Annotated in this window: 65 protein-coding genes and 1 pseudogene (2 of these 66 cut by a window edge); 53 read left to right on the plus strand and 13 right to left on the minus strand. The window is 57.0% G+C overall.

Annotated features, from left to right (window positions below; genetic code table 11):
- The 3 genes from HUO14_RS12245 to HUO14_RS12255 form a co-directional block, all read left to right on the plus strand.
- A protein-coding gene (locus tag HUO14_RS12245) for a PilZ domain-containing protein (RefSeq protein ID WP_176280079.1) crosses the window boundary here: on the plus strand, window positions 1–175 show its end. The gene continues 203 nt to the left of window position 1, outside the view; the window shows 175 of its 378 coding nt (coding positions 204–378); its start codon lies beyond the left edge, outside the window; the stop codon is at window positions 173–175.
- Between the two features lie 169 nt (window positions 176–344).
- Window positions 345–983: a lysophospholipid acyltransferase family protein gene (locus tag HUO14_RS12250; RefSeq protein ID WP_335647923.1), complete on the plus strand. Its 639-nt coding sequence runs from the start codon at window positions 345–347 to the stop codon at window positions 981–983.
- Window positions 980–1,780 carry a DUF1295 domain-containing protein gene (locus tag HUO14_RS12255; RefSeq protein ID WP_343046100.1) on the plus strand — a complete coding sequence of 267 codons (801 nt, stop codon included), beginning with the start codon at window positions 980–982 and terminating at the stop codon, window positions 1,778–1,780. Before HUO14_RS12250 ends, HUO14_RS12255 begins: the two co-directional genes overlap by 4 nt.
- Before the next feature lie 3 nt (window positions 1,781–1,783).
- Here HUO14_RS12255 and HUO14_RS12260 read toward each other — a convergent pair whose 3' ends face one another.
- The 3 genes from HUO14_RS12260 to HUO14_RS12270 form a co-directional block, all read right to left on the minus strand.
- Window positions 1,784–2,443, minus strand: coding sequence for a DsbA family oxidoreductase (locus HUO14_RS12260; protein ID WP_176280080.1), 660 nt, complete (start codon window positions 2,441–2,443; stop codon window positions 1,784–1,786).
- A 19-nt stretch (window positions 2,444–2,462) separates the two neighbouring features.
- Complete coding sequence (clpS, locus tag HUO14_RS12265) at window positions 2,463–2,801, minus strand: ATP-dependent Clp protease adapter ClpS (RefSeq protein ID WP_217908020.1); 339 nt, start codon at window positions 2,799–2,801, stop codon at window positions 2,463–2,465.
- Between the two features lie 219 nt (window positions 2,802–3,020).
- The gene (locus tag HUO14_RS12270; RefSeq protein ID WP_176280082.1) at window positions 3,021–3,536 is read right to left on the minus strand and encodes a phasin family protein; all 516 of its coding nucleotides are present in this window, start codon (window positions 3,534–3,536) and stop codon (window positions 3,021–3,023) included.
- Between HUO14_RS12270 and HUO14_RS12275 the strand changes: the two genes are divergently transcribed.
- The gene (locus HUO14_RS12275) at window positions 3,526–3,858 is read left to right on the plus strand and encodes a hypothetical protein (protein ID WP_176280083.1); all 333 of its coding nucleotides are present in this window, start codon (window positions 3,526–3,528) and stop codon (window positions 3,856–3,858) included. The two genes, HUO14_RS12270 and HUO14_RS12275, sit on opposite strands and share 11 nt — an antisense overlap.
- Window positions 3,859–3,862: 4 nt before the next feature.
- Here HUO14_RS12275 and HUO14_RS12280 read toward each other — a convergent pair whose 3' ends face one another.
- A complete protein-coding gene (locus tag HUO14_RS12280; protein WP_176280084.1) occupies window positions 3,863–4,072 on the minus strand; it encodes a hypothetical protein in 210 nt (69 codons plus the stop codon).
- Window positions 4,073–4,196: 124 nt separating this feature from the next.
- Between HUO14_RS12280 and HUO14_RS12285 the strand changes: the two genes are divergently transcribed.
- From HUO14_RS12285 to HUO14_RS12295, 3 genes are all read left to right on the plus strand, one after another.
- A complete protein-coding gene (locus HUO14_RS12285; protein ID WP_176280085.1) occupies window positions 4,197–5,246 on the plus strand; it encodes a type III polyketide synthase in 1,050 nt (349 codons plus the stop codon).
- Window positions 5,243–5,773 carry an isoprenylcysteine carboxyl methyltransferase family protein gene (locus tag HUO14_RS12290; RefSeq protein WP_176280086.1) on the plus strand — a complete coding sequence of 177 codons (531 nt, stop codon included), beginning with the start codon at window positions 5,243–5,245 and terminating at the stop codon, window positions 5,771–5,773. Before HUO14_RS12285 ends, HUO14_RS12290 begins: the two co-directional genes overlap by 4 nt.
- 237 nt (window positions 5,774–6,010) lie before the next feature.
- Window positions 6,011–6,394: a DUF1304 domain-containing protein gene (locus HUO14_RS12295; RefSeq protein ID WP_176280087.1), complete on the plus strand. Its 384-nt coding sequence runs from the start codon at window positions 6,011–6,013 to the stop codon at window positions 6,392–6,394.
- A 106-nt stretch (window positions 6,395–6,500) separates the two neighbouring features.
- Here HUO14_RS12295 and HUO14_RS12300 read toward each other — a convergent pair whose 3' ends face one another.
- A complete protein-coding gene (locus HUO14_RS12300; protein WP_176280088.1) occupies window positions 6,501–7,679 on the minus strand; it encodes a GGDEF domain-containing protein in 1,179 nt (392 codons plus the stop codon).
- A 227-nt stretch (window positions 7,680–7,906) separates the two neighbouring features.
- On the opposite strand from HUO14_RS12300, the gene HUO14_RS12305 reads away from it, so the two are divergent.
- Window positions 7,907–8,299 carry a host attachment family protein gene (locus HUO14_RS12305; protein ID WP_176280089.1) on the plus strand — a complete coding sequence of 131 codons (393 nt, stop codon included), beginning with the start codon at window positions 7,907–7,909 and terminating at the stop codon, window positions 8,297–8,299.
- 80 nt (window positions 8,300–8,379) lie between these two features.
- On the opposite strand, the gene HUO14_RS12310 is transcribed toward HUO14_RS12305, so the two are convergent.
- Window positions 8,380–10,695, minus strand: a complete 2,316-nt coding sequence (locus HUO14_RS12310; protein WP_176280090.1) for a TonB-dependent receptor — start codon at window positions 10,693–10,695, stop codon at window positions 8,380–8,382.
- Between the two features lie 302 nt (window positions 10,696–10,997).
- Between HUO14_RS12310 and rpsL the strand changes: the two genes are divergently transcribed.
- The 31 genes and pseudogenes from rpsL (at window position 10,998) to rimK (ending at window position 31,577) form a co-directional block, all read left to right on the plus strand.
- Entirely contained in the window at window positions 10,998–11,369 is a 372-nt protein-coding gene (gene rpsL / locus HUO14_RS12315; RefSeq protein ID WP_176280091.1) for a 30S ribosomal protein S12, read from the plus strand.
- Window positions 11,370–11,391: 22 nt separating this feature from the next.
- Window positions 11,392–11,862 (plus strand): 30S ribosomal protein S7, encoded by a 471-nt coding sequence (gene rpsG, locus HUO14_RS12320; RefSeq protein WP_176280092.1) that lies wholly within the window; start codon window positions 11,392–11,394, stop codon window positions 11,860–11,862.
- Between the two features lie 201 nt (window positions 11,863–12,063).
- Window positions 12,064–14,157 (plus strand): elongation factor G, encoded by a 2,094-nt coding sequence (gene fusA, locus HUO14_RS12325; RefSeq protein ID WP_176280093.1) that lies wholly within the window; start codon window positions 12,064–12,066, stop codon window positions 14,155–14,157.
- Between the two features lie 152 nt (window positions 14,158–14,309).
- A complete protein-coding gene (gene tuf / locus HUO14_RS12330; RefSeq protein WP_176280094.1) occupies window positions 14,310–15,500 on the plus strand; it encodes an elongation factor Tu in 1,191 nt (396 codons plus the stop codon).
- 122 nt (window positions 15,501–15,622) lie between these two features.
- A complete protein-coding gene (gene rpsJ / locus HUO14_RS12335; RefSeq protein WP_066744965.1) occupies window positions 15,623–15,934 on the plus strand; it encodes a 30S ribosomal protein S10 in 312 nt (103 codons plus the stop codon).
- 197 nt (window positions 15,935–16,131) lie between these two features.
- Complete coding sequence (gene rplC, locus HUO14_RS12340; protein WP_176280095.1) at window positions 16,132–16,968, plus strand: 50S ribosomal protein L3; 837 nt, start codon at window positions 16,132–16,134, stop codon at window positions 16,966–16,968.
- Between the two features lie 3 nt (window positions 16,969–16,971).
- Window positions 16,972–17,598 (plus strand): 50S ribosomal protein L4, encoded by a 627-nt coding sequence (gene rplD, locus HUO14_RS12345; protein WP_176280096.1) that lies wholly within the window; start codon window positions 16,972–16,974, stop codon window positions 17,596–17,598.
- Complete coding sequence (locus tag HUO14_RS12350) at window positions 17,591–17,899, plus strand: 50S ribosomal protein L23 (protein WP_067198324.1); 309 nt, start codon at window positions 17,591–17,593, stop codon at window positions 17,897–17,899. The genes rplD and HUO14_RS12350 overlap by 8 nt, the downstream gene beginning before the upstream one ends.
- Window positions 17,900–17,905: 6 nt before the next feature.
- Window positions 17,906–18,742: a 50S ribosomal protein L2 gene (gene rplB, locus HUO14_RS12355; protein WP_176280097.1), complete on the plus strand. Its 837-nt coding sequence runs from the start codon at window positions 17,906–17,908 to the stop codon at window positions 18,740–18,742.
- 2 nt (window positions 18,743–18,744) lie between these two features.
- Window positions 18,745–19,020, plus strand: a complete 276-nt coding sequence (gene rpsS / locus HUO14_RS12360; protein WP_176280098.1) for a 30S ribosomal protein S19 — start codon at window positions 18,745–18,747, stop codon at window positions 19,018–19,020.
- Window positions 19,020–19,403 (plus strand): 50S ribosomal protein L22, encoded by a 384-nt coding sequence (rplV, locus tag HUO14_RS12365; RefSeq protein WP_176280099.1) that lies wholly within the window; start codon window positions 19,020–19,022, stop codon window positions 19,401–19,403. The genes rpsS and rplV overlap by 1 nt, the downstream gene beginning before the upstream one ends.
- A gap of 2 nt (window positions 19,404–19,405) precedes the next feature.
- Window positions 19,406–20,107 (plus strand): 30S ribosomal protein S3, encoded by a 702-nt coding sequence (gene rpsC / locus HUO14_RS12370; RefSeq protein ID WP_176280100.1) that lies wholly within the window; start codon window positions 19,406–19,408, stop codon window positions 20,105–20,107.
- Window positions 20,108–20,131: 24 nt separating this feature from the next.
- Complete coding sequence (gene rplP / locus HUO14_RS12375; RefSeq protein WP_176280101.1) at window positions 20,132–20,563, plus strand: 50S ribosomal protein L16; 432 nt, start codon at window positions 20,132–20,134, stop codon at window positions 20,561–20,563.
- A gap of 5 nt (window positions 20,564–20,568) precedes the next feature.
- Window positions 20,569–20,787 (plus strand): 50S ribosomal protein L29, encoded by a 219-nt coding sequence (rpmC, locus tag HUO14_RS12380; RefSeq protein ID WP_217908003.1) that lies wholly within the window; start codon window positions 20,569–20,571, stop codon window positions 20,785–20,787.
- Between the two features lie 9 nt (window positions 20,788–20,796).
- Window positions 20,797–21,048, plus strand: a pseudogene (rpsQ, locus tag HUO14_RS16180) (30S ribosomal protein S17); the annotation flags it as partial.
- Window positions 21,049–21,239: 191 nt separating this feature from the next.
- Window positions 21,240–21,608 (plus strand): 50S ribosomal protein L14, encoded by a 369-nt coding sequence (gene rplN / locus HUO14_RS12390; RefSeq protein ID WP_067198338.1) that lies wholly within the window; start codon window positions 21,240–21,242, stop codon window positions 21,606–21,608.
- 2 nt (window positions 21,609–21,610) lie between these two features.
- Complete coding sequence (gene rplX / locus HUO14_RS12395; RefSeq protein ID WP_176280103.1) at window positions 21,611–21,934, plus strand: 50S ribosomal protein L24; 324 nt, start codon at window positions 21,611–21,613, stop codon at window positions 21,932–21,934.
- Window positions 21,927–22,514, plus strand: coding sequence for a 50S ribosomal protein L5 (gene rplE, locus HUO14_RS12400; protein WP_067198341.1), 588 nt, complete (start codon window positions 21,927–21,929; stop codon window positions 22,512–22,514). Before rplX ends, rplE begins: the two co-directional genes overlap by 8 nt.
- Before the next feature lie 37 nt (window positions 22,515–22,551).
- Window positions 22,552–22,857, plus strand: a complete 306-nt coding sequence (gene rpsN / locus HUO14_RS12405) for a 30S ribosomal protein S14 (RefSeq protein ID WP_176280104.1) — start codon at window positions 22,552–22,554, stop codon at window positions 22,855–22,857.
- A gap of 12 nt (window positions 22,858–22,869) precedes the next feature.
- On the plus strand, window positions 22,870–23,265 hold the full coding sequence (gene rpsH, locus HUO14_RS12410; RefSeq protein WP_176280105.1) for a 30S ribosomal protein S8: 396 nt from the start codon (window positions 22,870–22,872) through the stop codon (window positions 23,263–23,265).
- A 2-nt stretch (window positions 23,266–23,267) separates the two neighbouring features.
- The gene (gene rplF / locus HUO14_RS12415; RefSeq protein WP_176280106.1) at window positions 23,268–23,801 is read left to right on the plus strand and encodes a 50S ribosomal protein L6; all 534 of its coding nucleotides are present in this window, start codon (window positions 23,268–23,270) and stop codon (window positions 23,799–23,801) included.
- Window positions 23,802–23,804: 3 nt separating this feature from the next.
- Window positions 23,805–24,158, plus strand: coding sequence for a 50S ribosomal protein L18 (gene rplR / locus HUO14_RS12420; RefSeq protein ID WP_176280107.1), 354 nt, complete (start codon window positions 23,805–23,807; stop codon window positions 24,156–24,158).
- Window position 24,159: 1 nt separating this feature from the next.
- Complete coding sequence (gene rpsE, locus HUO14_RS12425) at window positions 24,160–24,933, plus strand: 30S ribosomal protein S5 (RefSeq protein WP_246255556.1); 774 nt, start codon at window positions 24,160–24,162, stop codon at window positions 24,931–24,933.
- A gap of 5 nt (window positions 24,934–24,938) precedes the next feature.
- Window positions 24,939–25,118, plus strand: coding sequence for a 50S ribosomal protein L30 (gene rpmD, locus HUO14_RS12430; protein WP_176280108.1), 180 nt, complete (start codon window positions 24,939–24,941; stop codon window positions 25,116–25,118).
- A 45-nt stretch (window positions 25,119–25,163) separates the two neighbouring features.
- Entirely contained in the window at window positions 25,164–25,718 is a 555-nt protein-coding gene (gene rplO / locus HUO14_RS12435) for a 50S ribosomal protein L15 (RefSeq protein ID WP_176280109.1), read from the plus strand.
- A 199-nt stretch (window positions 25,719–25,917) separates the two neighbouring features.
- Entirely contained in the window at window positions 25,918–27,291 is a 1,374-nt protein-coding gene (gene secY / locus HUO14_RS12440) for a preprotein translocase subunit SecY (RefSeq protein ID WP_176280110.1), read from the plus strand.
- A 55-nt stretch (window positions 27,292–27,346) separates the two neighbouring features.
- Window positions 27,347–27,994, plus strand: coding sequence for an adenylate kinase (locus tag HUO14_RS12445; RefSeq protein WP_176280111.1), 648 nt, complete (start codon window positions 27,347–27,349; stop codon window positions 27,992–27,994).
- Window positions 27,995–28,018: 24 nt separating this feature from the next.
- Window positions 28,019–28,651 (plus strand): hypothetical protein, encoded by a 633-nt coding sequence (locus tag HUO14_RS12450; RefSeq protein WP_176280112.1) that lies wholly within the window; start codon window positions 28,019–28,021, stop codon window positions 28,649–28,651.
- A 132-nt stretch (window positions 28,652–28,783) separates the two neighbouring features.
- Window positions 28,784–30,139 carry an NADP-specific glutamate dehydrogenase gene (gdhA, locus tag HUO14_RS12455; RefSeq protein ID WP_176280113.1) on the plus strand — a complete coding sequence of 452 codons (1,356 nt, stop codon included), beginning with the start codon at window positions 28,784–28,786 and terminating at the stop codon, window positions 30,137–30,139.
- Window positions 30,140–30,188: 49 nt separating this feature from the next.
- Window positions 30,189–30,668, plus strand: coding sequence for an ATP-dependent zinc protease family protein (locus HUO14_RS12460; protein WP_176280114.1), 480 nt, complete (start codon window positions 30,189–30,191; stop codon window positions 30,666–30,668).
- A 3-nt stretch (window positions 30,669–30,671) separates the two neighbouring features.
- On the plus strand, window positions 30,672–31,577 hold the full coding sequence (gene rimK / locus HUO14_RS12465) for a 30S ribosomal protein S6--L-glutamate ligase (RefSeq protein ID WP_176280115.1): 906 nt from the start codon (window positions 30,672–30,674) through the stop codon (window positions 31,575–31,577).
- 149 nt (window positions 31,578–31,726) lie between these two features.
- Here the strand turns inward: rimK and HUO14_RS12470 are convergent, their stop codons facing one another.
- Window positions 31,727–32,779 carry a succinylglutamate desuccinylase/aspartoacylase family protein gene (locus HUO14_RS12470; RefSeq protein WP_246255558.1) on the minus strand — a complete coding sequence of 351 codons (1,053 nt, stop codon included), beginning with the start codon at window positions 32,777–32,779 and terminating at the stop codon, window positions 31,727–31,729.
- Window positions 32,780–33,305: 526 nt separating this feature from the next.
- Between HUO14_RS12470 and rpsM the strand changes: the two genes are divergently transcribed.
- The 7 genes from rpsM (at window position 33,306) to HUO14_RS12505 (ending at window position 39,445) form a co-directional block, all read left to right on the plus strand.
- The gene (rpsM, locus tag HUO14_RS12475; protein ID WP_089132899.1) at window positions 33,306–33,674 is read left to right on the plus strand and encodes a 30S ribosomal protein S13; all 369 of its coding nucleotides are present in this window, start codon (window positions 33,306–33,308) and stop codon (window positions 33,672–33,674) included.
- 50 nt (window positions 33,675–33,724) lie between these two features.
- A complete protein-coding gene (gene rpsK, locus HUO14_RS12480; protein WP_067198370.1) occupies window positions 33,725–34,114 on the plus strand; it encodes a 30S ribosomal protein S11 in 390 nt (129 codons plus the stop codon).
- Window positions 34,115–34,219: 105 nt separating this feature from the next.
- Window positions 34,220–35,278 (plus strand): DNA-directed RNA polymerase subunit alpha, encoded by a 1,059-nt coding sequence (locus HUO14_RS12485; protein WP_176280116.1) that lies wholly within the window; start codon window positions 34,220–34,222, stop codon window positions 35,276–35,278.
- Window positions 35,279–35,377: 99 nt separating this feature from the next.
- Window positions 35,378–35,800 (plus strand): 50S ribosomal protein L17, encoded by a 423-nt coding sequence (gene rplQ, locus HUO14_RS12490; protein WP_176280117.1) that lies wholly within the window; start codon window positions 35,378–35,380, stop codon window positions 35,798–35,800.
- 86 nt (window positions 35,801–35,886) lie between these two features.
- Window positions 35,887–38,031, plus strand: coding sequence for a prolyl oligopeptidase family serine peptidase (locus tag HUO14_RS12495; protein ID WP_176280118.1), 2,145 nt, complete (start codon window positions 35,887–35,889; stop codon window positions 38,029–38,031).
- A 131-nt stretch (window positions 38,032–38,162) separates the two neighbouring features.
- Window positions 38,163–38,693, plus strand: a complete 531-nt coding sequence (locus HUO14_RS12500; RefSeq protein WP_176280119.1) for a hypothetical protein — start codon at window positions 38,163–38,165, stop codon at window positions 38,691–38,693.
- A gap of 122 nt (window positions 38,694–38,815) precedes the next feature.
- A complete protein-coding gene (locus HUO14_RS12505) occupies window positions 38,816–39,445 on the plus strand; it encodes a hypothetical protein (RefSeq protein ID WP_176279565.1) in 630 nt (209 codons plus the stop codon).
- Between the two features lie 13 nt (window positions 39,446–39,458).
- Here the strand turns inward: HUO14_RS12505 and HUO14_RS12510 are convergent, their stop codons facing one another.
- From HUO14_RS12510 to HUO14_RS12535, 6 genes are all read right to left on the minus strand, one after another.
- Window positions 39,459–40,256, minus strand: coding sequence for an SDR family NAD(P)-dependent oxidoreductase (locus HUO14_RS12510; protein WP_176280120.1), 798 nt, complete (start codon window positions 40,254–40,256; stop codon window positions 39,459–39,461).
- A complete protein-coding gene (locus HUO14_RS12515; RefSeq protein WP_176280121.1) occupies window positions 40,253–41,314 on the minus strand; it encodes a phosphotransferase family protein in 1,062 nt (353 codons plus the stop codon). The genes HUO14_RS12510 and HUO14_RS12515 overlap by 4 nt, the downstream gene beginning before the upstream one ends.
- 14 nt (window positions 41,315–41,328) lie before the next feature.
- Entirely contained in the window at window positions 41,329–42,414 is a 1,086-nt protein-coding gene (locus HUO14_RS12520; RefSeq protein WP_176280122.1) for a Zn-dependent alcohol dehydrogenase, read from the minus strand.
- A 9-nt stretch (window positions 42,415–42,423) separates the two neighbouring features.
- Window positions 42,424–43,725 (minus strand): acyl-CoA dehydrogenase family protein, encoded by a 1,302-nt coding sequence (locus HUO14_RS12525; RefSeq protein WP_176280123.1) that lies wholly within the window; start codon window positions 43,723–43,725, stop codon window positions 42,424–42,426.
- Between the two features lie 112 nt (window positions 43,726–43,837).
- The gene (locus HUO14_RS12530) at window positions 43,838–45,268 is read right to left on the minus strand and encodes an MFS transporter (protein WP_176280124.1); all 1,431 of its coding nucleotides are present in this window, start codon (window positions 45,266–45,268) and stop codon (window positions 43,838–43,840) included.
- Window positions 45,265–46,101: an SDR family NAD(P)-dependent oxidoreductase gene (locus HUO14_RS12535; RefSeq protein WP_176280125.1), complete on the minus strand. Its 837-nt coding sequence runs from the start codon at window positions 46,099–46,101 to the stop codon at window positions 45,265–45,267. Before HUO14_RS12535 ends, HUO14_RS12530 begins: the two co-directional genes overlap by 4 nt.
- 231 nt (window positions 46,102–46,332) lie before the next feature.
- Here HUO14_RS12535 and HUO14_RS12540 point away from each other — a divergent pair, with 231 nt between their 5' ends.
- The 7 genes from HUO14_RS12540 to katG all read left to right on the plus strand — a co-directional run.
- Entirely contained in the window at window positions 46,333–47,526 is a 1,194-nt protein-coding gene (locus HUO14_RS12540; RefSeq protein WP_176280126.1) for an acyl-CoA dehydrogenase family protein, read from the plus strand.
- Between the two features lie 82 nt (window positions 47,527–47,608).
- A complete protein-coding gene (locus HUO14_RS12545) occupies window positions 47,609–48,745 on the plus strand; it encodes an acyl-CoA dehydrogenase family protein (RefSeq protein WP_176280127.1) in 1,137 nt (378 codons plus the stop codon).
- 12 nt (window positions 48,746–48,757) lie between these two features.
- Window positions 48,758–49,549 carry an SDR family oxidoreductase gene (locus HUO14_RS12550; RefSeq protein ID WP_176280128.1) on the plus strand — a complete coding sequence of 264 codons (792 nt, stop codon included), beginning with the start codon at window positions 48,758–48,760 and terminating at the stop codon, window positions 49,547–49,549.
- Window positions 49,550–49,620: 71 nt separating this feature from the next.
- On the plus strand, window positions 49,621–50,139 hold the full coding sequence (locus HUO14_RS12555; protein WP_176280129.1) for a hypothetical protein: 519 nt from the start codon (window positions 49,621–49,623) through the stop codon (window positions 50,137–50,139).
- A 112-nt stretch (window positions 50,140–50,251) separates the two neighbouring features.
- Window positions 50,252–50,938, plus strand: coding sequence for a DUF4197 domain-containing protein (locus tag HUO14_RS12560; RefSeq protein WP_176280130.1), 687 nt, complete (start codon window positions 50,252–50,254; stop codon window positions 50,936–50,938).
- Between the two features lie 1,037 nt (window positions 50,939–51,975).
- Complete coding sequence (locus tag HUO14_RS12565; protein ID WP_176280131.1) at window positions 51,976–52,872, plus strand: SDR family oxidoreductase; 897 nt, start codon at window positions 51,976–51,978, stop codon at window positions 52,870–52,872.
- 397 nt (window positions 52,873–53,269) lie between these two features.
- Window positions 53,270–55,316 carry the 5' portion of a catalase/peroxidase HPI gene (gene katG, locus HUO14_RS12570; protein WP_176280132.1) on the plus strand. 191 nt of this gene lie beyond the right edge of the window, so 2,047 of the gene's 2,238 nt are visible here — the first part of the coding sequence; it begins with the start codon at window positions 53,270–53,272; its stop codon lies beyond the right edge, outside the window.

Raw genomic sequence — 55,316 nt, forward strand, 5'->3', positions numbered from 1 at the left:
GCGATTGACCGGTGAAAAGCCGGTTTTCCTTAAACTGCCGTCATTCTCTGCTCTGGAGAGCAAAATCTGTTGGCATGCAGGCGATTGTTTTGGTTGTGAATTCCTGCAATCGCTCCATCCGGCGGTCTACAACCATATTATTGCCAAATATCCGTCCTTGGAGATGACCGGCTAGCAAAGGGCCGACTTTCCATCCGTCAGCTTTCATGGCGGCAATTGCAAATAAAAACTCCCGCTCGCCTTTTCGCAGGACTGCACCAATGAACATCTTTCGTTGCGCGGTGCGAAAATAGACTTATGGTCTTCTGCAAATCGCGGCATCCGTTCCCGCGAGAGGAGGATGCGTGCACGACGAGATAAAGCCGAACTGGTTGTCGGAAATTGTCCGCCGGTTTTCCGTATTCATGTTTACGATAAACGGCTGGACCGCGGTCCAGGAAAACCCGCCTCCGCGAAAAGCGGTTATCATCGCGGCGCCCCACACCAGCAATTGGGATTTCCTTTATTATTTCGGGCTGCTCAACAAGCTCAAGATTTCCTCCTACTGGATTGGCAAGAACACGCTGTTCAAATGGCCCTGGGGCGACATGATGCGGCGTCTGGGCGGCGTTCCCGTGGACCGGTTCAAATCCCACAATATGGTCGATGCGATGGTTCGGGAATTCGAGCGGCGAGATGATTTCCTGTTGACCATTCCGCCCGAAGGCACGCGCGGTGCCGGCAAGCAATGGCGGACCGGTTTCTATTATATTGCCCTGCAGGCGAAAGTCCCGCTGATCATTGGTCTGATGGATTATCAGAAAAAGACCGGTGGTCTGGGGCCATCGTTCATGCCTTCGGGAGATTATAAAGCCGACATGAAGATACTCAGCGATTTCTATCACAGCGTGACCCCGAAATATCCGGAAAAAGCGATGCGGGATATTATCTCTACAGATCCCGGAAACGCTGGCGGCAAGCCAGATACGGGAGAGCCAAAGTGAATATATTGACAGCGCTGGGACTGAACTTCGCATTGCTGGTAGGCATCATGCTAATCTTGTGGCTGATATCCGTTCGCATCCGCGACGTGTCATTCATTGATGCCTTCTGGGCTTATGGCATGGCGATCATGGCGAGCGCTTCCTTCATGCAGTCGGAAAATCCGGGATCTCTGGCCTATATAATCTGGGCGCTCACCGCATTGTGGGGGATCAGGCTTGGAACCCACCTGTTCCTGCGCTGGCGTAAGGAAGGGGTTGACCCGCGTTATAAAAAGATAATGGGCCGGGCGATGGACAAGCAGGGGATGAGTTTTGCAAAAGCTGCGCTGTTGAAAGCATGGGTAACCCAAATACCGCTGCTTTTCATCGTCTGTCTTCCCGCACAGCTCGGTATCTTGCTGGCTGGCGCTGACAGTCCTGGCCCGGTTGCGATCATCGGGACAGTGATAGCGGTGGTTGGTATCACCTTTGAAACGATCGGCGATTTGCAACTCAAAGCCTTCCGGTCTAATCCTGGCAGCAAAGGCAAGGTGCTTGATACCGGCTTGTGGAAATATACCCGGCACCCCAATTATTTCGGCGACTTTTGTGCATGGTGGGGCATTTGGCTGGCGGCTTCGCAAACCGGCTGGCCGGTCTGGATCGCCATTGTCGGTCCGCTGTTCCTGAGCTTCACCTTGATGAAGTGGAGCGGAGCGCCGTTGCTCGAGAAAAGCCTTAAGAAAAACCGGCCGGACTATGTCGACTATATCGAGAGAACGTCCGGTTTTTTCCCGATGCCGCCAAGGAAAAAGTGAGGCTCAGGCTGCTTTTTTGAGCAGCTTGTTCTCGATAATATTGGCGAAAACATCGGTTTCCTGGGCGCCGGGCACCATGAATTTCTTGTTGAAGATGAATGCGGGCACGCCGGTAATGAACCGTTCCTGCCATTCGGCTTCCGTCGCCCGGACTTCTTCAGCATATAAATCGGTGCCGAGCAGATCACGGGCACGTTTTTCATCGAGACCAACCGACGAGGCGATCTCCACGAGAACTTCGTGATCGCTGACATTCCTGCCGTCGCTGAAATGCGCCTTGAACAAAGCCAGTTTCAAAGCGGTCTGCTTGCCGGTCTCTCCGGCCCAGTGAAGCAGGCGATGCGCATCAAATGTGTTTACCATCCGCATCTGGTCGTGAGAGTTGAATTCAAAGTCGAGATCCTGGCCTGCCTGACGCATGCGTTCGCGATTGGCTTTGCTCTGTTCGGCTGTGGCACCATATTTCTGTGCCATATGTTCGGTGATATCCTGGCCTTCTGGCGGCATCGAGGGGTTTAGTTCAAAGGCATGCCAGGTCAGTTCAAAAGCTGCCTTGCCTTCAAACTGCAGCATCGCCTTTTCCAGCTTCTTATATCCGATGATGCACCAGGGACAGACAACGTCGGATACGATATCGACGGTGATAACAGGCACATCAGACATGGAAATTTCCTCGGTTATATCAGGCTTTCTCAAGCGTACACTGCAATGGATGCTCGTTCTTGCGGGCAAAATCCATAACTTGCGTGACTTTGGTTTCTGCAACTTCGTAACTGAACGTGCCGCACACACCGACGCCTTTCTGGTGCACGTGCAGCATGACGCGCGTCGCTTCATCTATATCCATGTTGAAAAAACGCTTCAGTACCAGAACCACAAATTCCATAGGTGTATAATCGTCGTTGAGGATCAGGACCTTATACGGGCTGGGCTTTTTGGTTTTGGCCCGGGTCTTGGTTGCGATCCCGAGGTTGGTGTCGTCGCCGTCTTCACCCGACCCCTTGTCATCATCATCGCCCATAGTCGGCCGATCGCTGACGCGACATAATCGGTGAGGCGTTTGTATCTCGAAAAGAATCTGCTGGTTCATCATTAGCCTCAGGATATGGTATTTTTGGGCCCGAGGGCAAGTGGCGGATTGATAGTTTCGACAGCTTTTGCGTTTGTCCGTGTTAATTAAGCGCAAAGAAAAAGGACCGCTCCAACGGAACGGTCCTTTTTTGGTCTCTCAAAAAGCGGCTTAAGCGGCTTTTTTCATTTCCTTGCGGATTTCGCTGACGCGATCAGCAATCGGCTGATAGGCTTTGCCAGCGAGCTTGACGACGGCGTCGGCATTGTTCGAAGTCTGGTCCATTACCCGGTCCAGGCCGCTGCGGACATAGTCAGCTTGCTTAGCAAACATGTCCTTGGGCGTCGCTACGCTGAACAGGCCTTGCAGGGCGCGGCTGGCTTCAACAAAATTCTCGCGGGTATATTTGACGTTGGTCTTGCCGATTTCCTGGGCGCCCTTTGCAGCAATCTTGCCGCTTTCAAGCAGGGTTTCGACGTTTTCACGGTTGAATTCAACCGCATTTTTCGAAAGTGCAACAGCACGGTCAGCAGCAGCCTTGGCGCGGGTCTGCGCGTCGGCGGTCAGCTGCTCGAAGCGCGATCCGAGCTTGTCAGCGGTTTTCTTCGCGGTGTTGGCAGCCTTGGTGTTGGCCGCTTTGGTGTTCTTGACAACGCGCTTGGTTGCGGTGGTTTTGGTGGTAGCCATTTTCTTGGTTCCTTTGGTCGTTTTTGTGGATGTGGTTTTGGCAACTGGCTTCGCAGCGACTTTACGCTTTGCTGCGGGCTTCTTGGCTGCCGGCTTGGATGCTGCGGTTTTCTTGACAGCAGGCTGTGCCGCTGTTGCCGGTTTAGCAGCAGAAGCCACCGGCTGTGTTTCGGTTTTCGCGACGGCCGGAGCATCAGCTGCCGGCTTGTCTGAATTGTTGGACGCAGAAGCTGGTGCAGAGGTAACCGCATCAGCAGGGCGCGGGCTGTTTTCTTTGGCTGCCGGAGCAGTAGATGTTTCGTTCTTGATATCGGCCATCTGAAATCTCACTTCTTTGTTGCAGTGCACAAATAGGGCAGCGGCGCGTCGATGTCAAGAAAAATGCTGCACTGCACAATAAACCGGATCGCGGGATTTAAAAGGCGCCTTTTCATGGAGATGGTTCTGCCCGTGACGGCTGCAGCGATCGGGCTGGCGAAATCTTTCCAGGAAAAATGCTGCAACAGACAATGAGCGTAGTGCAACAAATTTGCCATGCGCTATCATCATGGCGGCAGGTTTCGGGGAGGCAGATACGCTATTTGGGGCAATGGAGCAGATTTCACTGTCTCGCCGCAGCATCTGCTGTAACAAGAGAGGCATGATGATTGAAGATTGCACATGGCACTGTTGAGATCCATCGCCACCGCCGTGCCCGATCACCGGATCACGCAAGCGGAAGTGCTGGACGTGCTGGCGAAGGCGAGGGGGGCGGCGCTGCCCGCCCGGCTGGCGCAAATTCTCGGCAACAGCGGGATCGACCAGCGCTATCTTGCCTGCGAGCCGGATTATTATCTCGAACCGCGCAGCTGGACCGGCAGGGCGGAGATATATGACGAAGTCGGAACGCGGCTTGCGCATCGGGCGGCTGGTGATGCGCTGGACAAGGCAGGGCTTGCTCCGGCTGTGATTGACGCGATCGTGCTGATTTCGACCACCGGCACGATGACCCCTTCCATCCCCAGCCGGATGATCGAGGCGATGGGCTTTGATCCTTCGACCCAGACCATTCCGGTATTCGGCTATGGTTGCGCCGGCAGCGTGCTGGGCCTCCGGCTGGCCAACGACCTGGCGGCGGCGAACGGCGGGCAGAATATTCTGCTGGTCTCGCTGGAATTGTGCAGCCTGTCTTATGACTATAGCCAGTTCGACAAGAAGAACATGATCGCGACCGCGCTGTTTGCAGACGGATGCGCGGCTGCGGTGATCAGCGGCAGGGAGGGACCGGCTGACGCGCCCAGCTTTCGCGCCTTTGACCAGAAGACCTGGCCCGGCACTTGCGACATGATGGGCTGGGAGATCGGGCACACCGGTTTCGATCTGGTGCTGGCCCGCGACATCCCGAGTTTCGTGACCAGGGATTTCGCGCCTTTCTGCGATGCGTTTCTCGCCGCCCAGGGGCTCGCCAAATCGGACCTGTCGGAGCCGGCCTGCCACCCCGGCGGCGGCCGGGTGGTGGAAGCATTGGAAGCATATTTTGCGCCGGAGCTGCCCGGCATCCCGGCGACCCGCGACGTGCTGCGCGATCATGGCAACATGTCCTCGCCGACGGTGCTGTTTGTGCTCGACAGGCTGCTGGCGGACGGGCCCGACAAGCCGATCCTGCTCACCGCACTCGGCCCCGGCTTCACCGCAGCGCTCGGGATAGTCGACCCGCGGGGTGCAGCATGAGCGGACAGCTCGGCGCTCTTTTTACCACCAGCCCGACGCTGGTGACCTGGCTACTGGTCTATATCGTGGTCCAGCGGCTGGGCGAACTGGTCCACGCCAGCCGCAACACTCGACGGCTGCTGAGCGAGGGCGGGGTGGAGCATGGCGCGGACCATTATCATTATTTCATTTTCCTCCACAGCGCGTGGATCGCCGTCATCGCCCTGCTGGTCGACCCGCAGCATGATATTCATCCGGTGATGCTGACGCTGTTCGCGGGCACGCAGTTGCTGCGGCTATGGACGCTGGCCAGCATCGGCCGGTGGTGGACGACAAGGATCATCTCCGCTCCGCATTTCGACCGGATCAGGCGTGGGCCGTATAAATATGTCAACCATCCCAATTATCTGGTCGTGGTGCTCGAGATCGCGATTGTACCGCTGATGCTCGGCCTGCCGTGGGTGGCGCTGCTCTTCTCTGTCCTAAACGCGATCCTGCTGCGCCACCGGATCGGCGTCGAGAACGCGGTGCTCGGCGAGCGCGGCTGATCCGAAGTTTGTCAAAGTTCGGGCCAAGGAGGGGTTTTTGCCGCGCCTTCGGGCGAGACGCGCTCCGGCTGGCAGACGCGCGAATGTTACAACGCCCCGCCCGAAATCTATCAAGATGCAGCCCTGTAGGAAAGGCGTTTTATGCCCGCCCCGAAAGGCGCCCGCCGGTCAGCGAAATATTGAGCTTGGCGATGGACGGTCTATAATGAGTGGCCAAGTCATCGGGGGAGTCGCATCATGCCGAAACTAGCGAAGATCATCGTTGCGATTGTCGCGATCCTGCATCTCTATATCGCCTGGTTCGGGATATTCGCCTGGCAAGGGCAGGGACCGTCCACCTTCCCCGATCTTCCGGCCAGCCTGTTCGAACCGACCAGCGCGATGGCCGCCAATCAGGGTGTCTACAATCTTTGCCTTGCGGCCGGTCTGATCTGGTCCCTGTTCATCCGCGACAGCGAATGGCAGCGCAAGGTTGCGACCGGATTCCTATTGTTCGTTGCCACTGCCGGCATTTTTGGTGCCGCGCGGGTGTCGTCCGACATCGCGCTGGTCCAGGCCGGTCCGGCGGTGATCGCCCTGTTGCTGCTTTGGCTGCCGAGGGGGAAGATGCGGCGGGGATGACTGCCGCTCCGACCGATTCTTGCCGCCGGCGGGCGTCACGCGATTTGTGCGGCTATGGTATCGGGAAAGGCAAGGGCGTGGCAGCGGTCGCGATATTGTCCCGCAATCAACCGATGTTGCGCGACGGCCGGTTTGCGGACCGACGGTCGCTCCTGCTCGTGCGCTTCATTCTGTAGAGCGCGCCGTCGGCGGCCTTGAGCAATTGCTCGGTGCCGTGGCCGTCGAGCGCATGAACCGCCGTACCGATGCTGGCCGACGCGGTGAGAACATGCCCGCTAATATGGGCTGGTCGGGCAAAGCCGGAAAGATAGGCCGTCGCTTTTGCGGACGCCTGTTCACGGCTGGATATGTCCGGGATCAGGATCAGAAACTCATCCCCGCCAAGACGCCCGACGATCTCGCCCGCGGCGCTGCTGTGCTTCAGTCGCCCGGCGACTTCGACCAGCAGCTGGTCACCGATATCATGGCCGAGATTGTCGTTCACCTGCTTGAAGCGGTCGAGGTCGATCAGGGCGACGGCAAAGCCGGTGCTGTGATTGGCAAAGGCCTGCTCGGCGACGCGGAGATGGTTCATCATCGCCCGGCGATTGGCAAGACCGGTCAGCGGATCGCTATGGGCCTGTTTCCAGATCATGTTGCGCATGATCAGCGAGGAGATGATCTGGTTGTAGCTGTCGATGATGAACCGGACCATGAGCAGCGCGATCGTGATCATGCTCCAGCCCATGATCATCTCGTCGAATCCGCCGACCAGGATCATCGCCATGGCGGTTGGGATGACGCCGACAACCAGCACGGTGATCGCCGCCTTCTTGATGCAGGCGAGGCAATGCGCGATACAGGTGGACCCGAATACCAGCGATGTCGGAATGAACATCTGGTTTTCGAATATATCGGTCGAGATTGCGTAAACCGACCAGACGCTCAGAAAGGTAATGCCGCCGACCGATATGACGGTAAGATTGTGCAGGGTTTTTTGCGCGCTGGTTCCGTAAGACCGGTGTCGGGGAGCGCGCATCCACGATATCATCCGGACCGCGGAGCCAATCGCCAGCACCCCCATCCAGGCATAATATTGCGGTTCGACGCCTTCGTGCGCCGACAGGACCATCGCCGCCACCAGATTGAAAATGCCGACCAGATAGATCATCGGCACATGGGTCAGCGCCCGTTGCAGCTGCATATCCTCTACCGAGGAGCGGATGTCATCCGGGATTTCGGGGGATCGCCAGGGAGTGCGCCAGGACGCCCGCCAGGTCTCCTTGGGTAGCGGCGCTGAATCCATGGTTGTGCATATTCCTGTAATAGCTGGCGATATATTGCCGGCCAAGCCTAGGCTGCGCTTGTAAAAATAGGGTTAACAATATGCTGTCACGATAGCGTGAATGTCTGGTTACCGGCGTGGACTTAACTATCTGATTTAAATGAATATTTATCTCTCCGCGCGGTGACGGAGGCAACCTTTGGGGCGCTGGCGCGTTGAATGTCCGAACCAGAAAAAAGGACATTATCATGGGCACACTCAACTTTCCGGAAGAAACATTTGTCGTTATCGCCACCGGCGAGCAAGCAAAGACCTTCTATGTCAGGAGCGGCTCGCTCGAGCATGATGGCGACTGGGCGCCCGGCAACCTGGCCGATGAAGGCCCGTCCGGCAAATCGCCGCCGGAGCGCTCGGCGAAGGACAGCATGGAGGCGACCTTCTCCAAGCAGATCGCCGAGCGCCTATACGCCCATTCCCACCAGGGCGCCTATGAACGGCTGATCCTGGTCGCCGACCCGACGACCATGGGCGAGATCCGGCCGCTGCTGCACCAGGAAGTGAGCGACAAGATCGTGCTCGAGCAGGCGAAGACGCTGATCAATTCGCCGGTAGAAGACATCGAGAAGTCGATCTCGCAATAGCGCTGGAACCGCGCCAGCCCGTCTCTTCTGCCCTTGGGGCTATTGAAGCGATGGGCTGGCGCTGATTTTTAACAAACAGCCTAGAATTTCGCGCTGGCCTGGATGCCGTAAAAGCGCGGTTCGGCCGGGATGAAGGTCGGAATGCCAAAACCACCACCAGTGTTGCCTGCATCGAGCAGATAATCCTTGTTGGTGAGGTTGCGCGCAAATCCAGCGATCTCGAACTGTTCGTCGGCGAAAGAGATGCCCGCGCGCAGATTTACGAGCGTCACAGCAGGCTGGCTGATCAGGTTCGAATTCGGCGCTTCGAAAAAGACCCGGCTGCGATAGGTGACGCTGGGCGTGGCAAACAGGCGGGTTTCGTTGCCGATAGGGTAGTCGAGCGTCAGGCCTGCCGCCGCCTGGACTTCCGGCTGGAGACGGAAACGTGCGCCAGCTAGGTTGCCATTGCCGGGATCATTGTCGATGCCTCCGTCGATATAGCCGATATTGGCGAACAGGCTTAGCCAGTCAGCCGCGCGCACGTTGACCTCGGCCTCAACCCCGAAATTGGTTGCACTGCCAGCGCTGCGGGTGATTGTGGTACCGGGCCTGGTCGGGTCGTTCACACTAACCTGGAAATTCTCATAGGTTTGGTAATAGACGCCAAGAGAACCGGATACCGGTCCGACCGCGCCTTTCAGACCGACTTCATAGTTCCACACGATTTCCGGTGCGATGTCGGTGAAATTGCCGACCGGCCCGGTAGCGGTAGCGATCGCGCCAGCGTTTACCGTCGCCGAGCGCCGGCCTTTGGAGACCGTGGCGAAACCGTTGATATCATCGGAGAAGCGGTAGAGGATGTTGAAGCGCGGCAAGATCGCGGAGAAACTGTCTTCGGTGCGGAAGGTCTGGCCAGCGGTGTCGGTGAGCGGGAAGGGCGGCGAGCCGGTGAAGAACGAACCCGGAGCGGTCGCGCGATAGCCGGAGCGGCGCTTTTCGATCAGCACGCGGACGCCGGCGGTCATCTCGAGGCTGGGGGTCGGTATCCAGGTGCCATCGGCGAATACCGAATAGCTGTCATTCTTGCCGAGATTTTCGAACACAGCCTGATAAGGCACTGCTCCGACCGCGCCGTTGGTCAGCGCAGTGATCGCATCTCCGGCGGGCACGCCATTGGCATCGACACAGGGCACGCCCGGGACGACGATACCGGCGAGACATTGAAAATAGGTCACTTCATCGGTCGAGAAAGGCACTCGCTGATTGCTGTCTTCGCGGAACAGATTCCAGCCGAAGCTGCCACGGAATGTGTCGCTTGTGTAGGCAAAGCGGGTTTCGTGACTGCCCTGTTCGCCGTTTGCGTCCTCGGCAAATTCGAGAAAATAGGCGGCCGAGCCGTCGGCGTCGAACACTTCGTTGGAATTGAACTTGCGAAAGCCGTTGACCATCGTGATGTTCCAGTCGTCGGCAAAGTCCCAGCTCATCGTCAGATTGGCGTCATAGACGTCGCGGGTCAGGCCAAGCTCGGTATCGCCGAGCACTGCGGCGGAGACAGGCGATCCGCGCAAGTCGGCTGCGCCGAAGGGATCTGCCGGTCCAGCGCTGGTTGGCAGCGTGCCGGAAATGAACGGCGTCCCCGAATTGCGCTGCCGGTCATAGGTCAGGATCAGGTCGGCGGTGAAGTCGCTACTCGGCGTGAAGCGGAAGGATGCGCGGGCGCCAAACTGGTCCTGCGCGTATAGATCCTCCTGGTTGGGCGCGAGATTGGTGACATAGCCGTCGCGTTTCTTATAGGCCCCGGCGACCCGCACCGCGAATGTGTCATTGCCGGCGTTGAGATGGCCGCCCAGAGTATAGGCATCAAAATTGCCATAGCTTCCAGAAATTTCCCCGGAAAGACCGGGTTCCGGCCGGGCGGAGATGATGCTGATCGCGCCGACGGCAGAGGCGGTCCCGAGCAGGGTTGCCTGCGGACCCTTGATCACCTCGACCCGGTCGATATCGTAGAGGTCCTGATAGGAACCCCGCGAACGCGAGATATCGACGCCATTATAATAGAGCGTCACGCGCGCCGCCTGCTGCGCCGAGCCACTGTCCGAGGTGATACCGCGAATCACGATACCGGGATTGTTCGCGCTCTGCTCCTGGATATTGAGGCCGGGCACATAGTTGGACAGCTCGTCGAGATCGGACACGCCGAGCTGCTTGAGCCGCTCGCCGGTGTTCGCGGAGATGGTGATCGGCACATCGGTGGACTTCTGCTCGATCTTCTGGGCGGTCACGATGATCACATCGCTATCGGCATTTTCGGCGATATCGTCGGTGGCGCTCTGGGCATATAGCGGATTGAAGGTTGCCGAGCAGCAGAGCAGGGTGGCGATCACGGATCGGGGCGTCGGGGAAATATATTTCATCGGAGAATCAACCTTACTGATGTGGTGGAAATCAAATTCAATGGTGCAGTGCAGCAAAGGTGTGACCGGATGAGGCATTTTATGTGACGGTTCGGTAAAATCGGGATGACGCAAATGTGACCTAGCTTTTCGTCTCCATGTTGACGAACCGGCGAATCCCGTCTAAGGGGCGCGCTTCCGCTCCATCGGGTTCGCTCGATGCCGCAGAAAACTTACATAGGCAAAACACTTGCCGTCACAATGGACGGTGAGAGTAACCCCTGCTTCATGCAGGACCATTTCTACTATAAGGTGAAGACTTTATGCCAACGATTAACCAGCTCGTCCGTAAGGGACGGGTGGCCCAGAAGACGAAGTCCAAAGTGCCGGCCATGGAAGCCAACCCACAGAAACGTGGCGTTTGTACCCGTGTCTACACAACGACTCCAAAGAAACCAAACTCCGCTCTGCGTAAGGTTGCCAAGGTTCGCCTGACCAACCAGCGCGAGGTCATCAGCTATATTCCCGGTGAAGGTCATAACCTTCAGGAACATAGTGTTGTCCTGATCCGCGGCGGCCGTGTTCGCGATCTTCCCGGTGTGCGTTACCACGTACTGCGCGGCGTTCTCGATACCCAGGGTGTCAAGGACCGCAAGCAGAGCCGCTCGAAATATGGCGCCAAGCGTCCTAAATAATTCAGTTTCGGAGTTATAAGATATGTCACGTCGTCGTCGTCCCGAAAAACGGGTCATTTTACCCGATCCTAAATTCAAGGATCTCATCCTTTCGAAATTCATGAACAACCTGATGATGGATGGTAAGAAATCCACCGCAGAGCGCATCGTATATGGTGCCTTTGACAGCGTTGAAGCCAAGGCGAAGAAAGATCCCTTGCAACTGTTTCATGATGCTCTGAACAATATCAAGCCGGGCATCGAAGTTCGCAGCCGCCGTGTTGGTGGTGCGACCTATCAGGTTCCCGTCGAAGTGCGTCCCGAACGTGCGCAGGCTCTGGCAATCCGCTGGATGATCTCTGCCGCTCGCGGTCGCAGCGAAACCACAATGGCTGCGCGCCTGTCGGGTGAAATCCTCGATGCGTCGAACAACCGTGGCAACGCAGTGAAGAAGCGGGAAGAAGCGCACAAGATGGCGGAAGCCAACCGCGCGTTCGCTCACTACCGCTGGTAGTATAAGTTTAGACCGTTCGTCCTGGGCCTGTCGTAGGGCGCTTCTCGCCAGGGAAGCATATTCTCGATCGAGGCGCTTCAACAGGCTCAGTGCGAACGGACTTTTTGCCGTTAAAATACACCATCACAGGGCTGGCATTGTTCAGCCCATTTCACTATAGGGCAGCCAGAATTTGGTTCCCCACATACTGGAGTACAGACTATGGCACGCAGCCATCCGCTCGAACGATATCGCAATATCGGCATCATGGCCCATATTGACGCTGGTAAAACAACCACCACCGAACGTATTCTTTTCTATACGGGCAAGTCCTACAAGATCGGCGAAGTGCATGATGGCGCGGCGACGATGGACTGGATGGAGCAAGAGCAGGAGCGTGGTATTACCATTACCTCTGCTGCGACCACCTGTTTCTGGAATGCCGAAGACCGCAAGGGTCCCGAGCACCGGATCAACATCATCGATACGCCGGGCCATGTTGACTTCACGATTGAAGTCGAGCGTTCGCTGCGTGTGCTCGATGGCGCGGTAGCCTGTTTCGACGGCGTTGCCGGCGTTGAGCCGCAGTCCGAAACCGTGTGGCGCCAGGCTGACAAATATAAAGTGCCGCGGATGTGCTTCATCAACAAGCTCGACCGCACCGGCGCCAACTTCAAATTCTGCGTCGAGTCGATCATCGAGCGTCTCGGCGCGACGCCTGCTGTCCTGTATCTTCCGATCGGCATCGAAGCCGATCTGGTCGGTCTCGTCGATCTGGTGAACGAACGTTCGATCACCTGGAAGAACGAAGATCTCGGCGCTGAATATACTTATGGCGAAATTCCTGCGGACATGGCCGACGAAGCGGCCGAATATCGCGAGAAGCTGATCGAGCTTGCCGTCGAGCAGGACGATGACATCATGGAGCAGTATCTGGAAGGCAATCTGCCGGATGCGGCGACCCTGAAGTCGCTGATCCGCAAGGGTACGCTGAACCAGAGCTTCGTTCCCGTGCTGTGCGGCTCGGCGTTCAAGAACAAGGGTGTCCAGCCTTTGCTCGACGCGATTGTCGACTATATGCCAAGCCCGCTCGACGTTCCTGCCATTAAGGGCGTGAAGCTGGACGGCGAAACCGAAGACAGCCGTGAATCATCCGATGACGCGCCATTTTCGGCGCTTGCCTTCAAGGTCATGAACGATCCGTTCGTGGGAACCCTGACCTTCTGCCGCATCTATTCCGGCAAGCTGGAAAAGGGCACCGTGCTGAACTCGGTCAAGGACAAGAAGGAAAAAGTCGGCCGTATTCTCGAAATGCACTCCAATGACCGCAAGGACATTGAAGAGGCATTCGCAGGCGACATCGTTGCTCTGGCGGGTATGAAAACCACCACGACCGGCGATACGCTCTGCAATTCCGAGAAGCCGATCATTCTCGAGCGCATGGAATTCCCTGAGCCGGTTATCGAGCTCAGCGTTGAACCAAAGACCAAGGCCGACCAGGAGAAGATGGGTGTTGCCCTGAACCGTCTGGCTGCCGAAGATCCATCCTTCCGGGTGACGACTGACCACGAATCGGGTCAGACGATCATCAAGGGCATGGGCGAGCTTCACCTCGACATTCTCGTTGACCGCATGCGTCGCGAATTCAAGGTCGAAGCCAATGTCGGTGCGCCTCAGGTGGCCTATCGTGAATCGCTCGGCAAGGCGGTCGACCTCGACTACACGCATAAGAAACAGTCCGGCGGTTCCGGTCAGTTCGCGCGTATCAAGTTCGAAGTCACTCCGGGCGAGCGCGGCGCTGGCATCACCTTCAGCGACGAAGTCAAGGGCGGTAACATTCCGAAGGAATATATCCCGTCGGTTGAAAAAGGTATGCGCGAGACGGCTGAAACCGGTTCGCTGATCGGCTTCCCGATTATCGATTTCGACATTCGCGTATATGACGGCGCCTATCATGACGTTGATAGTTCGGCGCTGGCATTTGAAATCGCCGGTCGCGCAGCAATGCGCGAAGCGGCCCAGAAGTCCGGCATCAAGTTGCTTGAACCGATCATGAAAGTTGAAGTGATCACTCCGGAAGACTATCTTGGTGATGTGATCGGCGATCTCAACTCTCGCCGTGGTCAAATCCAGGGTACAGACACACGCGGTATCGCCCAGGCTGTGGACGCCATGGTGCCGCTGGCCAACATGTTCGGTTATGTGAATGAGTTGCGTTCCTTCAGTCAGGGACGTGCACAATATTCGATGCAATTTTCTCACTATGAGGAAGTGCCGAGCAACGTGGCCGAAGAGATCAAGGAGAAAATGGCTTAACCGCCACTCCTTTTCGAGGTAACGCGCTTTCCTTTTGCGTTGGCCTGACGGGAAAACCGCCAGACCGGCAAAAGGGTGTTGACAGAATTAGAGAGTCTCGCCAAAGCGCGGCGCAGACTATCAAGACGATAGAAAATCAGAGGTAATATAAAATGGCTAAAGAGAAGTTTGAGCGGAACAAGCCGCACTGCAACATCGGAACCATCGGTCATGTTGACCATGGCAAAACGACGTTGACCGCGGCGATCACCAAAGTGCTTGCTGAATCCAGTGGCGGTACCGCCGTTGACTTCGCAAATATCGACAAAGCGCCTGAAGAGCGTGAGCGCGGCATCACCATTTCGACGGCCCACGTTGAATATGAAACCGAAGCCCGTCACTATGCGCACGTCGATTGCCCAGGACATGCCGACTATGTGAAGAACATGATTACCGGTGCTGCTCAGATGGATGGCGCCATTCTCGTGGTTAACGCTGCTGACGGCCCAATGCCACAGACCCGTGAGCACATCCTGCTCGCTCGTCAGGTTGGTGTTCCTGCACTCGTTGTCTTCATGAACAAGGTCGACCAGGTCGATGATGAAGAACTGCTTGAGCTGGTTGAAATGGAAATCCGCGAACTGCTTTCCTATTATGACTTCGACGGCGACGCCATTCCTGTTGTATCCGGTTCTGCGCTGGCTGCTCTCGAAGGCCGCGACGACGAAATCGGCAAGAACAAGATTCTTGAACTGATGAAAGCTGTCGACGAAGCCATTCCACAGCCAGAGCGTCCAGTCGACCAGGCATTCCTGATGCCAATCGAAGACGTGTTCTCGATCTCCGGTCGTGGTACGGTTGTTACCGGCCGTGTTGAAACCGGCATCGTCAATGTTGGTGACGAATGTGAAATCGTCGGTATCAAAGATACCACGAAGACCACCGTTACCGGCGTTGAAATGTTCCGCAAGCTGCTCGACTCCGGTCAGGCTGGCGACAACATCGGTGCCTTGATCCGTGGCGTTGACCGTGAATCGGTTGAACGTGGTCAGGTTCTCTGCAAGCCGGGTTCGATTACCCCGCACACAGAATTCTCGGCTGAAGTTTATGTGTTGTCGAAAGACGAAGGCGGCCGTCACACGCCATTCTTCGCCAACTATCGTCCACAGTTCTACTTCCGCACGACCGACGTAACCGGCGAAGTGATCCTTCCTGAGGGCACCGAGATGGTTATGCCAGGTGATAACGTCACCATCGGCGTGAAACTGATTGCTCCAATCGCTATGGATCCAGGTCTTCGCTTCGCTATTCGCGAAGGTGGCCGTACTGTTGGATCAGGGGTTGTCAGCAACGTAACAAAGTAATATAGAAACGCCTCGCTGCCCGGATCGGTGATTCGGGCAGCCAGATTTTTCGCCGCTCCGGCTTTTTTCGTTAGAAAATCGGGGCGGTTTATTTTTGGCTCTTTGACATTGGTAACAGGTACATGGAAACGCAGAATATTCGCATCCGCTTGAAGGCATTCGACCATCGGGTTCTGGATCAGGCAACCGGCGATATCGCTGATACTGCACGCCGCACTGGCGCGCTCATTCGTGGACCGATACCTTTGCCAACGCACATTGAAAAATTCACCGTAAACCGCGGACCGCACGTGGACAAAAAGTCCCGCGAGCAGTTCGAGGTGCGGACCTACAAAAGGTTGCTCGATATCGTGCAGCCGACCCCGCAGACGGTCGATGCTTTGATGAAGCTCGACCTTGCTGCTGGTGTGAATGTCGAGATCAAGCTGGCCTAAGCCACTTGATCAGCGATGCCCGCCATTGGCGGGGATCCAGACGAACGACAGGATACCGCCGGATTTAACCGGGCAGCGTCCTCCGTCTCGTTCCGAAAGTTTCGGAACAATTACAGCCCGGACGGGGTGACGCATGACAATTTGGGCTGGCAAGCCGGACGAAATGGTTCGTTCGGCCTCTGTGAAGGAGATTGATCGTGCGTACAGGCGTGATCGCGAAAAAAATGGGGATGACCCGCTTGTTTCAGGAAGATGGTCGGCACGTGCCGGTAACCGTTCTTTCCCTGGAAGAATGTCAGGTTGTCGGAGCCCGCAATCAAGAACGTGATGGCTATTTTGCCGTTCAGCTTGGTGCTGGTGCCCGTAAAGCGAAAAATGTAAATAAGCCGCAGCGTGAAGCTTTTGCCAAGGCAGAAGTTGAGCCAAAAGCGCGAGTTGCCGAATTCCGGGTCGATAGCGAAGATGCTTTGCTCCCCATCGGTGCTACCGTGACTGCAGACCACTTCATTGCCGGCCAGATGGTTGATATCCAGGGTGTTACCCAGGGTAAAGGCTTCGCCGGTGCGATGAAGCGCTGGGGTTTCGGCGGTATGCGCGCAACTCATGGTGTTTCCATCTCTCACCGTGCCCACGGTTCTACTGGTCAAAACCAGGATCCGGGCAAGGTGTTCAAGGGCAAGAAAATGGCCGGTCACATGGGCGCGAGAAATCGTACCCAGCAGAATCTGGAAATCGTCCGTACAGACGCCGCTCGCGGTTTGATCTTTGTGCGCGGCAGCGTTCCCGGTTCCAAGGGTGGCTGGCTTCTGGTTAAAGATGCAGTGAAAGTTGCTCTTCCCGAAGGCGTTCCATTCCCGGGTGCCATGCGCCGCAACGCGGATGAAACGAAAACGGAAGACGCGCCTGCAGGCATGATCGAAGCGGATGCAGCGATCGAAGCGCCAGCTAGCCCGACCGATGCAGAAGTAGCGGCAGCAGCTGCGGCTCCAGCAGAGAAATCTGATGCTGCAGATGATGCAGGGAAGGAGGGCTAAGCCATGAAATTGAAAGTGATAACCCTCGACGCCAAAGCCAAGGGCGACATCGAATTGAACGATGACGTTTTCGGTATCGAAGCGCGTGCAGATATTCTTCACCGTGTCGTTAACTGGCAGCGCGAAAAAGCACGCGGGACGGCTCGTCCGACCCGTGAGCGTTCGGACGTTGCCCGGACCGGCAAGAAGTACGGCAATCAGAAGGGCGGCGGTACAGCTCGTCATGGCGACCGTCGTGCTCCGATCTTCATCGGTGGTGGTAAAGCCCACGGTGCCCGCAAGCGTGATTTCAATCCTTCGCTGAACAAGAAAGTTCGCGCATTGGGTCTGAAGATGGCGCTGAGCGACAAGGTCAAAAACGAAAATCTGATCGTGCTTGAAAATATTGATTTGAAGGAAGCCAAAACACAGGCGCTTCTGGCCAATATCGCAAAGCTTGGTTTCGGCAAATCTGCACTGATCATGGATGGTGATGTTGTGAATGACGCTTTCTCGAAAGCATCGAACAACATTCCACGCATCAACGTGATGTCAGCTGCCGGTGCCAATGTTTATGACATTTTGAACCATGAAACCCTGGTGCTGACGCGCGCAGCGGTAGAAAAGCTGGAGGCGCGCTTCAATGGCTAAAAAAGAAGCTGTCGATATCCGTCATTATGACGTGATTGTTGGCCCGCACATCACCGAAAAATCAACCTTGCTCAGCGAACATAACGCTGTGGTGTTCAAAGTTGCGAACACGGCAACCAAGCCGCAGATCAAGGCAGCCATCGAGGCGTTGTTTGATGTCAAAGTCAAGAACGTCAACACGCTGGTGCAAAAGGGCAAGACCAAGAAGTGGAAGGGTCGTCCCTACACTCGTAACGACATCAAGAAGGCTGTTGTCACTTTGGCCGAAGGCCAGACCATTGACATCACCACGGGAGTTTAAGGGCACATGGCATTAAAATCCTATAAACCGACGAGCCCCGCCCGGCGTGGTCTTATCCTGGTCGACAAGAGCGGCCTGTGGAAAGGCAAGCCTGTCAAGAAGCTTGTCGAAGGCAAGAACAAGACGGGTGGCCGGAACAACAAGGGTCATGTTACATCGCGCGGCATCGCCGGCGGTCACAAGCAACGCTATCGTCTGATCGATTTCAAGCGGCGCAAGTGGGACATGGCGGCTACGGTCGAGCGGATCGAATATGATCCCAACCGCACTGCCTTTATCGCGCTGTTGAAATATGAAGACGGCGAACTGGCCTATATCATTGCACCGCAGCGTCTCGACGTTGGCGACAGCGTGATTGCCGGTCACAAGACCGACGTGAAGCCGGGTAACGCGATGCTATTGTCGCAGATGCCCGTCGGTACGATCGTCCACAATGTCGAAATGAAGCCAGGTAAGGGCGGCCAGATCGCTCGTTCCGCCGGTGCTTATGTCCAGATTGTCGGTCGTGATCGCGGTATGATCATTGTTCGCCTCAAGAGCGGCGAGCAACGTTACCTGCGCTCCGATTGCATGGCGACCGTTGGCGCGGTTTCCAACCCCGACAATTCGAACCAGAATTTCGGCAAGGCAGGCCGCACCCGCTGGAAGGGACGTCGTCCTCTTACCCGCGGTGTTGCAAAGAACCCAGTCGATCACCCGCATGGTGGTGGTGAAGGTCGGACATCCGGTGGTCGTCATCCAGTGACGCCATGGGGTAAACCAACCAAGGGTGCTCGTACCCGTAGCAACAAATCGACTGACAAGATGATCATCCGGTCGCGTCACGCGAAGAAGAAGAGGTAAGCATGGCTCGTTCCATCAAAAAAGGTCCATTTGTTGACCTCCACCTGCTGAAAAAAGCGCAGACTGCGCAGGAAAACAATGCTCGTACCCCGATCAAGACCTGGTCGCGTCGTTCTACTGTTCTTCCTGACTTTGTCGGCCTGACCTTCAGCGTTTACAACGGCATGAAGTTCATCCCGGTTTCGGTGAATGAAGACATGGTCGGTCACAAGCTTGGCGAGTTCGCTCCAACGCGTAACTACTACGGCCATGGCGCTGACAAAAAAGGCAAGAAATAATGGGTAAGGCATCATCACCCCGCCGCGTTGGCGACAATGAAGCTTTGGCTGTCGGCAATTCCATTCGTGGTTCTGCCCAGAAGCTGAACTTGGTTGCTCAATTGATCCGTGGCCACAAGGCTGGCGACGCGCTGAACATCCTTTCCTTCTCGAAGAAGGCGATGGCAAAAGACGTCAGCAAGGTTCTGGCTTCGGCTATCGCCAATGCCGAGAATAATCACAATCTGGATGTCGATGCTTTGATCGTTCACGAAGCGAGCGTCGGCAAGTCAATCACGATGAAGCGCTGGAAAGCGCGTGCTCGTGGTCGTTCAGCCAAGATTATCAAGCCATTTAGCCGCGTCCGCATTGTCGTGCGCGAGCATGAAGAGGAAGAGGCGTAACCATGGGTCAAAAGAGTAATCCTATCGGGCTTCGCCTGCAGATCAACCGGACCTGGGATAGTCGCTGGTATGCGGAAGGTTCCAATTACGGCGAGCTCTTGATGGAAGACATCAAGATGCGCAAATTCATCTTTAAAGAACTGCCTCAGGCAGCGATTTCAAAGGTTGTCATCGAGCGCCCGGCCAAGAATTGCCGCGTTTCTATCTATGCTGCCCGTCCTGGTGTGATCATCGGGAAAAAAGGCGCGGATATCGAAAAGCTGCGTCGCAAGCTGAGCGAAATGACGTCGAGCGACGTTTCGCTGAACATCGTCGAAATCCGCAAGCCGGAAGTTGACGCGAAGCTGGTGGCTCAGGGCATTGGTGATCAGCTGATCCGCCGTGTTGCATTCCGGCGCGCCATGAAGCGCGCAGTGCAGTCTGCATTGCGCCTTGGTGCCGAAGGTATTAAAATTGTTTGTGGTGGCCGTTTGGGCGGCGCGGAAATCGCGCGGGTTGAATGGTATCGCGAAGGCCGCGTGCCGCTCCATACGCTGCGCGCCAATATCGACTATGCTGAATATGAAGCGCTGACCGCTTACGGCATCATCGGTATCAAGGTCTGGATTTTCAAAGGCGAAATATTGGGTCACGATCCAATGGCTCAGGATCGGTTGAACGTGGAAGCACAGACTTCCGGCGTCCGTCCGCAGCACCAACGTTGATATTTGAGGAATAGGTAGAGCATCATGCTGCAACCCAAGAAACATAAATTCCGCAAGGCTTTCAAAGGCCGGATTAAAGGTAAGGCGCCAGGCGGTGCTACTCTGAACTTCGGCAGCTATGGCCTGAAAGCCATGGAACCGGACCGGATTACCGCCCGTCAGATCGAAGCGGCTCGCCGCGCGATCACGCGTCACATCAAACGTCAGGGCCGGTTGTGGATCCGGATTTTTCCCGACGTGCCAGTATCCAAGAAGCCTGCCGAAGTTCGTCAGGGTAAAGGTAAGGGCTCGGTTGAATATTGGGCTGCTCGGGTCAAGCCAGGTCGGATTTTGTTCGAACTGGACGGCGTTCCCGGACCGATAGCAGCAGTCGCTTTCGAGCGGGCAGCGATGAAGCTCCCGATCAAGACAAAGGTTGTGGCCCGCCTCGGCGATACGTCACATCTGGAAGGTTAAGGTAGATGAGCATTAAGACAGAAGATTTGCGGACCAAAACCGACGATGAACTCGGGGCGGAACTGGGCGAACTGAAGCGCGAGGCATTCAACCTGCGTTTTCAGGCTGCGACCAACCAGCTCGAAAAGCCAAGCCGGACCCGCGAAGTGCGTCGCACGATCGCCCGGATCAAAACATTGCAGGCCGAGCGTGCAAACGCGGCGACCGCAGAAGCTAAGGCGTAAGGAACCGATATGCCAAAACGTATTCTCACCGGCACGGTTGTGTCAGACAAGGGCGACAAGACAGTTGTCGTCAATGTCGAACGCAAGGTGAAGCACCCGCTTTACGGAAAAATTATCCGGCGCTCGAAAAAATATCATGCGCATGATGAAAATAACGAGATCAGCATGGGTGAAACCGTGCGTATCGAGGAAACGCGTCCGATTTCCAAGTTGAAGACCTGGAAAGTTCTGGAGCGGGTCGGCGCAGCAGCCGGTGTAGCAACACCGACCGTCAGCGAGATTACGGCTAGCGATCCGAAAGACGAAAAGGTCAAGGCGCCAGTGAAGCCACAGGCTGAACCCGCTGCCGAAGAAAAGGCCGCAGGCGAATAATTAGAATATCCCGGTAGGTACCGGGGTGACGACGTAGGAAACGCCCGGTTCGCCGGGTTTATGAAGAAGGAATTGGATCCATGATCCAGATGCAATCGAACCTGGAGGTCGCTGACAATAGCGGAGCCAAACGCGTGCAGTGCATCAAGGTGCTGGGCGGCTCTAAGCGTCGCTTTGCCGGCGTTGGCGACATCATTGTTGTGTCGATCAAGGAAGCTGCTCCACGCGGCAAGGTCAAGAAGGGCGACGTTCACCGGGCGGTGATCGTGCGCACGAAGAAAGACATCCGTCGCAAGGACGGCTCGGTCATTCGCTTTGACAGCAATGCAGCGGTTCTGGTCAACAACAACCAGGAGCCAATCGGCACCCGCATTTTTGGCCCCGTGGTTCGTGAACTGCGTGCGAAAAAGCATATGAAAATCATCAGCCTTGCGCCGGAGGTAATCTAATCATGGCCAACGCAAAGATCAAAAAAGGCGACACCGTTGTTGTTCTGTCCGGCAAGGACAAGGGCAAGTCGGGTGAAGTCAGCAAAGTGATGCCGAAGGATGGCAAGTGCATCGTTTCGGGCATCAACATTGCTGTTCGTCACCGCAAGCCGACCCAGGCAAACCCTCAGGGTGGCCTCGAGCGGCGCGAAGCAGCGATGCACATCAGCAAAGTGGCTCTGGCGGATCCGAAAGACGGCAAGCCGACGCGGGTCCGATTTGAAAAGACAGAAGACGGAAAGATGCAGCGTATCGCTGTAAAGTCCGGGGAGAAAGTCGATGGCTGATAAAAAATATATCCCACGCATGCGCACCAAATATGACGAGGAAATCGTCAAAGCGATGCAGGAAAAATTCAACTATTCCAATCACATGGAAGTTCCTCGGATCTCGATGATCACGATCAACATGGGTGTGGGCGAAGGCAGTCAGGACAAGAAAAAAGTCGCGACCGCAGCCGCAGAAATGGAATTGATTGCTGGTCAGAAGCCAGTGATTACCAAGGCGAAAAACTCGATCGCGACGTTCAAGTTGCGTGAAGGCATGCCAATTGGTTGCAAAGTCAATCTGCGTCGGGAACGGATGTACGAATTCATCGATCGTCTGGTGACCGTGGCTATGCCGCGTATCCGAGATTTTCGTGGTCTGAATCCGAAAAGCTTTGACGGCCGTGGCAATTTCGCCATGGGTCTGAAAGAGCAGATCATTTTCCCGGAAATCGCCTATGACAACATCGATGTTGTCCGCGGCATGGACGTGATCGTAACGACGACCGCAAAAACAGACGACGAAGCGCGTGCGCTTTTGGCACTATTTGGTTTCCCGTTCCCTAAAGAGGAACAATCGGAAGAAAAAGAAGCCGCGTGAGCGCGCTTCATAATACGGAAGGACGAGAACTTAAGTCATGGCGAAACTGAGTTCCATTAACAGAAACGAAAAACGCAAGCGGATGGTGAAGAAATACGCCGGCCGTTATGCGAAATTGAAGGCTATGGCAGCAGACCAGTCTCTTGATGAGACCGAGCGTCTGATGGCACGCCTCAAGATGGCGGAAATACCGCGCAATGCGAATCCAACCCGCGTGCGCAACCGCTGTGAAACCACAGGACGGCCGCGCGGCTATTACCGCAAATTCCGCCTGTGCCGTATCGAGCTGAGAGACATGGCCAACAAAGGTCTGATTCCCGGCGTAACGAAATCAAGCTGGTAAGGGAGAGATAATATGGCTTTTACCGATCCCTTGGGTGACATGCTCACCCGTATCCGTAACGGACAACAGGCGCGCAAAGACAGCGTGGTAACTCCTGCGTCCAAATTGCGTGGTGCCGTCCTCGAAGTGTTGCAGCGCGAAGGTTATATTCGTGGCTACAGCGAAGAAGAGGTCAACAAGCACCCCGGTCTGCGGATTGAATTGAAATATTTTGAAGGCGAGCCGGCTATCCGCCACGTGGCCCGCGTTTCAAAGCCTGGTCGTCGCGTCTATAGCGGTTCGGAAGATCTGCCACGGGTTCGCAATGGCCTGGGCATAACAATCGTATCGACGCCCAAAGGTGTTTTGTCTGACGCAGAAGCGCGTCATGCAAAGGTCGGCGGCGAAGTACTGGCTGAGGTATTCTAATCATGTCCCGTATTGGCAAAAAATCAGTAGCTATTCCGGACGGCGTCACCGCTGTGATGGAAGATGGTCTGGTCAAGATCAAAGGACCCAAGGGCGAACTTACGACCCCGATGTCTGACGATCTGACCTATGAACTGAGCGACGGCGGTTTGCAGGTTATGCCGGCAAACAAGTCGAAAACCGCACGTGCCTTCTGGGGCATGCAGCGTACGCTGGTCCAGAATCTGGTCGAAGGCGTAACCGCCGGGTTCACCAAGGTTCTGGAAATCAACGGCGTTGGTTATCGTGCAGCCGCTCAGGGCAAGAACCTCAACCTGCAGCTCGGTTACAGTCACGACGTCAATTTTGCGATCCCGGACGGTATCGAAATCAAGACGCCTGACCAGACGACCATCGAAATTTCCGGCATGGACAAGCAAAAAGTTGGCCAGGTCGCTGCTGAAATCCGGCGCTGGCGCAAGCCCGAGCCGTATAAAGGCAAGGGTATCAAATATCGCGGCGAATATATTTTCCGCAAAGAAGGGAAGAAGAAATAAGCCATGGCGAATATTTCTCAGTTCAAACGGCGCCAGCAACGCGTACGCAGCAAATTGCGCAAGCGCGGGCTCTCAAAGCCTCGTTTGTCCGTGCATCGCACGAGCCGGCATATCTATGCTCAGGTTATCGACGATGCCGAGGGCAAAACGCTGGCTTCCGCTTCGACCATCGACAAGGCGTCCAAAGTCAAGACCGGTGCGGATAGCAATGCTGCCGCCGATGTTGGCAAGCGCGTTGCCGAAGCAGCCAAGAAGGCTGGCGTTAAAGAAGTAATTTTTGACCGTGGCGGGTTCCTGTTTCACGGACGTGTGAAGGCTCTGGCCGACGCAGCACGTGAAGGCGGATTGGAGTTTTAATATGGCCGAAGAGAACACAACACCAGACGGCGCGGCAAAGCCAGGCACGACAGGCGAGGGCAATCAGCCTGCGGCTGCTGTAGCGGCTGAAGCCAAAACCGGTGGCGCTCCCGATCGTCCAGCACGCGGTGGAAACCGTGGCGGCGGCGGTGGCAACCGCGACAACCGCGGCGGCGGTCGCGACAATCGTGGCGGCGGACGCAACAACAACCGTGGTGGCCGTGGCAACAATGACGGCGGCGAAGAGCTGATCGAGAAATTGGTCCACATCAACCGTGTTTCGAAGACTGTTAAGGGCGGTAAGCGCTTCGGTTTCGCAGCATTGGTCGTGGTTGGCGACGGCAAGGGCCGCGCCGGTTTCGGCAAGGGCAAGGCGCGTGAAGTGCCGGAAGCCATTACCAAGGCTACTGCTGCAGCGAAAAAGGCCATGGTTCGTGTGCCGCTTCGTGAAGGTCGTACCCTGCACCATGACGGCACTGGCCAGTTTGGCGCCGGTAACGTGACTGTTCGTTCGGCACCTGCCGGTACCGGTATTATTGCTGGTGGCCCAATGCGTGCTGTTTTCGAAAGCCTCGGCGTTTCCGACGTTGTGACCAAGTCGAACGGTACAGCCAATCCTTACAACATGATCCGCGCGACTTTTGCCGCGCTAGCAGATCAGTCGAGCCCGAAAGCTGTTTCGCAGCGTCGCGGCAAGAAAGTTACTGACCTGCTCGCACGTGCTGGCGGTTCGGCTGCTGAAGTGGCAGCAGATGCTGCGGCAGTTACGGAGTAATTTTGATGGCTAAAATTAAAATCAAGCAGATCGGATCTCCGATCCGTCGTCCGGAATCGCAGCGCAAGACGCTGATCGGTCTCGGTCTCAACAAGATGCACCGTGTTTCCGAACTGGAAGATACCCCTGAAGTCCGGGGTATGATCGGCAAAGTACATCATCTGGTGGAAGTTGTTGAAGGGTAACACCCGACACTTCCGTGCGAATAAAAGCGAAAGCGAGTACAAGACATGAAATTAAACGAACTTAAAGACAATGATGGCGCGCGCAAATCGCGCATGCGTATTGGCCGCGGCATTGGCTCGGGCAAAGGCAAAACCGGCGGACGTGGCCAAAAAGGTCAGAAATCGCGCTCCGGTGTAGCTATCAAGGGCTTTGAAGGTGGCCAGATGCCACTCCACATGCGTCTTCCAAAGCGCGGTTTCAACAACCCGTTCGGCACAGACTATGCGGAAGTGAACCTGGGCATGATCCAGAAATTCATCGACAGCAAGAGCCTCGACGGCAAAGGCACGATCGATCACGCGACTTTGAAAGCCGCTGGTCTGGCTCGTGGCGGCAAGGACGGCGTCCGTCTGCTGGCCAAGGGCGAATTGAAAGCCAAGATCACGATCGCCGTTGCAGGCGCTTCCAAAGCGGCTGTTGCAGCGGTTGAAAAAGCCGGCGGCAAGGTCGAAATTCTTCCAGCGGGTGGCGAACGCCGTCCCAAGGGCGAGAAAAAGGCTGTTGCTTCCAAGCCAGCCCGCGAGAAAAAAGCCGCTAACCGCGCGAAAAACAAAGATTGATCTTCGAGAGGCGCTAGTTTTAGCGCCTCTTTTTCTGGCCCCTTGTTTTTGTCGGACTAACATCCGATATGGGGCGGGTTGCATAGCTTTATATCCAGCTATTCATCTCCGGAGATTGCACCATACGCAATAGTTGGAGATGGGCTTCTGCCCAGGCAGAGGCGCGTGGCAAACTAATTTTGGGGCAGGGAAGTCAAGCATGGCATCAAGAGCCGATCAGGTCGCAGCCAATCTAAGCCTGGCGAAATTCGGGCAAGCTACCGAATTGCGCAAACGTATCTGGTTTACACTCGGTGCGCTCGTCATTTTCCGCCTGCTCAGCTTCGTACCGCTGCCGGGTGTGGATCCGGTCGTACTGGCTGATCTTTATGACCAGACCCGTGGCGGCGTTCTCGACATCTTCAACACTTTCTCTGGCGGTTCGCTGGAGCGGATGAGTCTGATCGCTCTGGGTGTGATGCCCTATATTACCGCGTCGATCGTGGTTCAGCTGGCCGCGGCCTTGTCGCCCACGCTGGCCGCCATCAAGAAAGACGGCGAAGCAGGCCGCAAGAAACTCAATCAATATACCCGCTATGGTACGGTCGGCCTGACCGCCGTCCAGGGCTATTTCATCGCCGTCGGCCTGGAAAGCTTTGCGTCCCAGTCGGGGCTGCAGGCGGTCGTCGAACCCGGATATATGTTCCGCATCGGCGCGGTTATCAGTCTGGTCGGCGGAACGCTGTTCCTGATGTGGCTGGGTGAGCAGATCACCAGCCGCGGTATCGGCAACGGTATTTCCCTGATCATCATGGCCGGCATTGTCGCCCAGATGCCTACGTTTGTCGGCAACCTGCTCGAAGGCAGCCGCAGCGGATCGTTTAGCCCGTTGCTGATCGTCGGTTTGATCGCGATGGTTGTCGGGCTGGTATTGTTCATCTGTTTCATGGAGCGCGCGCAGCGTCGGGTTCTCATTCAATATCCCAAGCGCGCAACCCAGCACGGGGTTATGCAGGCCGATCGCAGCCATCTGCCGCTGAAGGTCAACACCGCCGGTGTTATCCCGCCGATTTTCGCATCTTCCTTGTTGTTGATGCCGCTGACGGTGAGCCAGTTTGCCGGCAACGCGACGGCAGGCGAATCCGCCTTTGGTGATTTTGTGATCACCCTCAACCAGTATCTCGCGCACGGCCAGCCGCTTTACATGGCGCTCTATGCGGCAGGGATCATCTTCTTCTGCTTCTTCTACACCGCGGTTGTCTTCAACCCGGAAGAGACCGCCGAGAATCTCAAGAAAAACGGCGGCTTCATTCCCGGCATTCGTCCGGGCAAGAATACGGCCGATTATCTGGATTATGTCCTCACCCGGATTACCGTGGTCGGTGCCGCCTATCTGGCGCTGGTCTGTGTTCTGCCGGAATATGTCATGGCGCAAACCAATCTGCCGATTTTCTTCCTTGGCGGAACAAGCCTGCTGATCATCGTCAACGTGACGGTCGATACGGTGACCCAGATCCAGAGCCACTTGCTGGCGCTGCAATATGGGGATTTGCTCAAGAAAGCGAAACTCAAGGGCGGTCGCCGTAGACGCTAGGGTCTGAACGCGCTAGTTCCAGATCAGAATCATTTCACGACACAGGGGTTATTTCATGGACATCATCTTGTTGGGACCTCCTGGTGCCGGGAAGGGTACCCAGGCTAGCCGTCTTGAAAATGAGCATGGCATGGTACAATTATCCACCGGCGACATGCTGCGGGCAGCGGTAAAGGCGGGTACAGAAGTGGGCCTGAAGGCCAAGGCACTGATGGATGCTGGCGAACTGGTTCCTGACGAAGTGGTCTCGGGCATCATTGGTGACAAGCTCGACGAGCTCGGTCCCGACAAAGGCGTGATCTTTGACGGTTATCCCCGGACGGCGGCGCAAGCGGCGTCGCTCGACGAAATCCTGGCGGCAAGAAACCGTTCGCTATCCTATGTGATCGAACTGGCGGTCGACGAAGATGCTCTGGTCGAACGCATCGTTGGCCGGTTCACCTGCGGCAATTGCGGGGAAGGCTATCACGACACGTTCAAGCAGCCCGCCAAGGAAGGCGTCTGCGATGTCTGCGGCTCGACCGAATTCAAACGGCGCCCGGACGACAATGAAGATACCGTCCGCACCCGGATGCAGGAATATCGCGCCAAGACAGCGCCGATCCTGCCGATCTACGAAGCGCGCGGCATCGTGCGCAAGGTTAACGGCATGGGCAGCATGACGGAAGTCAATGACGCGATCGAGGCGGTTCTTTCGCTCTAGGCGGTTTTCACAGGAGGCATGGCGATGATCAAGCAGGCAAACCGGATCTTTCTGGCGATAGCCGCGCTGACGGCCATGACCAGCGCCCGGGCCGAAGTAACCAATAGCGCCGACAACGGCTTCACGGTCCAGCATCAGACGGTCATTGCCGGCGACAGCGAAGCGGTCTGGAAGGCGATGGTCATGCCTTCGCGCTACTGGAACGGTGACCACAGCTGGTCCGGCAATGCCGAGAATTTCTATCTGATCCCTCAGGCGGGCGGCTGTTTCTGCGAGCTGATCCGCACGACCGCGGATGACAATATCAAATCCTCCGAGGGCAGCGTTCAGCATATGCGCGTGATTTACGCCCATGAAAACAAGATGCTCCGTCTTTCCGGCGCGCTCGGGCCTTTGCAGGGTGAAGCGGTAACCGGGACATTGACGATGCAGCTGCAGCCGCAAGGCGAGACCACGGTAGCGCGGTTCACCTACAAGGTTGGCGGCTATATGGAATTTCCTGTCGACGAGATTGCTCCCGCCGTGGATTCGGTGATCGGAGAACAGCTTTCGCGCCTGTCTGCCCTGTTCGCAGACGCTGCCAATGCTGAGCCCGGCGCGCCGGAGGATGGCGGCGATGCAGCAGGCGATGGTCCGGCAGACGACGACCAGAACTGATTCCTTCCTGATGTCTGGGGGTTTACAACCCGGCCTAATAGTTGAATGGTAGTTTCATGGTTGCTGCCGGTGTGAGGAGATCGCCAGTGATGTTCGGGTCGTGCTGATATTCACTTTCCAGGGGGTTAGACTATGGCTGTATCCGATCATGTAGATTTTCCGACATTCATGGAGGGCGTCAAGAAGCGCAATCCGGGCCAGCCTGAATTTGTTCAGGCGGTGCAGGAAGTCGCGATGGACATTTTCGATTTCATCGAAGACAAAGAAGCATATCATACAGCTCAGATTTTGCGGCGCATCGCCGAACCCGACCGGGTCGTATCGTTCCGGGTCTGCTGGGAAGACGACAATCACAATGTCCGTGTCCAGCGCGGTTTCCGGATCCAGAATAACAACGCGATCGGCCCCTATAAAGGCGGCATCCGTTTCCACCCGAGCGTGACCGAAAGCGTGCTGAAATTTCTGGCGTTTGAACAGACTTTCAAAAACTCGCTGACCGGACTGCCCATGGGCGGCGGCAAGGGCGGCGCGAACTTCAACCCCAAGGGAAAATCCGACGGAGAAGTCATGCGCTTCTGCCAGTCCTTCATGACCGAACTATATCGTCATATCGGTCCGGACACGGATGTTCCTGCCGGCGATATCGGCGTCGGCGGCCGCGAGATCGGCTATATGTTCGGCCAGTACAAGCGCATCACCAACCGCTGGGAAGGCGTGCTGACCGGCAAAGGCATCGAATATGGCGGGTCGCAGATGCGTCCCGAAGCAACCGGCTATGGCGCGGTTTATTTCATGGAAAACATGCTCAAGCATCGCAACGACGCGATCGCTGGCAAGACCGCGGTTATTTCCGGTTCGGGCAACGTTGCTACCCACGCAGCGGAGCAGATTACCAAGCAGGGCGGCAAGGTCCTCACGCTCTCCGACAGCGGCGGCTTCATCCACGATCCTGACGGTATCGACCAGGAGAAGATCGACTGGGTCAAGCATCACAAGACGCATACCAGAGGCCGGATCAGCGAATATGCCGATCATTTCACCGGCGCATCCTATCACGAAGGCGCACGCCCCTGGAGCGTACCATGCGATCTGGCATTGCCATGCGCCACCCAGAATGAACTGAACGAAACGGAAGCCAAGGAACTGGTCGCCAATGGCGTGATGGCAGTGTCCGAAGGCGCGAACATGCCGACCACGCTGGAAGGTGTTCATGTCTTCCACGATGCCAAGATCATGTACGGTCCGGGCAAAGCGGCCAATGCCGGCGGTGTGGCTGTGTCAGGGCTCGAAATGAGCCAGAATGCGGAGCGGATCAGCTGGAACCACGCGCGGCTTGGCGAGATGCTCACCGATCTGATGGAAGGCATCCACGGCAAATGCGTCGAATATGGTGATCAGGGCGATGGCTATGTCGACTATGTGAAGGGCGCCAATATCGCGGGCTTCAAGAAAGTCGCCGATGCCATGCTTGCTTATGGTGTCGTCTAGACCATAATTATCTTGCGCAAAAAAGCGCCATCGGCCAAATCATCGGCCGATGGCGCAAGCACAAAACCCTAAAGCGAAACGGCTTCCTAAGAAACTCAAGGAGCCGTGCGAAATCGGTTGGTGCGAGCTGATTGACATCCCCGGTCTGGGGGTCGTGAATCTTCACGCCAAGGTCGATACCGGAGCAGCGACCTCTTCGCTCCACGCCACCCGGATCAAGCCATTTGAAAAAGATGGCCAGCAATTTGTGAAATTTACCATCCCCATGGGGTCGGGGATTGCCGATCACCAATGCGAGGCGCGGGTCTATGGCCAGCGCAGAATTAAGAGTAGCAATGGTGTCATGCAAACCCGTTATGTGATAGAGACAGTCATGAAGCTCGGACCACTGGAGTGGCTCGGGCATATGACACTTGCAAATCGGCAGTCGATGATATTTCCGGTCCTGATCGGACGCAGGGCACTGAAGCGGGGATTTCTCGTCAACAGTGCCAAGCGCTGGATGCTGGGCCGGCACGAAGAAAGATAATTTATGAAGATCGCCATGCTCGCGCGAAACCCGAATCTCTACTCGCACAAACGACTGGTGCAGGCAGCAGAAGAACGGGGGCATACGCTCGATATATTGAATACCACCCGCTGCACGGTGAATATCGCCAGTCACCGGCCGACCATCACCTATGATGGTCACAGGCTTGAAGGCTATGAAGCGGTTATTCCGCGGATCGGCGCGTCGATCACCAACTATGGCACCGCGGTGCTGCGCCAGTTTGAAATGGCCGGTGTCTGGCCGCTCAACGAAAGCGTCGCCATTGGCCGCAGCCGCGACAAGCTGCGCTCGATGCAGATATTGTCCAAATATGGACTCGGTCTGCCGCTGACGGCCTATGCCAACGATCCGAAACAGGCCGAAGAGATTATCAAGGCGGTCAACGGCCCGCCGGTGGTGATCAAGCTGCTGGAAGGCACGCAAGGCATTGGCGTGGTTCTCGCCGAGACGATGTCGAGCGCCAAGTCGGTGATCGAGGCCTTTCGCGGTGCCAATGTGAACATATTGGTGCAGGAATTCATCAAGGAAGCCGGCGGCACCGATATCCGGGCGCTGGTCGTCGGCGGCAAGGTGGTCGCCGCCATGAAGCGCACCGGTGCGCCGGACGATTTCCGCTCCAACCTGCATCGCGGCGGCAGCGCCCAGATCGTCAAGATCACGCCCGAGGAGCGGTCAACCGCCTTGCGCGCGGCCAAGCATATGGGGCTGAATGTCTGCGGCGTCGACATGTTGCGGTCCAATCACGGTCCTGTGATCATGGAAGTGAACAGCTCGCCCGGTCTCGAAGGCATCGAGAATGCCACCGGCAAGGATGTCGCGGGCCAGATTATCGAATTTATCGAGAAAAATGCCAAGCCCGGGAAGACCAAGACGCGCGGGCAGGGGTGATGGCTATGCCGGGCGATGCTGCATAATGCAGGTCCGTCCGGCACAGGCAGGCGCTTGATTGGCGGAGGCGGTCCCGGGCGGGATATCATTCGCTGTCGGCACGAGCCTCAAGCGTTTGCATTCTGTTGGCGCAAAGCCCGTTAGCTGATCTAGATCACTTCATCCTCGTCCAGCAGCTGGTTGCTGGTGATCGCGTCCTCGATTTTCTCGAGCCGCTCTCCGACCGTATCGAAAATCCGCACCTCGGCGATGTGGAGCAGGGCGTCGCCCTGGTTGACGACCGGCAGATTGCTGTGGCCGATGACGATCCCGTCGACCGGGGAGAGTATGGCTTCTTCGCCGTCGCCGAAAATATCGCTGATGCAGGCGACCATGTCGCCCTTGTGGACCTTGCTGCCGGACGGCGAGATCATGCGACAGATGCCGCCCCGCGTCGAGCGCAGCCACACCGTGCGGGTGGCCTGGGCGGGTGGTACCCCGCGCTTGCCGAGCCGCTTGGTGTCGATCATCCCGAGTTTTTTCAGCACCCGCAAGATACCGTTGACTCCGGTCAGGACGGAAAACTCGTCGAACCGCAGCGCTTCTCCGGCTTCCATGAGCAGCATGTCGACACCGGCTTCCCTCGCCAGCGCGCGCAGCGAGCCGGGGCGCAGCTCCGCTTCGATAACCACCGGCGGCCCGAATTCGAGAGCCAGTTCCCTGAGTTCCGGATTGCCCGAGGCGATCCGGATCTGTGGCAGGTTATAACGGTGCTGCGCGGCACTGTGGATGTCGATGCCCAGAGAGCAATGATCGATAATCTCGGTCGAGAAAATATTGGCCAGTTGCGATGCGAGCGAGCCTTTCTCGGTGCCCGGGAAGGACCGGTTGAGATCGCGGCGGTCGGGCAGGTAGCGGCTGTGGGTGATAAAGCCGAACATATTGACGACCGGCACGAATATCACCGTGCCGGACATGCGGCCCGGATGGAGTTTCTTCATCACCCGCCGGATGATCTCGGTGCCGATGATTTCATCGCCGTGGATCGCCGCGCTGACAAAGATCGTAGGGCCGGTGCGCTTGCCGTGAAACACGCGCACTTCCATATTGGCCTGCATGCCGGCGGAAAGGTCGCTGATCGGAATCGCGATGTCGCCGGTCTTGCCCGGAGCTATTCTGGTGCCGCTAATCTCGAAAAGATCATATTTGTTACGGATGGTCAAACTTGCCCCCAATCTGTCCCATTCTATTCCGAGCGTCCCGCTGGTTTTGCAAGGTAAAAGAGGCTGCAGGGCAGGCGGCACGCATTTCGATATGATGGTGAACCGGGTCAAATCGACCTATGCATCGTTGGCGCTGCACCTCGGCCGAATGCAATTTCGGTCGGGATGGCTTTGTAGGCCATTTCTTTTGCGACGCTATTGCGCTTTCCGGGACGAAATATAACGGGGTGGGTGACCTCGCACCCTTCGGCACCGCCCGCCTGGCAATGTTTATTGCAATAATTGCCGAGCAACTTGTTATAGAAGGATAAAAGCAAACATCATTTTCTTAAGATTTGATGATCGCGTCATTCCTGCGCTTGACAGCGCGCGCGACTCCTCCTACTTCACAGCTATTCGAAATCCAACACAACCGGCAGCGCCCTTCGTGCGTCCGCTGGTTTTGTGCGTTTTGGGTGTGTTTTTAACGACTTGGCTATGAGATAGGTGCCGGCGAATCGGTCCCTGTGGAGCATGGAGAAAAATATTGGCACGTATTGCTGGGGTAAATATCCCAACTAACAAGCGCGTAATCATTGCGCTGACCTACATTCACGGTATCGGACGCACTGCTGCGGCTGAAATTGTTGAGAAATTGAAGATTGATCCGACCCGTCGGGTTCAGGACCTTACCGATCAGGAAATCTTGCACATTCGTGAAACGATTGATGCCGAACATACGGTTGAAGGCGATTTGCGGCGTGAAGTTGCAATGAACATTAAGCGTTTGATGGATCTGGCCTGCTATCGCGGCCTGCGTCATCGTAAAGGCCTGCCGGTTCGCGGACAGCGTACGCATACCAATGCGCGCACCCGCAAAGGCAAGCCCAAGGCGATTGCTGGCAAAAAGAAATAAGACTTGTCTCCGGATGAGTATCTTCAAGATATTAGGTAGGAATTTATCACATGGCACGCGAACCGCAGCGCATAAAAAAGAGCGCGCGCAAAAATATTTCGGCAGGCGTAGCGCACGTCAATGCCACTTTTAACAACACGATGGTCACCATCACCGATGCACAGGGCAATGCGATCAGCTGGTCCTCGGCAGGCATGATGGGCTTCAAAGGCTCTCGTAAGTCGACACCATATGCAGCTCAGGTTGCAGCGGAAGACGCCGGTAAAAAAGCAGCCGACCACGGTGTGCGTACGCTTGAAGTAGAAGTGAAAGGCCCCGGCTCCGGTCGTGAATCCGCCCTTCGTGCGCTTCAGGCAGTTGGTTTCACGATCACCTCGATCCGTGACGTGACACCGATCCCGCATAACGGTGTTCGTCCATCCAAAAGACGTCGGGTCTAATTACCGCCTGAGCTTTCGAGGCAGGCAGGCTGGCCGGTCTCACATTTTTACATTCAGAGCGGCAACGTCGTCCAAACCCGCTCTTTGAACCATTAGGGGAAGTCCATGACTGTCAATATGAAGAACTGGCAAGAACTGAAGAAGCCCAACGTCCTCGACATCAAGCCCGGCGGAGATCCGAAGCGCAAAGCAACTTTCGTTGCCGAACCTCTGGAACGCGGTTTCGGTCTGACCATGGGCAACGCGCTTCGCCGCGTGCTTCTGTCGTCGCTTCAGGGCGCAGCGGTTACATCGATCAAGATCGAAAACGCCTTGCACGAATTTTCGTCGCTTCCCGGAGTTCGTGAAGATGTCACCGACATCGTTCTGAACGTCAAGCAGATCGCTTTGAAAATGGAAAGCGAAGAAGCCAAGCGCTTGCAGCTTTCCGCGACAGGCCCTGGTGAAGTGAAGGCTGGCGACATCGCTGTCTCCGGCGACATTGAAATCATGAACCCTGACCTGATTATCTGTCATCTTGACGAAGGCGCTTCGCTCAACATGGAACTGACCGTCAATGTCGGCAAGGGCTATGTTCCTGCGGTTGCCAACCGTCCGGCAGACGCACCAATCGGCCTGATCCCGATCGACTCGCTTTACTCGCCGGTCCGTCAGGTATCCTACAAGGTCGACAATGCCCGCGTTGGTCAGGAGCTCGATTTTGACAAGCTGAACCTCACCATCGAAACCGACGGCACGGTTACCCCTGAAGATGCGATTGCTTATGCAGCCCGCATCCTGCAGGACCAGTTGCAGCTTTTCGTACACTTCGAAGAAGCTCTCGAGCAGGTTTCCTCGCCTATCGGCATGGCCGCCCAGCAGAGCCAGGCAGAAAGCGACGCCAACCAGCTCAACCGCTATCTTCTCAAGAAGGTCGACGAACTGGAACTCAGCGTTCGCTCCGCCAACTGCCTCAAGAACGACAATATCATCTATATTGGCGATCTCGTGCAGAAGACCGAAGCGGAAATGCTGCGCACGCCAAACTTTGGCCGCAAGTCGTTGAACGAAATCAAGGAAGTTCTTTCCAGCATGGGTCTGCGTCTCGGCATGGACATTCCTGGATGGCCACCTGAAAATATCGAAGAAATGGCCAAGAAGCTCGAACAAGAGCTGCTCGGTTAATTTTACCGTCTACGACAAGGGGCCTGTTGGTGATGCCTCATTAAAATCACCTGCTGCGGGGTACCTCATACGGCCCCATAACGAACGAAGGAAATAACCATGCGTCATAGAATGAAGGGCCGCCGGATGCAGCGGACCGGTGCTCACCGTCAGGCTCTGCTCAAGAACCTCGCGGCCGCACTGATCAAGCACGAGCAGATCATGACAACCCTGCCAAAGGCGAAAGAATTGCGCCCAGTGGTTGAAAAGCTGATCACGCTCGGCAAAAGAGGTGGCCTGTCCAACCGTCGTCTCGCGCATGCGCGTTTGATGGATGAAACCCAGGAAAAGAAACTTTTCGAAGTTCTGGCCGATCGTTATGCTGAACGCAGCGGCGGCTACACCCGTATCATTCGCGCCGGTTTCCGGGCTTCCGATGCCGCTCCTATGGCGATTATCGAGCTGGTTGACCGCGATGTAGACGCAAAGGGTCAAGACTCCGGCCCGGACCAGAGCGTTCAGGATGAATACGAAGACGCCTAAGTCCTTCATCCAGGATACAGTTTCAATTGATATGAGAGGCCGTGAGCGATAAGCTTGCGGCCTCTTTTCTTTTGTCCGGGGTGAATATGCGTAGTTTGACCATTTTGACATTGGCTATCGGATTGGCCGCCATTGCTCCCGCGCAGGCGGCGGAGCATGAAAACAAGGAAACTCCCCTGACATATCCGGAAACCAAGACGGTTGACGTCGTCGACGAGCAATTTGGCGAATATATCTCCGATCCTTATCGCTGGCTGGAAAATGACGTCCGCGAGGACGCCGAGGTGGCCGACTGGGTGAAGGCACAGAATGCCGTCACCGACGCCTATCTCGAAACGCTTCCCGGCCGTGACGCGCTCGCCCAATCGATGGAAGAATTGTTCGATTACGACGATCTCGGCAATCCGGTCGAGGCCGGCGGCAAATATTTCTACGAGCGCAAGAGCGGCGGACAGAACCAGGCGGTTCTCTATGTCCGCGATGGTGCGGAGGGCGAAGAACGCGCTCTGATCGATCCGGCTGGCTGGTCGGACGACGGGGCAACCGCTCTGGCCGGCTGGAAACCGTCCGGAGACGGCAGCCTGCTCGCTTATGCGGTGCAGGATGGCGGCTCCGACTGGCGGACGCTGAAAGTGCTCGATGTGAAAACGGGCGAGGTCAGGGCGGACACGGTCGAATGGGCCAAGTTCACCGATCTGGTGTGGATGCCCCAGAATTTCGGTTTTCTCTATTCGCGCTTTCCGGAACCGGAAGAAGGCGAGGCATTCCAGTCGCTGAACGAGAATCACGCCGTTTATCTGCATCTTATCGGCACCGATCAGGAAAAAGATACGAAGGTTTACGCGACGCCCGATCAGCCGGAGCTCAATCATGTGGCGGACCTGACTTCGGACAAGGAATGGGTGGTGATCACCTCATCTTCCGGCACGGATGACCGCTATGAAATCACCCTCGTCAAGGTCGATGCGCCGAAGCTGGAAACGCGCAAGCTGGTCAGCGGATTCGAAAATGACTGGCGACTGATCGACGGCGCCGGTGATACGCTCTATTTCGTGACCAACAAGGACGCGCCGCGACTGCGGGTGGTGAAAACCGATCTGAGCGCCGACCAGCCTGAATTTACCGAGCTGGTTGCGGAAAGCGATGCGGTCGTCGACGGTGCAATGATCGTCGGTAACCGGCTGGTCGTCAGCTATCTCGTCGATGCGAAGAGCCAGCTGTCCGTTTTCGATCTTGACGGCGAGGCGCTTGGCACGCTCGACCTACCCGGACCGGGGCAGGTGGGCAGCCTCAGCGGATCGATGAAGAGCGACGAAGGCTTTTTCACCTTCCAGAGCTTCAACCGGCCGACGACGGTATTCCGTTACGAGCCATCGTCGGAACCGACCGTCTGGGCCGCACCTTCGCTGCCATTTGATCCGGATACGGTCGAAGTGAGCCAGCGCTTCTACGAAAGCAAGGACGGGACGAAAATCCCGATGTTCCTGGTCCACATGAAGGGGCAGGATCTCTCGGAAGGCGCGCCGACCATGCTTTATGGCTATGGCGGCTTCAACATTTCGGTATTGCCGCAATATAAGCCGGCCTGGATGGCGTGGATCAAGGCGGGCGGCGTGTTTGCCTCGGCCAACCTTCGCGGCGGCGGCGAATATGGCAAGGAATGGCATGACGGTGGTCGCTTGCAGAACAAGCAGAATGTGTTTGACGATTTTATTGCCGCTGGCGAATATCTGCTCACCATGGGTATCACCTCGCAAAACGGACTGGCCATAGAAGGGCGGTCCAACGGCGGATTGCTGGTCGGCGCAGTGATGAACCAGCGCCCCGATCTGTTCACTGCCGGACATGCCGCGGTCGGGGTGATGGACATGCTCCGCTTCGACCGGTTCACCGCCGGACGCTATTGGGTCGATGATTATGGCTATCCGAACAAGGAGCAGGATTTCAGAACCCAGCTTGCCTATTCGCCTTATCACAATATCGAGGACGGGATCGATTACCCGGCCCTGATCGTTTCGACCGCCGATACCGACGACCGGGTCGTGCCCGGTCACAGCTTCAAATATACCGCGCGGTTGCAGGCACTGGATACCGGCGACAAGCCTCATATCATCCGCATCGAGACCCGGGCCGGTCATGGCAGCGGCAAGCCGACCGACAAGGTGATTGAGGAATATTCCGATATATACGCTTTTCTGGCGCACGCGACCGGGTTGGAGCTCGATCAATAGCTGTTCATAAAAATAGCACTTAACATGAACGGCTCCTGTCGGGGCAGTTCAGCCTTCACTCAAGCCGAATCACCTAGAAGGGCTTTGCAAGCTCGGGAAAAGGTTTCGGGCAGTGTGAAAGGAAAGTGGATATGAACAAGTTGAACAAAGCTCTTGTCGGAACCGCTGCTGCTGCTGCAATGGCCGTTTCCGCAACCCCTGCAATGGCGAAGGACAGCCGCAATGGCGGACCGAGCGCCGGCGAGGTAATCGCCGGAGTTGCGATTATCGGCGCGATTGCCGCAATCGCCAGCTCGGGCAGCAAGAACCGTGGCTATAGCGATGCGAATTATCGCGGAGACCGTTATGACAACGGGCGTTACACCGAAACCCGCTATGGCAATAATTACCGTCAGATCGGCCAGCGCCAGGCGGTTAACCGCTGCGTGCGTGCCGCCGAGAGCGAGGCAACACGGCGTGGCCGGGCATCGGTAACCGACATCCGCGACGTCGACCGGACGCGCTACGGCTATCGGGTCAAGGGCAAGATTCTGGTCGAACAGGGTCGGGGCGGTCGTCATTATCGATCGAACTATGCCGATCAGGGCAAATTCACCTGCTATATCGAAGGCAACCGGGTTAGCGACGTCCAGTTCAGCGGGCTCAACTACAGCCGCCGCTAAGTAGGACGATCAGTCCTGACCAAGAGAAAATGGTTCAGCCTGGTGACAGGCTGGACCAACTATATTCGGTTCAACTGCAGGATTCTTTACGGGAAGTCTGCGCCAAAACGGGGATAACAGACATGACCATCGTAACGAGAATTTCTGCCGTTGCAGCTTCGACTGCACTGATTTTTACCGGCGTATCGCCGGCATTTGCGGCGCCCATGAATGGCGGCAGCGCGATTGCTACGCCGATTGACGCGTCCGCGCTCGGCTGGAATGCCGACAGCGACATCGCCGAGGGCTGGCGGTCCAACCGCGGCTATCGAGGCTATCGCGGACATCGTCGCCACCACCGCGGGATCAGCGGTGGAGACGTTCTGGCCGGCATTTTGGTGATCGGCGGAATTGCCGCAATTGCCAGCGCGGCATCAAAGAGCAATGATGACCGGCGTTCCGATGATCGCGACTATCGCACCGATCGCCAACGCCAAGACGACTGGCGTGCCGAAACCCGCAACGACAACCGCGACAGTCGTGGAACCAATGCGATGGAATCGGCGATCAATGCCTGTTCCTCTGCCGCCGAGCGGCAAGCCGGTCGCGACGCGCAGGTTGTCGCCATTGAATCGGTGGTCCGTGATGGCGAGGGCTGGCGGGTTGAAGGCGAATTGTCAAACAGCGACCGGAGCACATTTCTGTGCGGAGCCACCGAAGGCCGCGTGGACTTTGTCCAGATCGGCAATGGTGGCCTCGCGTTCGCGAATTGACTTTCTGGTCTGACTAGACCGCAGTCCGGCCGAATTCCTGACGGGTGACCGGGTGCGATGCGCTCAGTCCGCCGTCGACGGCGATCGCCTGGCCATTGACATAAGACGAGCGGTCGGACGCCAGAAACAGTGCGACCTCCGCCATCTCGCTGGGCGATGCACCGCGGCGTAGCGGGTTGAGATAGCCGAGCCGGTCTTCCTTGCCCTTTTCCCGGGCCTTGTCGTAGATGAACTGGGTCATGCCGGTTTCGGTAATGCCGGGACAAATCGCATTGCACCGGACGTTGGATGTCGCGAATTGCTGTGACGCCACCTTGACCAGATTGATGACGCCGGCCTTCGAGGCTGAGTAGGCTGGTCCACCCGCGCCGGACCGGATACCGGCTACGCTGGCGGTGCAGATGATCGATCCGCCATGTTTGCTTTCGGCGATCACCTTGCCGGCATATTTGCAGGCCAGAAACGGGCCGATCAGATTGACCCGCAACACTTCCTGCCATTCGGCGACGCTGCTGTCGAATATGCCCTCAAACCCGCCGCCGATTCCGGCATTGGCGAAAAAGACATTGAGGTCGCCGAAGCGTTGCTGGGCCGCTTCCACCAGCATTTCGACATCGCCTTCCGAACCGGCATCGGCCTTGATCGCGATGATATTTCCTTCGGAACCTTTTGCAGTGTCTTCGACCGCGTCGGTCACGTCGCTGGCTATGACCTTGGCGCCATGCTGGGCGAAGAGCAAAGCCGCAGCGCGGCCAATCCCGCTACCGGCTCCGGTAATGATCGCGACTTTGTCCTTGAGGTCCATGCTCATGCTCCTGCTCGCTTTGCGGCTTCCCAGCCGGCTATTGCCAATGGGGTGACCCGATCCGACATTTCGGCGGCTGCCGCGCTATTGGCGGTGCCGTCGGCAACGCGCTTCCGGATGCCTTGCAAAATCGCGGCAATGCGGAAGAGATTATAGGCGAGATACCAGTCCATCGGCGGCAGTTCTTTCATACCCGACTTCTCGCAATAGCGGGCAATCGCTTCTTCGCGCGACGGAATACCGAGCGCTTCCAGATCGACGCCCTTGAGGCCGCTGCGGCCTTCCGGCTCCATTTCATAGGACATCAGCCAGTAAGCGAAATCGGCAATCGGATCACCCAGCGTCGAGAGTTCCCAGTCGAGAACGGCGATCACCTTGGGTTCGTCATGGGCAAAGATCATATTGTCGAGACGATAGTCGCCATGGACGATGCCAAAGCCTTTCTGCTCGGGGATGGTCTTGGTGAGCCATTCGATCAGCCGGTCCATTTCCGGAATCTCGTCGATTTCGGACAATTTATATTGCTGCGTCCAGCGGGAAATCTGGCGTTCGCAATAATTGCCAGGCTTGCCATGCTTCTCCAGCCCCAGTTCAGCCGGGTCGAAGCTGTGCAGCAGGGCCAGATTGTCGATCATTTCATAATAGATCGCGCGGCGCTCTTCGGGATTGCTGTCGGGCAGCGTGCCTTCCCACAAGGTCCGGCCATCCGCCATGTCCATGACGTAGAACATTGTCCCGATCACGCTGTCGTCATCACACAGGCCATAAGGCTTGGGGACCGGGAACGGCGTGGGGTCGAGCCCTGCAATCACGCGAAACTCGCGATCAACGGCGTGGGCCGACGGCAGAAGCTTTCCGAAAGGTTTCTTGCGCAAGACATAGGATTTGTTCGGCGTGTCGATCTTGTAGGTCGGATTGGATTGCCCGCCCTTGAATTTGGTCAGGGTCAGGGGGCCGGCATAGCCTTCGACATTGGCCTCCATCCAGCGGGCCAGATTCGCTTCGTCCAGTTTGTCTTTTTCCGGCACGTCCATCGTGCCGACCATATCAACCTGTGGGTTCATGGATTCCTCTTTCTTTATCCGAAGACGATCACGGAACGGGCCGCATCACCTTTTTTCATTTTATCAAAGCCGTCGTTGATCTGCTCGAGCGGGATTGTTTCGGCGACGATGCTGTCCAGATCAAGCATCCCGCGCAGATAAAAATCCACCAGCCGGGGAATATCAACCGGGAAGCGATTGGCCCCCATTAGCACACCCTGCAATTTTTTGCCCGAAAGCAAGTCCATCGCGCTCAGCCCGACCTTGTGATCGAGCGGCATCATGCCGAGTATGGTCGCCGTGCCTCCGCGCTTGAGCGAACCGACTGCCAGGTCACCGGAAGCCGGACGCCCGACCGCCTCGATCGCATGATCGACGCCACCCTTGGTGAGCTCGACTATCTGCTCAGCCGCATCGTCGGCAGCCGCATCGATCACGTCGGTCGCACCCAGCTTGATCGCCAGATCGCGTTTTTCCTTGATCGGGTCCGCAGCGATAATCCGGCCAGCACCCGCAATTTTAGCGGCATTGATGGTCGCCAGACCGACCCCGCCGCAACCAACGACCGCCACTGTTTCACCAGGTGTCACCGCGCAGGCGTTGAAGATGGTGCCCGCGCCGGTGGTCACCGCGCAGCCGATGACGGCAGCGCGATCCAGCGGCATGTCCGGATCGATCCGCACACAGGCATGTTCGTGAATCAGCATCTGTTCGGCAAAGGCCGAAAGATTGAGCATCTGCCCGACGGTCGATCCGTCCGGACGGGTGATCCGCGGCGCGTCATCGGGGCTCCGCCGGGTGTCGGCGCCGAGGCACAGGGACATCCGGCCGGATACGCAAAATTCGCAATGGCCGCAAAAAGCCGACAGACAGCTGACCACCGCATCACCAACGGCGACGGTGCGGACTTCGCTTCCGATAGCCTCGACGATCCCCGCCGCCTCGTGGCCCGGAATCGCGGGCAGGGGATGCGGATAGGCGCCATCGATGAAATGGAGATCCGAATGGCACAGCCCGCAGGCTGCTGTCCGGATCAACACTTCATGGGGTCCCGGTTTGGAGATTACGACATCCTCAATGACGAGCGGTTTTCCCGCTTCTATCAGTACTGCTGCTTTCATTATCTGCTCCTAGCGGGTGACGGCGAGATCGCCGGACGAAAAGTCTTCCTTCATCTTGCTGCCGTCGGCGGTCTCGGCATATTTGCCATATTCCATCTTGGCGATCGTGCGATTGTGTACTTCGTCAGGACCGTCGGCAAGCCGCAGGGTCCGCTGATGCGCATAGGCCTGGGCGAGACCGAAGTCGTCGGAAACGCCGCCGCCGCCATGGGCCTGGATCGCATCGTCGATAATCTTCAGCGCCATGGTCGGTGCCTGAACCTTGATCATGGCGATCTCGGCCTTGGCATATTTGTTGCCGACCTTGTCCATCATGTCCGCCGCTTTCAGGCAGAGCAGGCGGCTCATGTCGATGTCGATCCGGGCGCGGGCAACCCGTTCGTCCCAGACGCTATGTTCGGAAATGCGCTTGCCGAATGCGATGCGCGATTGCAGACGCTTGACCATTTTCTCGAGCGCTTCTTCGGCGACACCGATGGTCCGCATGCAGTGATGGATACGACCGGGCCCGAGGCGACCCTGGGCGATTTCAAAACCGCGCCCTTCGCCGAGGATGATATTCGAGGCGGGAACGCGAACGTCCTTCATTTCGACTTCCATATGGCCGTGTGGCGCATCGTCATAGCCGAACACCGGCAGGTGACGGATGACGTTCACACCGGGGGCATCGGTCGGCATGAGGATCTGGGACTGCTGGGTATAGCGGCTGCCTTCGAACGTGGTCTTGCCCATCAAAATGGCAATCTTGCAGCGCGGGTCGCCGAGGCCGGATGACCACCATTTGCGGCCATTGATCACATATTCATCGCCATCGCGAACGATCGCTGTTTCGATGTTTGTCGCGTCGGAGGATGCCACGGCCGGCTCGGTCATCAGGAAGGCGGAGCGAAGCTCGCCGTTCATCAGCGGCCGCAGATATTGTTCCTTTTGCTCCAACGTACCGTAGCGGTGGAACACTTCCATATTGCCGGTGTCGGGAGCGGAACAGTTGAACACTTCCGAAGAAAAGCCGACGCGGCCCATTTCTTCTGCGCACAAGGCATATTCCAGATTGGTCAGGCCGGGGCCTTCAAATTCGAACGTATCGTCAATGTGCGACAGATTCGGATTCGAGGGCGGCATGAAGAGATTCCAGATGCCGGCTTCCTTGGCCTTTTTCTTCTCTTCCTCAATGACTTGCAGGACCTTCCAGCGATCACCTGTTGCATCTTCCTTTTGATAGTCAGCGATGCGGGGACGGAGATGGGTATCGATGTGATCGCGAACCCGGTTGCGCCAATATTCCTGTTTTTCAGTGAGATCGAAATCCATTCCCCAGCCCTTTTCTTTCTGTCTGCAATTTAACTACACGATTAACTTATCAGAGGCGGCGAGGCTTTGCCACAGCGAAAGCCGCGCCGAACGCGTTTTTATTCCGTCTCCGTCATTTCACCTTCGGCATGGCTACGGCGAGCTTTGCCACGCGCTCGCCATGGTCCTGTTCGGTCAGCGGGAACAGGCTGTAGGCCCATGTACCGGCGAGTCCGATCACGGTAACCAGTGACACGAAAATCAAGGCGAGATTGTCGACAATCGCCGGATCCACGCTTCCCGGAACCGCCTGCGCGGGCAGCTGGATGAAGGAAATGATCAGGCCCGACAGCAATATGCCCATGCCCCCGACCATCTTCTGCATGAACCACATGCCGGAGGAGAACAGGCCTTCGGTGCGTTTGCCGACCGCGAATTCATAGGCGTCTGTCACATCGGCCATCATCGACATGGTCAGGATCATCGCCGAGATGCTGGCGCCAATGCCGATCACGAGGAAGGTGAAAAGAACGGGAATCAGCGGCGGTGATCCGGGCGGCGGAAAGGCATCGATCATACGCAGCCAGTAAGGGGCCGTGCCGACGATCACCGCAAACAGCGTAAAAAAGGAAGCCGCCTTGGGTTTGCCGAATTTTTTCGATACCGGCGTGACCAGGATGAATGCCAGAATGACCCCGATGAACAACACCGCAGAATAGAGCGTCATTTCCGCCGAGCCGAATTCCCAGACATGGGTGAGCAGATAAGGCGTCATCGAAAACAGCAGCCCCTGATTGGTAAAGGCGAATATGCCCGCGAACATCAGCAGCAGAAAGGGCGAAAAGCGGAACGCGGACAGCATTTCCGAGAAGCTTTCGGCGGTCTTTGGCTGGGTTTTTTCAGCCTTGTACCGGCCAACCATCCGCTTGTGGGTGCCGACGGCCGACACCAGGACGGCAAAGGCCATGATGCTGGCGCCGATGATCGCGAAGGTCGAATAGCCGTCGATGTTGAGCATTCCGACGGGATATTTTTCGCTGGGGACCAGCAGGACGCCATAAGCAAATACCATGATGCCCAGGCCGCTGGCCCAGCCGAACAGGGTGCGGTAGCGCAATGTACTGGTCCGTTCATGATAATCGCGGCTGAGTTCCGGCAACAATGCCAGCGAGGGGACTTCGTAAGCCGACAGGGAAATCCGCACCAGCATCGCCATCGTCAGCAGATAGAAAAACTGGATCGCGGCGCTGGCTTCGGGTGGATGCCACAGCAGCAACCAGGCGGCGGCGATCGGTATGGCCGCGCCGTATAGCCACGGGTGGCGCCTGCCTATCGGGGTGCGGGTCCGGTCGGTCATCTGGCCGATCAGCGGGTCGATAAATGCGTCCACGAACAGGGCGATGGCAATCGCCAGGCTGACGACGTCGGCGCGCATGCCGATAACCTGGTTATAATAGAAGAGCAGGAAAACGGAGAAACCGTTATCCTTGATCCCGTAGGCCGAAGCCCCGAAGCCGTATAATATTTTGGTTCTGAGCGGGAGCTTGTCGGAAGTGTCTGTCAACGTAGATGCTCCGGCGCGATCGCATCGAGCATGCCCGGCACTTCCGGGTTCCAGCTGCCCGGCGTGCCGACCAGCATACCGCCGTCGACCAGCAAATGCGTGCCGGTGACGAAGCCCGCCGCTTCGGACGCCAGATAGGCGGCTGCTTCGGCGATGTCGCTAGGCACGCCCGGGCGGGCAACCGGCTGCGCGTTGGCAGCGGCCTGGCCGAGCACCGAATTGATCTGCCGGGCTTCTTCCTTGTTCGCCCCGAGACTGGCAGCAAAAATATTGGTCTGGATGAACCCGGGGCAAATCGCGTTTACCCGGATCTTATACTGGGCCAGTTCGGCTGCGGCGACCTTGGTCAGATGCAGGACACCGGCCTTGGCCGTGGAATAGGCAATCGGGCCATAGCCGGCCTGAAAAGCACAAATGGAGGCCGTGTTGACGATCGCTCCACCGCCGCGTTGCTTGAGATGCGGTGCCGCGTGGCGAATCCCCATCGCGACGGACTTGAGCAGCAAGGCCATGGCAAAATCCCAATCATCGCCGCTGATCTCGTCGATCGCATCGCGCGGGCCACCGGCGCCTGCATTGTTGAACAGAATATCGATGCCGCCGGTTTTTTCCGCAGCATAGTCCATCAGCGCCTTGATTTCACTTTCCTGCGTGACATCGCATTTTTGGAAAAGAAACGCATCGCCCAGCGCCGACATCATCGCAATGCCCTCCGCCTCATCGATATCGCCCATGACGACCGTGGCGCCCTCACGCAGAAAAAGTTCAACGCTTGCTCGTCCAATACCCGATGACCCGCCGGTTATCACGGCGGTCTTGCCTTTAAATCGCATCCTCTTGCGCTCCCTTTTATCCTGCCAATAAAGCGTTGATGCATTTGTGCGTCAATCACTTGTGCCAACCAATCCTGTTTCCGTTACGGAAATCGAAAGCCTGATCGGTCGCCGAAAAAACATGCGCCTGATTCCCTGATTCTTTTTGACTTCCGACGAAGGGAATCGTTGAATCAATCCACGCATTTATGATAGTCGAACTTTAATTGATCAATTAAAAGGAAATTCGTGATGTCCGATCTTGAAACATTCCGGGCGGAAACCGCCGCCTGGCTCGAAGCCAATTGTCCGCCAGAGATGCGCCAGCCAATGACGAGCGAAGACGATGCCGTCTGGGGTGGCCGCAACGCAACGTTCAAACCGGGCCAGAAAGAATGGCTGGATATCATGGCGGCGAAAGGGTGGACCGTACCCGACTGGCCGACGGAATATGGCGGCGGCGGATTGTCGCGGGCCGAAGCAAAAGTTCTCGGACAGGAAATGGCCCGGCTCAGATGCCGTTCGCCCTTGTCGAGCTTTGGCATCTGGATGCTTGGCCCCGCATTGCTGCACTTCGGCACCGAAGCGCAGAAGAAATATTTCCTGCCCCAGATCGCTCGCGGAGAAATTCGCTGGTGTCAGGGCTATTCCGAACCGGGTTCTGGTTCCGATCTCGCGTCGCTGCAAACCAGCGCGATCGACCAGGGCGATCATTATCTGGTCAACGGCCAGAAAATCTGGACCAGCTATGCCGATCAGGCCGACTGGATCTTCTGCCTGACGCGCACCGACAAGAACGAGAAGCATAAAGGCATTACCTTCCTGTTGTTCGACATGGCCAGCGAGGGCGTCTCGACCAAGCCGATCAAGCTGATCTCCGGTGCATCGCCATTTTGCGAAACTTTCTTTGACGACGTGAAAGTGCCCAAAACCTATGGTGAAGACGTGTCCGCCATCGTCTATGAGGAAAACAAGGGCTGGGACGTTGCCAAATATCTGCTGGGTCACGAACGCAGCATGATTTCCGGTCAGGGCGGCTCGGCTGGCAGTTCGCTGGGCGAGAAATTTGCCGACAAGATCGGCCGCGATGAAATGGGCCGTCTAGACGATCCGATCCTCCGCGCGAAACTGGCTGACCTCGATATGGAACTGCTCGCCTTCCGCGCGATGGCCGAGCGTTTCGGCGACACGTTCAAGGCAGGCCTCTGCCATCCGGCGCAACCCAATATGATGAAATATGTCGGCACCGAGCTCAACAAGAGTCGTTACGAACTGATCATGTCCTCTGGCGGCAGCGCGGTTCTGGAATGGGAAAGCGATGCCAGCAACGGCGGTCTCACTGCCCGCGACTGGCTGCGGACCAAGGCCAACAGCATCGAGGGTGGCACCAGCGAGGTTATGCTGAACGTCATTTCCAAACAGATATTGCGGTTGCCCGGCGCCTAGCAGGGCTCTTTCCGACCACCGTTCCGGCGGAACGGGTTTGCGAGCGTGCTCGCAGTACACAGATCAAGACAAGGACTAGAAAATGCCTCTTTATTTGAACGATGATCAGAAGATGCTCCACGACAGCGCGGTAGAATTCATGAAGGGCGAGGCACCGGTTTCGCACATGCGCGAATTCCGTGACAAGCAATGCAAGGACGGCTTCTCGCACGCTTTGTGGAAGCAGTTTGCGGAGATGGGCTTTACCGGCATCTTGATCGGCGAAGACGAAGGCGGGCTTGGGCTCGGCCATGTCGAAGCGGGTGTCGTGCTGGAAGAAATTGGACGCAATCTCACGCCATCGCCCTTTCTAACCACAGCGGTTGCCGGTGTCGAAGCGCTCAACGCGGGCGGCAAGGCATTGCGCGACAAATATTTTCCCGGCATCCTTTCCGGGGACACGGTATTGGCGCTGGCCATTGATGAAGGCGCGAAACATCGTCCCGACCAGATCGGCATGGCGGCGACCCGCGAAGGCAACGGCTTCAAGCTCGACGGCAAGAAGCAGTTCGTGGTCCAGGGCGGTTCGGCCGACATGGTCCTCGTCGCAGCGCGGACCAGCGGCAAGGCTGGCGATGAAAAAGGCCTGACGCTTTTCGCGGTCGACACCGGTGCAAAGGGTGTCTCCAGAGACAATGCGCGGCTGGTTGACAGCGCGATGGCAGCGCATATGCAATTTGACGGCGTTCTCGTCGACGCCGACGCGGTGGTTGGCGAAGTCGACGACGGCGACGCGGTCTTGCGGCGCTTGCTCAATGCCGGTCGCTCCGGTGCCGCAGCCGAAACGCTCGGCGTGGGGTCCGGCGCGATGGATATCACCGTCGACTATATCAAGGGCCGGAGCCAGTTCGGTTCGCTGATCGGATCGTTCCAGGCGCTGCAGCACCGTATTTCGCATCTCTACAGCGAGATCGAAGTCGCACGGGCCTGCGTTCTGAAAGCCCAGCAATTGCTCGATGAAGGCTCGGCCAGTGCCGACATGATGGTTTCCGTTGCCAAGGCAAAGGCCGGCAAGGCAACCGCGCTTTCGGTCAAGGAAGGCGTCCAGATGCACGGCGGCGTCGGCATGACCGACGAATATGATATCGGTCTCTATATGAAGCGCGACCGCGCTCTGCAGGAGTTCATGGGAGATGTGAATTATCACACCAATCTCGTCGCTGAAATGCAAGGCTATTAAAGGATAATGACGATGGATTTTAACAAGCTATTCTCTCTCGAAGGGCGTGTTGCTCTCGTCACCGGTGGCCAGCGCGGAATTGGCGCGATGATCACCGAAGGTTTTCTGGCACAGGGCGCCAAGGTCTATATCTCCGGTCGCAAGGCCGATCAGGGCGAAGCCGCTGCTGCCGAATTCGGCGACAATTGCACCTATATCCAGGGCGATATCTCGACCTATGAAGGTTGCAAGGCACTGGCTGCAGAAATCGCATCGCGCGAAGAGAAGCTCGACATATTGGTGAATAATGCCGGTGTCGCATGGGGCGAGGAATATACGTCTTTTTCCGAAGGCGGCTGGGACAAGGTCATGGACACCAATGTCAAAGGCCTGTTCTTCCTGACCCAGGCTTTGCATCCGCAACTGAAAGCCGCCGCCAGCTTCGAGCGCCCGGCCAAGGTTATCAATATTGCCTCGATCGACGGTCTGAGAGTCAACCCGTGGGAAACCTACAGCTATCAGGCGTCCAAGGCGGCGGTGGTCCATTTGACCCGCAAAATGGCGTCCAAGCTGGTCCAGGAAGATATCATCATGACCGCCATCGCGCCCGGCGCCTTTGCTTCGACCATGAACAAGGCGGCTCGCGATCATGAGGACAAGGTCGAAAAAGGCATTCCGGCAAAACGCATCGGTCGCCCCGAAGACATGGCGGCGGCAGCGCTATTCCTCGCCAGCTCGGCCGGTGACTATGTCGTCGGTTCAACGCTTCCCGTCGATGGCGGCGTCGTCAATGCTGGTAATCCGGGAACCTCGATCGAGGCCTGAATCCAGACTGACGCTTGACGAGATACCCTCCAGACTGTATTAATTCAATAATACAGTCTGGAGGGATTTTCATGTCTACCAAATATCTTATTCTACTGGCGGCATTGCCGCTTGCTCTGTCGGCTTGCAGCAAGTCTGAAGACGGTTCCGCCGTATCGATAGATTTCAGCGACGACGACAAATCCGAAGCCGAGAAGGTCAAAATCGGCGGCGACGGTGAGGACAGCAAATTCTCGATCAAGGCGGACGGCTTTTCAATGGAGGTCGATCTCCCGGACATCACTCTCGACAGCGATGATTTCGACATGAACGATGTCGATCTCTATCCCGGCAGCCAGGTCACCGGTTTCGATATCGAGGACAAGGACGGGCAGGGCGGCGAGGTCCGGATCAGCTTCAAATCGCCAGCCGGTGTCGAGAAACTGGCCGACTGGTACGAAAGCCGTTTGACCGGCAATGATTTCAAGGTCGTACGCGATGGCACCAGCCTTTCGGGCGAAACCGCAGAGGGTGATCCATTCTCGCTCGACCTGACGGAATTGTCCGGGACCGAGACCAAAGGCATATTGCTGTTTTCCGAACGCAAATAGCGGCGGCGAAAATCTGTCGCTTTGCATGATTTTACCCGATTTGCCGGGGCCGTTCAGGCAAGAGCACAAGGAATATGCTATGATCACCTGAGTTAAAACAGGAGATATGGTCATGGGGTACGGAAAAGTCTTTAGCAGAACATGCAGCGCCATCGCGCTTGCGACCACGCCGTTGGCGATGATGGCTTTCGCGGCGACCCCCGCCATGGCGCAGAGCACAGGCGTGAAAAGCCTGCTCGGCGACGCGTCCGACAATGCGCTCGACAAGCTGTCCGAACCCGGCGCATTCTACGCGGACAAGGCGGTGCGGATATTGCTGCCCGGCCCGCTCGCAAAGGCCACCAGCATATTGCGTTTCACCAGCAAGGCGGGGCTGACCAAGGATATTACCAAGACACTCAATGACGCCGCCGGCAGGGCCGCTCTCGAAGCCAAGCCGGTGTTCCGCTCGGCTATCGATGGCCTGACATTGCAGGATGGCGTCGGTATCGTGACCGGCGGCGAAGCGGCAGGCTCCGACTATTTGCGCCGCACATCGGGTGAAGAACTGGCGGTCAAGGTCCGGCCATTGGTGGAAAAGGCGCTCGGTGACCTCGGTGCCTATGACCAGGTCGAACGGCTCGGCTCTATTTCCTCGCTGGCCCGACTGGGCGGTGCAGATTTTTCGCGTGATGGCCTGACCGACAGCGTCACCGATCAGGCGCTCGAAGGTATCTTCACCTATATCGGCAAGGAAGAAGCGAATTTCAGGAGGAACCCGCTCGACAAGGGCAAGAAACTCCTTAAGAATATATTCTGATATTTCAATTAGATAGAATTTACTCAGTTGCGTTTCATGCAACTGAGGTGACTCCATTCTCAATTGAAACCTTTATCGGAAGCGACCATCTGGAGCCTGTAAGTTACGCAGGAAAAGAGATGTTTGACAGGCGTTTTAACAAGGAGAAAATCCATGAGAACGCTTTTCAATATTGTCGCCGCCCTGTCCGTTAGCAGCATGGTATTGCTGTCAACGATTCAGGTCTGAGGCAAAGAGTTACAATCCCGGCTGCCACCTCCTCCTCCCAATTGAGGCGCCGGGGTTGGTCCAAAGGTCCGGTTCTTCGACAATCTCCTCCCGATTGAAGGACCGGACCAGCGGACGACTGGCGCGACTATTTGCCTTCCCGCCGGCACCGTCCCAATCTTATCCACCACATCGGCAGTAGTTTTCCACCGTTAACTATGCCGCCTGTGGATAACTTCATATTTTCCATTAGGTCCGACTCGGGATCAAGAGTCATATATGGCTTATCGGAAGGCCACCGGACGAACCAGCGACCAGTCAGCAATGACCCGCAGGACAGCCCGGGAACCGGAAGATCGTCGAGATGACCAGATTGTTTTTTGCAAGAAAGATAAAATGATCTCACGGCGGATGATCGGAGAATAGCCGAAAAGGGAAGGCGCAAGCCGGAACGGATCGACTGGACGAAGATCATCGGGTGACCGGACCCAATGCGGGTTGGAGACCGAAGCGAAGAAGCGCAAGCGGACACGTGGAAAACCACCAACCATTAACGCCTTCGGACCGGAAGCCGGACGCCGAACAAGCGGCCGCTGGAATCGCAAGAGGACAGCAGCCCCAACAGAGGCGCAGCGGGAGCTTATCTTCGGATAAGCTCCCGTTTTTTTGTCCGGAGACGAGCGCGACGATGCTCGATATCAGCCACAATATTGCCCGGCGGCCAAACCTGTCCCAAGAAGCAGCTTTTCCGATGATCCATTACTGCTAGTCTGGATCCAGCGACTCATGAAATATGAGCGGCATAACAGACAAGAACAGGACAGGATGATATGGACACCAGCAAACTCATGTTCCGCGACGACCTGATGAAGGGCGAACGGATACTCGTAACCGGCGGCGGCACTGGTCTCGGCAAGGAAATGGCCGAGGGCCTGCTCAAGCTTGGCGCAGAGGTTCATATTTGCGGCCGGCGCGGCGAAGTGTGCCAGGCGACGGCAGAGGAACTGGTCGAAAAACATGGCGGCAAGGTTGTCCCGCACCCGTGCGATATCCGCAGCGCGGAGATGATCAGCGAGATGAACGATATCATCTGGCAGCAGCACGGACCGCTGACGGGCCTGGTCAATAACGCCGCGGGCAATTTCATCTCCCGTACCGAAGATCTTTCAATCCGCGGATTTGACGCGATTGCCAATATCGTCTTTCGCGGCACATTCTACATGACCCACGATATCGGCAAGCGCTGGATCGAGGGCAAGACTCGCGGCAATATTGTCTCTATCCTGACCACATGGGTGTGGAATGGCAGCGCCTTTACCGTGCCCAGCGCGATGTCCAAGGCCGGGATCAATGTGATGACCCAGAGTCTTGCGGTCGAATGGGCGCGTTACAATATCCGTCTCAACGCGATCGCGCCGGGACTGTTCCCGACCGAGGGCATGTCGAGCCGCCTCAATCCCACCGGCAGCGACGAAGAGCGCCAGCGCAGCGGAGCGCCGATAGACCGGCCGGGTGAAATGCACGAGCTTGCCAATCTCGCTGCCTTCCTGCTTGGTCCCGGTGTGGAATATCTGACCGGCCAGACCATTGCGATAGACGGTGGCAGCTATCTTGCCGGCGGCGGCAATTTCTCGCAGCTGCTCGGCTGGGGAGACGAAGAGTGGAGCGCTGCGAAAGACGCGATCCAGGGGCAGAACCAGAAGGACCGTGCAAAACGGACGGTCTGAATAGCGTCCGTCCCGCTGCAGTTTTCGCTGGTCATGGTTTGTTTTTCTTCGGGTCAGTGATCCCCGTCACAGTCAGCGTAAAAAGACTCGGTTAACAAAATCTTGCGGCACCGACCCCATCGGGAAGTTCATCCTTCTCGGTCCCGGTGCCGCACCAAGCCCATTTTGGGTATCCAGGGGAAGTCCGGCAGTTAATGCGACCCAGCTGCCGGGCTTCTTTGGTTTTGGCGCGCGTGCCAACCGTCGGCGATAACAGGTCTATTGATCGAATGGCTTCCTGACAGATGCTTCAATAATCGACATCCTCGATTGCTCTTAGGAAATTTACTGATTTCGGCATTGTTTCTCCTCGGGCTAATCTTCTGTTCATCATGGGATGGTCCCGGAGGAGAGAAAGATGTTCAAATCACAAGTTTCACTTTTTGCGCTGCTGGCCGCTTCAATGGCGCCACTGGCGATCGCAAGCCCGGCTGAGGCGCAAAAAACGGTGGTGCAGGATCCGCCGGGCGCCATGTCCAACAAGGACTGGTGGCCACAAAGCCTCGACCTCGCAGCGCTTCGCCAGCACGAGGCACAGTCCAATCCTTATGGGCCGGACTTTGACTATGCAGCGGAATTCGCGACGCTCGATCTGGCGGCGGTCAAGGAGGATATCCGCAAGACATTGACCACTTCGCAGGACTGGTGGCCGGCCGATTATGGCCATTATGGTCCCTTCTTCATCCGCATGGCCTGGCACAGCGCCGGCACCTATCGTGTCGGTGACGGCCGCGGCGGTTCCGATGGCGGGGAACAGCGATTCGAGCCGCTCAACAGCTGGCCCGACAATGTCAGCCTCGACAAGGCGCGCCGTCTGGTCTGGCCGATCAAGCAGAAATATGGCCGCAAATTGTCATGGGGCGACCTGATGGTGCTGACCGGCAATGTGTCGCTTGAAGATATGGGCTTCAAGACCATCGGCTTTGCCGGTGGCCGCGTGGATGCATGGCAACCCGATCTCATATTCTGGGGCCCCGAAGCCAAGATGCTGGAAGACAATCGCCGCGACGGCAAGGGCGACCTCAAGGGCTCGCTCGCTGCGACCCAGATGGGCCTTATCTACGTCAATCCCGAAGGACCCAACGGCAATCATGATCCGATCTCGGCGGCTGCCGATATTCGCCGGGCATTCGGCAATATGGCGATGAACGACGAGGAAACGCTGGCCCTGATCGCCGGTGGCCACACGTTTGGCAAGGCGCATGGCGCGCACAAGCCCGAGGAATGCATGGGTGACGAACCCTCCGCTGCGGGAATCGAAAGCCAGGGCATGGGCTGGGCCAATAAATGCGGCAAGGGCAATGCCGAGGATACGATTACCAGCGGACTGGAAGGCGCGTGGTCGGCCAATCCGATTGCGTTCACCAACCAGTATCTCGACAATCTGTTTGGTTTCGAATGGGTCAAGGCGAAGAGCCCGGCCGGTGCGACCCAGTGGATTCCGAGCGATCCGAACGCTGCCAACATGGTCCCCGACGCGCATATCCCGGGCAAGACCCACGCGCCGATCATGTTCACCACCGATATCGCGGTCAAGGAAGATCCCGGTTTCCGCAAGATCGCCGAACATTGGCATCAGAATCCCGAAGAATTCGCTGAGGCCTTTGCCCGCGCATGGTTCAAGCTGACCCATCGCGATCTCGGGCCCTCGGCGCGCTATCTCGGTTCCGACGCGCCGAGCCAGACCTTCGTCTGGCAGGATCCGTTGCCTGCGGCTGACTATGCGATGATCGGCGATGCGGACGTGTCGCAGCTCAAGTCGAAAATTCTGGCATCCGGTCTGTCGACACCCGAACTGGTGCGCACGGCATGGGCTTCGGCTTCGACCTTCCGCGGCAGTGATATGCGTGGCGGCGCCAATGGTGCGCGGCTGCGGCTGGAACCGCAGCGCGACTGGGCGGTCAATGACAAGGCCGAGCTGACCAAGGTGCTGGGCAAGCTGGAGGCGATCCAGAAGGATTTCAACCGGAGTGCCAAAGGCGGCAAGCAGGTTTCGCTCGCCGACCTGATCGTTCTGGGCGGCAATGCAGCGGTCGAGCAGGCGGCGAGCAAGGCGGGCCACAAGGTCAGCCTGCCGTTCACGCCCGGACGTGTCGATGCCACGCAGGAACAGACGGATGCGGCGTCCTTCGCCTATCTCGAACCCAAGGCCGACGGCTTCCGCAACTATTATGCTGCCGGTGCGGATATGGCGCCAGCGGCAGCATTGGTCGACAAGGCCGATGCGCTCAACCTGACGGTGCCGGAAATGACGGTGCTGGTCGGTGGGCTGCGGACGCTGAACGCCAACGCGGGCAAGTCGTCCCATGGTGTGTTTACCGACAGCCCTGGTCAGTTGAGCAACGACTTTTTCGTCAATCTGCTCGACATGAAAACGCAGTGGGCGAAGTCCGATGCGAACATGG

This window comes from Parasphingorhabdus flavimaris (assembly GCF_013371215.1).
Taxonomy (GTDB): domain Bacteria; phylum Pseudomonadota; class Alphaproteobacteria; order Sphingomonadales; family Sphingomonadaceae; genus Parasphingorhabdus; species Parasphingorhabdus flavimaris.

Coding starts and splice junctions, on each gene's coding strand:
- HUO14_RS12260 (WP_176280080.1), bottom strand. CDS start 2,443: ATGTCTGATGTGCCTGTTATCACCGTCGATATCGTATCCGACGTTGTC.
- clpS (WP_217908020.1), bottom strand. CDS start 2,801: ATGGGCGATGATGATGACAAGGGGTCGGGTGAAGACGGCGACGACACC.
- HUO14_RS12270 (WP_176280082.1), bottom strand. CDS start 3,536: ATGGCTACCACCAAAACCACCGCAACCAAGCGCGTTGTCAAGAACACC.
- HUO14_RS12280 (WP_176280084.1), bottom strand. CDS start 4,072: ATGGCAAATTTGTTGCACTACGCTCATTGTCTGTTGCAGCATTTTTCC.
- HUO14_RS12285 (WP_176280085.1), top strand. CDS start 4,197: ATGGCACTGTTGAGATCCATCGCCACCGCCGTGCCCGATCACCGGATC.
- HUO14_RS12290 (WP_176280086.1), top strand. CDS start 5,243: ATGAGCGGACAGCTCGGCGCTCTTTTTACCACCAGCCCGACGCTGGTG.
- HUO14_RS12295 (WP_176280087.1), top strand. CDS start 6,011: ATGCCGAAACTAGCGAAGATCATCGTTGCGATTGTCGCGATCCTGCAT.
- HUO14_RS12300 (WP_176280088.1), bottom strand. CDS start 7,679: ATGGATTCAGCGCCGCTACCCAAGGAGACCTGGCGGGCGTCCTGGCGC.
- HUO14_RS12305 (WP_176280089.1), top strand. CDS start 7,907: ATGGGCACACTCAACTTTCCGGAAGAAACATTTGTCGTTATCGCCACC.
- HUO14_RS12310 (WP_176280090.1), bottom strand. CDS start 10,695: ATGAAATATATTTCCCCGACGCCCCGATCCGTGATCGCCACCCTGCTC.
- rpsL (WP_176280091.1), top strand. CDS start 10,998: ATGCCAACGATTAACCAGCTCGTCCGTAAGGGACGGGTGGCCCAGAAG.
- rpsG (WP_176280092.1), top strand. CDS start 11,392: ATGTCACGTCGTCGTCGTCCCGAAAAACGGGTCATTTTACCCGATCCT.
- fusA (WP_176280093.1), top strand. CDS start 12,064: ATGGCACGCAGCCATCCGCTCGAACGATATCGCAATATCGGCATCATG.
- tuf (WP_176280094.1), top strand. CDS start 14,310: ATGGCTAAAGAGAAGTTTGAGCGGAACAAGCCGCACTGCAACATCGGA.
- rpsJ (WP_066744965.1), top strand. CDS start 15,623: ATGGAAACGCAGAATATTCGCATCCGCTTGAAGGCATTCGACCATCGG.
- rplD (WP_176280096.1), top strand. CDS start 16,972: ATGAAATTGAAAGTGATAACCCTCGACGCCAAAGCCAAGGGCGACATC.
- HUO14_RS12350 (WP_067198324.1), top strand. CDS start 17,591: ATGGCTAAAAAAGAAGCTGTCGATATCCGTCATTATGACGTGATTGTT.
- rplB (WP_176280097.1), top strand. CDS start 17,906: ATGGCATTAAAATCCTATAAACCGACGAGCCCCGCCCGGCGTGGTCTT.
- rpsS (WP_176280098.1), top strand. CDS start 18,745: ATGGCTCGTTCCATCAAAAAAGGTCCATTTGTTGACCTCCACCTGCTG.
- rplV (WP_176280099.1), top strand. CDS start 19,020: ATGGGTAAGGCATCATCACCCCGCCGCGTTGGCGACAATGAAGCTTTG.
- rpsC (WP_176280100.1), top strand. CDS start 19,406: ATGGGTCAAAAGAGTAATCCTATCGGGCTTCGCCTGCAGATCAACCGG.
- rplP (WP_176280101.1), top strand. CDS start 20,132: ATGCTGCAACCCAAGAAACATAAATTCCGCAAGGCTTTCAAAGGCCGG.
- rpmC (WP_217908003.1), top strand. CDS start 20,569: ATGAGCATTAAGACAGAAGATTTGCGGACCAAAACCGACGATGAACTC.
- rplN (WP_067198338.1), top strand. CDS start 21,240: ATGATCCAGATGCAATCGAACCTGGAGGTCGCTGACAATAGCGGAGCC.
- rplX (WP_176280103.1), top strand. CDS start 21,611: ATGGCCAACGCAAAGATCAAAAAAGGCGACACCGTTGTTGTTCTGTCC.
- rplE (WP_067198341.1), top strand. CDS start 21,927: ATGGCTGATAAAAAATATATCCCACGCATGCGCACCAAATATGACGAG.
- rpsN (WP_176280104.1), top strand. CDS start 22,552: ATGGCGAAACTGAGTTCCATTAACAGAAACGAAAAACGCAAGCGGATG.
- rpsH (WP_176280105.1), top strand. CDS start 22,870: ATGGCTTTTACCGATCCCTTGGGTGACATGCTCACCCGTATCCGTAAC.
- rplF (WP_176280106.1), top strand. CDS start 23,268: ATGTCCCGTATTGGCAAAAAATCAGTAGCTATTCCGGACGGCGTCACC.
- rplR (WP_176280107.1), top strand. CDS start 23,805: ATGGCGAATATTTCTCAGTTCAAACGGCGCCAGCAACGCGTACGCAGC.
- rpsE (WP_246255556.1), top strand. CDS start 24,160: ATGGCCGAAGAGAACACAACACCAGACGGCGCGGCAAAGCCAGGCACG.
- rpmD (WP_176280108.1), top strand. CDS start 24,939: ATGGCTAAAATTAAAATCAAGCAGATCGGATCTCCGATCCGTCGTCCG.
- rplO (WP_176280109.1), top strand. CDS start 25,164: ATGAAATTAAACGAACTTAAAGACAATGATGGCGCGCGCAAATCGCGC.
- secY (WP_176280110.1), top strand. CDS start 25,918: ATGGCATCAAGAGCCGATCAGGTCGCAGCCAATCTAAGCCTGGCGAAA.
- HUO14_RS12445 (WP_176280111.1), top strand. CDS start 27,347: ATGGACATCATCTTGTTGGGACCTCCTGGTGCCGGGAAGGGTACCCAG.
- HUO14_RS12450 (WP_176280112.1), top strand. CDS start 28,019: ATGATCAAGCAGGCAAACCGGATCTTTCTGGCGATAGCCGCGCTGACG.
- gdhA (WP_176280113.1), top strand. CDS start 28,784: ATGGCTGTATCCGATCATGTAGATTTTCCGACATTCATGGAGGGCGTC.
- HUO14_RS12460 (WP_176280114.1), top strand. CDS start 30,189: ATGGCGCAAGCACAAAACCCTAAAGCGAAACGGCTTCCTAAGAAACTC.
- rimK (WP_176280115.1), top strand. CDS start 30,672: ATGAAGATCGCCATGCTCGCGCGAAACCCGAATCTCTACTCGCACAAA.
- rpsK (WP_067198370.1), top strand. CDS start 33,725: ATGGCACGCGAACCGCAGCGCATAAAAAAGAGCGCGCGCAAAAATATT.
- HUO14_RS12485 (WP_176280116.1), top strand. CDS start 34,220: ATGACTGTCAATATGAAGAACTGGCAAGAACTGAAGAAGCCCAACGTC.
- rplQ (WP_176280117.1), top strand. CDS start 35,378: ATGCGTCATAGAATGAAGGGCCGCCGGATGCAGCGGACCGGTGCTCAC.
- HUO14_RS12495 (WP_176280118.1), top strand. CDS start 35,887: ATGCGTAGTTTGACCATTTTGACATTGGCTATCGGATTGGCCGCCATT.
- HUO14_RS12500 (WP_176280119.1), top strand. CDS start 38,163: ATGAACAAGTTGAACAAAGCTCTTGTCGGAACCGCTGCTGCTGCTGCA.
- HUO14_RS12505 (WP_176279565.1), top strand. CDS start 38,816: ATGACCATCGTAACGAGAATTTCTGCCGTTGCAGCTTCGACTGCACTG.
- HUO14_RS12510 (WP_176280120.1), bottom strand. CDS start 40,256: ATGAGCATGGACCTCAAGGACAAAGTCGCGATCATTACCGGAGCCGGT.
- HUO14_RS12515 (WP_176280121.1), bottom strand. CDS start 41,314: ATGAACCCACAGGTTGATATGGTCGGCACGATGGACGTGCCGGAAAAA.
- HUO14_RS12520 (WP_176280122.1), bottom strand. CDS start 42,414: ATGAAAGCAGCAGTACTGATAGAAGCGGGAAAACCGCTCGTCATTGAG.
- HUO14_RS12525 (WP_176280123.1), bottom strand. CDS start 43,725: ATGGATTTCGATCTCACTGAAAAACAGGAATATTGGCGCAACCGGGTT.
- HUO14_RS12535 (WP_176280125.1), bottom strand. CDS start 46,101: ATGCGATTTAAAGGCAAGACCGCCGTGATAACCGGCGGGTCATCGGGT.
- HUO14_RS12540 (WP_176280126.1), top strand. CDS start 46,333: ATGTCCGATCTTGAAACATTCCGGGCGGAAACCGCCGCCTGGCTCGAA.
- HUO14_RS12545 (WP_176280127.1), top strand. CDS start 47,609: ATGCCTCTTTATTTGAACGATGATCAGAAGATGCTCCACGACAGCGCG.
- HUO14_RS12550 (WP_176280128.1), top strand. CDS start 48,758: ATGGATTTTAACAAGCTATTCTCTCTCGAAGGGCGTGTTGCTCTCGTC.
- HUO14_RS12555 (WP_176280129.1), top strand. CDS start 49,621: ATGTCTACCAAATATCTTATTCTACTGGCGGCATTGCCGCTTGCTCTG.
- HUO14_RS12560 (WP_176280130.1), top strand. CDS start 50,252: ATGGGGTACGGAAAAGTCTTTAGCAGAACATGCAGCGCCATCGCGCTT.
- HUO14_RS12565 (WP_176280131.1), top strand. CDS start 51,976: ATGGACACCAGCAAACTCATGTTCCGCGACGACCTGATGAAGGGCGAA.